The following is a 57,671-nucleotide window of genomic DNA, read 5'->3' as shown; positions in this document are numbered from 1 at the left end:
TTACCATCCGGATGTGCGGGTTTTCGAAATTCGTGACGACAAGGGTGCGCTGAAAGCCATGTTCCTTGGTGATTATTTCGCGCGTCCGTCCAAGCGTTCCGGTGCCTGGATGAGCTCGTTCCAGTCGCAGCACAAACTGACCCTGAAAAACGGTGTTCAGGGCGAACTGCCGATCATCTACAATGTTTGCAATTTCGCCAAGCCAGCGGAAGGCAAGCCGGCGCTGCTGTCGCTGGATGACGCCCGTACCCTGTTCCATGAATTTGGCCATGCGCTGCACGGCATGTTGTCCGACGTGACCTATCCGTCCGTTTCGGGAACCGGTGTGTCACGTGACTTCGTGGAACTGCCGTCGCAGCTTTACGAACACTGGCTGACAGTGCCGGAAATTCTCAGCGCCTATGCGCTGCATTTCGAAACCGGTGCGCCAATGCCGAAAGCGTTGCTCGACAAAGTTCTGGCAGCGCAAACCTTCAATGCTGGTTTCAACACGGTGGAATATACCTCGTCGGCGTTGGTCGACATGGCATTCCACAACCGCAGCAAGGTCAGTGATCCCATGGCGGTGCAGGCTGAAGTACTGTCTTCGCTTTCCATGCCCCAGTCTTTGGTCATGCGTCACGCCACCCCGCACTTCCAGCACGTCTTCTCCGGCGACGGATATTCTGCCGGTTATTACTCCTACATGTGGTCCGAGGTTCTGGATGCCGATGCGTTTGCGGCATTTGAGGAAAGCGGTAACCCGTTCAACGCCGAGCTTGCCCGTAAGCTGAAGGAGAATATCTACTCGTCTGGCGGTTCCGTTGACCCTGAGGCGGCCTACCTGGCATTTCGTGGAAAAATGCCAAGCCCGGATGCGATGCTGAAAAAGCGTGGCTTAATCTAACAATATGAGGCGGGGTCATTCCCCGCCTTTTTGTTGAAAACTATGCGGAAATCGAAAGCGTTTCAGAAAACGCCAACCGCTTTGGGTTGCGCGCTTTGGCTGTCATATTTTTATGTTATTGCGTATACGCAAGGGTCATATGACACGGCCCCCCCTTTCGCAAAACCAAAAAAAAGGTTATGAGCGCGCCAAATGAACTGGCGCACCCTCCCGAATTGAGCGCCCAACCTCAGAGATTTTGAACAATGGCAATTCGCAACATCGCGATCATCGCGCACGTTGACCATGGGAAAACAACCCTCGTTGACGAACTTCTGAAGCAGTCCGGCTCGTTCCGTGACAACCAGCGCGTTGCTGAGCGCGTTATGGACTCCAACGACCTCGAAAAAGAGCGCGGCATCACCATTCTCGCCAAGGCAACTTCGGTTGAGTGGAAGGGTGTTCGCATCAACATCGTAGACACCCCCGGCCACGCCGACTTCGGTGGCGAAGTTGAGCGTATCCTTTCGATGGTGGATGGCGCGATCGTTCTGGTCGACTCGTCTGAAGGCCCAATGCCGCAGACCAAGTTCGTTGTGTCCAAGGCGCTCAAGGTTGGTCTTCGCCCAATCGTCGCGATCAACAAGATCGACCGTCCAGACGGCCGCCATGAAGAAGTTATCAACGAAGTTTTCGACCTGTTTGCGAACCTCGATGCGACTGATGAACAGCTCGACTTCCCGATCCTGTACGGTTCCGGTCGCGATGGCTGGATGAACGTCAACCCGGAAGGTCCTAAGGATGAGGGTCTTGCACCACTTCTGGATCTGGTTCTGAAGCACGTTCCTGAGCCAACAATTGAAGAAGGTCCTTTCCGCCTGATCGGTACCATTCTGGAAGCCAACCCCTTCCTCGGCCGCATCATCACTGGTCGTATCGCATCTGGTTCGATCAAGCCTAACCAGGCCGTCAAGGTCTTGGGCCAGGATGGAAAGACCATTGAAACCGGTCGTATTTCCAAGATTCTCGCTTTCCGCGGTATTGAGCGCACAGCTATTGATGAAGCGCACGCTGGCGACATCGTTGCTATTGCCGGTCTCTCCAAGGGTACCGTTGCTGATACATTCTGTGATCCCTCTGTCACGGAAGCGATGAAGGCTCAGCCGATCGATCCACCAACCGTTACGATGTCCTTCATCGTTAACGACAGCCCGCTTGCCGGCACAGAAGGCGACAAGGTAACGTCTCGCGTTATCCGCGACCGTCTGTTCAAGGAAGCTGAAGGCAACGTCGCTCTCAAGATCGAAGAAGCTGAAGGCAAGGATTCGTTCTTCGTTTCCGGTCGTGGCGAATTGCAGCTTGCAGTTCTGATCGAAACCATGCGTCGCGAAGGTTTCGAACTTGCAGTTTCGCGTCCTCGCGTTGTAATGCAGAAGGACGAGAACGGCCAGACCATCGAGCCGATCGAAGAAGTCGTTATCGACGTTGATGAAGAACATTCCGGTGTCGTCGTTCAGAAAATGTCTGAACGTAAGGCTGAAATGACTGAACTGCGTCCTTCCGGTGGTAACCGCGTTCGTTTGAAGTTCCTTGCTCCGACCCGTGGTCTGATCGGCTACCAGTCCGAACTGCTGACGGATACGCGCGGTACGGCCATCATGAACCGTCTGTTCCATGACTACCAGCCATTCAAGGGTGCTATTGCCGGTCGCGTCAACGGCGTTCTGCTGTCCAACGGTTCGGGTGAAGCGGTTGCTTACGCGATGTTTAACCTTGAAGATCGCGGCCCGATGATCATCGAGCCAGGTGAAAAGGTTTACGCCGGTATGATCATTGGTATTCATACCCGTGACAATGATCTCGAAGTGAACGTTCTGAAGGGCAAGCAGCTCACCAACATCCGCGCTGCTGGCAAGGATGAAGCCGTGAAGCTGACGCCGCCAATCCGCATGACCCTTGACCGCGCATTGTCGTGGATTCAGGACGATGAGTTGATGGAAGTCACACCAAAGTCGATCCGCCTGCGCAAGATGTTCCTTGATGCGAACGACCGCAAGCGTTTCGAAAAGTCCAAGCTTGCTGTTTGATTGACTTGAAGATTTTGATTTCAGAAAACCCGGCCATTGTGCCGGGTTTTTTATTTGTGGCTTTCCATGAAAGGCGCTTGCTGCTTCGGTTAAAAAAGCGTTAACGTTGGTGCGTCGTCCACATGATAAGGTTGTGGGTAAGCTTCAGGTCGTTAACCTTTACGGCTGGCAAGTTTGCCTCGCCGGGGCCAGAAGCGCGTTATGAAAACGTTATCGATAGAGATTCGCCGAGCAGAACCGCAGGATGCGGGTGCCATTTCCCAGGCACACCGTATGTCGTGGGAACAGACCTATTCGGGTCTCATTCCACACAAGCCCCTGACGCAGATGCTGGAACGCCGTGGCGAAAGCTGGTGGCGCAAGGCGACACGCGGCTCCGCGACCATGCTGGTGGTCGAAGTAGCTGGTGTTATTGCCGGTTATGCGACGCTTGGCCTTAGCCGCGCCCGTGGCCTGCCACATGATGGCGAAGTCTATGAGTTGTATCTGCGTCCCGAATATCAAGGTATTGGCCTTGGCTCGGTACTGTTTACCGAAGCACGCCGGTTGCTGAAATCGCTTGGCTGTGATGGCATCGTGGTCTGGTGCCTTGAAGACAGCGAACTTGCAAACCGGTTCTTCCGTTCGCATGGCGGCCGCGATGTTGCAGAAGGCATGGAAGACTTTGCTGGCAAGCAACTTAAAAAAGTTGGTTACGCCTGGAAGTAAAAGGCAATACGGCAGGACACGCATTGCTTGAAACCCTCGGTCGCTATTACCGTTTTTCTTGAAATTCGGCTTCGTACCAAAGCCTGTGTTGCATTGCAGGTTGTTTCCCAGTATCGAACGATCCACCATTACACTTGGCCACCACACCTGGATTGAGGGATCACGAATGCGTATTGATGCAATTTCTATTGGTAAGAACCCGCCTGATGACGTGAACGTCATCGTGGAAGTGCCGGTTGGCGGCCACCCAATCAAATACGAGATGGACAAAGAAGCTGGCGCTCTGATCGTGGACCGCTTCCTTTATACCCCGATGACCTATCCGGGTAACTACGGTTTCGTACCGCATACCCTGTCTGATGATGGCGATCCTATCGACGTTCTGATCTGCAACACCCGTCCGCTGGTACCGGGTTGCGTTATCAACGTACGTCCTATTGGCGTCATGGTCATGGAAGATGATGGCGGTCAGGACGAGAAGATCATTGCGGTTCCGGCTCCAAAGCTGACGCGCCGCTACGACAAGATCGAAAACTACACAGACCTGCCGGAAATCACGCTCAAGCAGATCGAACACTTCTTTGAGCACTACAAGGATCTTGAGCCGGGTAAGTGGGTTAAGATTGGCGGCTGGCAGAACGTAGACGTTGCCAAGAAGCTGATCGTTGAAGCCATCGAGCGCTACAAGGCTCAGGGCTGATCCAGCAGCTTTTCAAGCTTGATTATCAAGTCCTCCGGGTCGGCATTGATCCGGAGGATTTTTTTACGGGCTGTTTCGCCCGATACAAATGAAATTGTGCTCTTGGGTATGCGCAGAGATTTTGCGAGCAAAGCAATCAGGGCTTTGTTGGCCTTGCCATTCTCCGGTACGGCGCTGACACGTGCTTTCAGCACCACATCATCATCAGCACTTGTTTCCAGCCTCTCCAGTATGTCGCGCCCGCCATTTGGTGTCAGGCGCACAGACAGACGCAGATGGTCGTTGAACGCGGTCCACGGTCTGTCGGTCATAACAGCGCATCCTGTCGGTGAAGACATCTGCCGGCCCATAAGTTTACACCGGCAATCTTATGGGCAGTCTGTGATGACTTATTGGAACAGCGACAACAGGAAAGGTCGGATCGGATTTTGGATGATCATCTGCAGGAAAACGATGCCAAGCAGAACGATGATCGGCGAAATGTCGATACCGCCGAGATTTGGCAGAACACGCCGGATGGGACGCAGGACTGGCTCGGTAACATTGTATAAAAAGGCGCCGATCGAGCTGACGAACTGGTTTCTTGAATTGATGACGTTGAACGCATAGAGCCAGGAAAAAATGGCGCTTGCGATCAATATCCACCAATACAGATTCAGTGCTAAAATGATAACACTAAGCAGCGCGTCTATAATGCCTGGCATCAATATCTCCATGAGTTGCAGACAGACATTTAGACATTGCAGCTTGAACCGGCAAGACCCGCCGCAACAGGGCTGGTGATTCATGCTTAATAGCTTTATGGAAGCGCGACATAATCACGCGCCTCATCTATCTTTTGCCGTGGTCCTGCCTCATATCGATTGGCCACCAGCCGAAAGTCAAACAAATGTCTCTGCCTTCCGCTGAAAATCGCTTCGGCGCTTTCCGGCATCCCTCTTACCGCCGTTTCTTCACGGCGCGTTTCTTTTCGGCTTTTGCCGTACAGATCGTCAGCGTATCGGTCGGCTGGCAGATGTATGAGGTAACAGGTAACAGTTTCTACCTTGGCTTGATCGGCCTGTTTCAGTTTCTGCCATCGCTTCTGCTCATTCTGGTTACGGGCACCGTGGCCGACAGGCATAATCGCCGCATGATCATGGCAAGCTGCCTGCTGGTTGCCTGTCTATGCGCTGCAATGCTGCTGGGATTGACGCTGACGCATAATTTCGTGCCGTGGCTGGTGTTTCTCATCCTCGTGATCTTCGGCATTGAGCGGGCGTTTATGGGTCCTGCCGTGCAATCGCTTGCTCCCAACCTTGTCCCGGCAGAAGACCTGCCAAATGCAATCGCTTGGAACTCATCGTCTTGGCAGATGGCGTCGATCATGGGCCCGGTTGCCGGCGGCCTGCTATATGGCGCCGGCGCGTGGATTGCCTATTCAGTTGCGCTTGCGCTGTTTGCCCTTTCCGCTGTATTGGCCTTCTCCATCAAGAAGCCGGAACAACGCAGCCCGGCTCGTGCCGTATCTCTGGAAAGTATGCTGGCAGGCTTTCGCTTCATCTCGCAGGAAAAAATCGTTCTCGGTGCAATCTCGCTTGATCTGTTTGCCGTGCTGCTCGGCGGCGCTGTGGCGCTGATGCCGATTTTTGCCAAGGAAGTGCTGACACTTGGTCCTTGGGGCCTTGGTCTTCTGCGTGCAGCACCCGGCATTGGTGCGATCGTGGTTGCGGCTTTTCTGGCCTTCAACCCCATTCGTCATCATGCCGGCATACTGATGTTTGTCGGCGTAGCGCTGTTTGGTGTGGCGACTATTGTATTTGGCCTGTCCCAGACCGCATGGCTTTCCATTGGTGCGCTGATGGCGATGGGTGCTGCTGATATGGTGTCGGTTTATGTGCGTGAAACGCTGATTGCGCTCTGGACGCCAGATGAGGTGCGTGGTCGCGTCAATGCCGTCAACATGGTGTTTGTCGGCGCATCCAATGAACTGGGCGAGTTTCGCGCTGGTACCATGGCCCACGTGATCGGCGCTGTACCGGCCGTGGTGATTGGCGGTTTTGGAACATTGGCTGTGGCCGTCGTTTGGGCGTTGAGCTTCCCGAAGCTGCGCAGAGTCGACAGTCTGGATATGCCGAAACATCTCTAGACGTTCTTCAAGCGTCAAATTCGGGGGAGGTGTTCGGCAAGACTTACAGCGCTTTCTGGCGCTGTGGTTTTCCTTCAAAAACCATCTCAAGAAAATTCGACAACCACGCCCGAAGCGGCGTGTCGAACATCATCCGTCCCTCAAGGTGCTGGCTGCCGACCTGTGCGTTCGGCATCGTGAAACGTTCAGCACCATGCACGACCCAGCGCTGCATCATGGCGCGGGTCAATTCCGCGTGAAATTGCAGTCCCCAGGCGTTCTGCCCGTAACGAAAAGCTTGGTTTGGATAGGCATCCCCGGTTGCCAGAAGATCAGCACTCCGTGGCAGTTCGAACCCTTCACGATGGAAATGGTAGACCATCTTTGGCCAGTGCGGCATCAGCAACCGGCCCTTCTCGGTGCTGTGCAATGGGTACCAGCCGATTTCGACCTGACCATCATGGGCGGCATGAACCTTGCCGCCAAGATGTTTCGACAACATTTGCGCACCAAGACAGATGCCGAGAAACGGCTTGTCCTCCTTGAGTGGCACTTTCAGCCAATCGATTTCCGTCTTGACGTAATCATGCGGATCGTTGGCGCTCATCGGGCCACCGAAAATAACCGCACCGCCGTGGTTCGCGAGAGTGTCGGGCAGGGGATCGCCAAGCGCCGGACGGCGGATATCCAGAGAATATCCCTTGTCCTCCAGCATCTGGCCAACTCTGCCGGGCGTCGACCGCTCTTGATGCAGAACGACCAGTATTGCGGGTTTCCGGCTCTGTTGACGGGAGGGGTCAAACAGCATTTTCGTCGTTTTCATTTTCCCTGACATTTGTGGTGCGCGTTGCAGCCTGTTGCCGTTGCAACACCCGATCGCGGACCGAAACACCGAGCAGATCGGCAATACGCCAGATCACGTGGTCTTCCATTTCGCTGCGATCGCCATCTGCGTAAACGATATCCCACAGGATACCGATCAACGCGACGCGCTGGGTTTCATCAAGGTGACGGCGAATATCGGTGGTAAAACGGTAATAATCCACTGCCTCGGTGCCTGCCTCGCGTCCGGCCTCGAGAAGAGCTTCCAGCGTGCTGCCGCTCAACGAATAATATTGCGAAAGGATTTCCCGCAATTTCTGGCGCTCGCTTTTGGAGATGGTGCCATCGGCCTCCATCACCTGGAAACATAGCGCAGCAACAGCGACACGCAGATCATCCGGTGCAAAGTCTTTTCCGGAATGACCACCCGTAAGTTCCTGAAAAAAGGACTGAATACGATTAAGCATGCCTATCCTTTGCAAATTGGCGCTTCATGAGACTTGCCGATCAAAACAGCTTGAGCCGAGTTTTGGGTTCCTGTTCAGAGCCGGCCTTTTTAACGCCCGGGTCATCCGGCAAACCGCCAAAGAACGGTACTGGTTCCTCTTCCTTTGCCGTTTCTGCCAATGGAGGTACAGCAATGGTTTCTTTGGATTTGGGGGCAGGCGTCGATGTTTGAGCTGGTGCTGGTGTTGAGATCGGCTTTACCGGCTTTTCTGCTTTCTCGACAACTGTCACGACAGGCGGAATGTCGATCGGCTTTACCGCTGCAGGCGTAGGTTCAGGTGCTTTTGGCGTAGCTGGCTTGGCAACCGGTGGCAGTGACGCGAATGCCTCTTTGACATCGGCATTTTCCAACGGGCCTTCGATTTGTCCAAACGGTGCTTTCCATTCAAAGGCATCCAGTCGACCGGTGACCGGTGAGATGGGCAACCATTTTTCAGAGGCAATGCCATCAGCCACCCAGGAAGGATCACGAGGTGCGCGCAGCGCCTGCGCCATCCAGTGACGCACTCGGCCCTGATCACCGTTTTCAGAATCTTCAATATCCGCCATCAGCAGGAAAATGCTTTCACGCGGTTCAATTCTGGCTGCTGCTTCTGCCTTGCTGCGGGCCTTGGCAAATTCCTTGGCATCCAGTGCAGCATGCGCAACGGTAAACAGCGATTCAACGTTGTTGGGTCGCAGGGCTTCCAGCTTCTCCGCCCGCTTTAGACGATCGATTGCCGTATCGCCGCTACGTGCACGCACGTAAACCGCCGCGACTTCAGGGTGCGGTGCGATTTTCCAGACGCTTTCCAGCACCGAGGCTGCCTTGCGCAGATTGTCTTCGCGAATATAGGCCTTGGCGGCAATGATAGCGGCCGGGACAAGGCTCTTGGCAAGCTTGAGTGCCTGCAGCGCATCATCACGCGCGCCCTTCGGGTCGCCTTCCAGCTTATCATTGGCTTTGGCGGTCAATAGTACGGCTTTCAGGCGCTCCGCCTCGCCGCGATCCATGACATGGGCGGCCTTTTGCTGATCAAGCAGGCGAATGGCATCATCCCACTGGCCGGTACGGCTGCGGAATTCCAATGCAGCCTGAGCTGCCCATGGCAGATGGGGTGCTTTTTCAGCGGCATCTTCGGCATATTGCATGGCGGCTTCATGCGCGCCCTGACGTCGCGCTTCGATATAGAGGCCTCGCAGACCCAGTTCCCGTGTTTCGGGATCCTGTGCCATCGCCTCGAATTTGCGGCGGGCCTCGTCATATTTGCCTTCAATGAGAGCAGCCTGGGCTTCGAGCAGATGGATCAACGGTTCCTGATCGGCGCTGATCAGTCCTTGGGCACGGGCCGTCATCTTGCGTGCCATCAGCGCATTACCGGCACCAGCGGCAATCAAGCCGGTTGAAAGCGCCTGATAACCACGGTCACGCTTGCGGGCGCGGAAATAACGGCGGGCTGCATAAGGTGAGGTCCAGATGGCGGCAAACAGCCACCACAACAGCATGACAGCGGCAACTAGCACCGCGATTATGGAGGCCGCGACCATCAGGCTCATTTCAATGAGCTGTCCTTGCCAGACGACCGAAAGCACGCCCGGCCTGTCAGCAAGCCATGAAAAACCAAAACCGATGGCCAGAACAAGGACGATAAAGGTCAGAATTTTTGCCATGCCGCTTATCCCTTCTGCCCGGAGCTGTTGATGGCGCGCGACAGGCTGTCGCCGACCAGTTTTTCAACCTCAATCCGTGCATCAAGCGATTGTTTGTAGGCGGTTGATACGGTTTTGGCCGCGTCGGGAAGAGCACTCCATTCCAGGGCAGCACCTTGCAGGTCACCATTGCGCATCTTGTCTTCCATGCGTGCGATGATAGCTTCAGGCGTCTCACCTTCAATGTTGCCGACCGGCCGTACCTTGACCAGCGAATAGGCGCTTTCGGTCAAACGCTCGACGATCGACTGGTTGGGGTCGGGCTGGTTCAACGTGGCCAGCATAGAGTTTGCAACGTCAGGGAATGTCCGGAGCAATTCGGCACGCGATGGGACGCCGGTGGTGGCAAAAGGTTTCAAGGCTGCCACGGACGGATCGTCGGTTGCAACACCGGCAAGGGTGTCCAGTTCTGTCAGGAATGGCCCGCCACGATCGACGGCTGCCTTCAGGCCAGCGGATGCAATGGCACGGGCGACTTCGATGTCGTCCCGCGGTTCGTTGAGTTTGGCCTCAGCATCGTTCAACCGGCGCGTCAGATCAGCGGTGGCCGTTTCCTGCGCAGAGCGTTCGGATTGAAGGCTGGAGACCGTTTCTTCAAGGCCTGCGATTTTATCGGCAAGGCCAGAGACATCGGCACTTTCGCCACCCGCTGCAGGTGCAGCATTTTCAAGTGCGGCCAAGCGGGTCTCAAGGGCCGAGGTGTCTGCGGCTGGCGCTGATTGTGCTTGCTGCTGGAGAGCGGAAAGTTGCGTTTTGAGGCTGGCTATTTCTGCCGACAGTGCATTTTCCGCATCCTCATTGGCTGCTGACGAGAAGGGTGGAAGGTAGCCCGCATATTGCATGCTGCCAGCCGCAAGCAGTGCGATCAGGCCACCAAAAATGCCAGCGGCGATGAAGCTTGATGATCCCTGCCGGGCCTCTGTCGAGGCAGGCTGTTGTGGCGGTGGTGGCGAGAAGACTGGCTCTTCTTGCTGCGCCGCTTCCTTCATATCATTTTCCAGAGTTTCACGTTCCAGAGTTTGAGGGGCATCCGGTTTGTCAGAGACCTCTGAAAGTTGCTCCTCAAATGAGGGCTTTTCATTTTTCTGTTCGTCGCCAATATCCACATTCGGCTGCGGTTCAATTGGCGATGAGGCAGGAATGTCCTGTGAAGGTTGATCAGCCGCGACGACCGGCTCTTGTTTGTCCGGCTCTGTTACGCCGGGCGCAAGCGTTTTCACGTCCTTTGCATCAAGGTCGATCGTGACCGGTTCGGCTTTTGTCCTGGAGTGGCGTGGCGGTTTTCCCGAGACCATGTCTACCTCTTTGTGCCTTCAACAATTCAAAACTAGTCAGTGATGACCGCAAAGGAAAGAGCAAAGGCACGAATTAGGTTCCTAATGCGACTTTAGAAGGTCAAGCAGGCCCGCCTGCGACGGCAGAGAACTGACATGAACATTGCTGGAAAAAGGCTTGGGAACTGCGGCTGCCACGTTGTCACTTAGACAGAAAAAATGGCTGTGCCGAAGCTGGTCCTCGTAGCGGTCAGAAATAATACTCTTAAAAAAAAGCCGTGCGGTTTCAGTCGAGAACAATAGCACGGCATCAACCGGTTTTGCCACCAGCATAGCGTCGAGATCGTCTTTCGACCAATCAATCGGCAACATGCGATAACATTCCGTCGTCGTATAGGTAATTCCCAAGCCATCCAGCGCGGTTTCAAGCGCTGATGATCGGGGGGATCCGGCTAGGTACAGCAGGGGCGCGATGGTGCCGTCGGACCCATTGATTTGCTCGCCAATCAGTCGGGCAAGGCTTTCACCATAACCATCCGCGGTCTGGATATTCTCAAAACCTGCATGTCTGGCGGCACTCGCCGTTGCCTGACCTACCGCAAAAACCGGCTTTCTCGCAAAAGGCCGTAAATCAATTTTGGCATCTGCCAACACGGCAAGCGCCTGAGCACTGGTAAAGGTCAGTGAAGCCCATGGGCTTGCCACCGCAAGTCTGGCGGCTTCGATATTGTGGCGGGCTTCCACCAATGGCAGAAGCACCGCGTCATGTCCCATGTCATGCAAAAGTGCTGCCGTCTTTTTTCCGGTGTTTTCCGGGCGTGTGACGACAATGCGCATGCTTAATCCCAGCTCTCGAAGAAACCTGCGCCAGCTGCGGCACGAACCTGTTCACCAGCCTTTCGGCCGAGATCAGCAGCATCAGCACGTTTGCCGCTTACTTCTATGCCGTGTTCGGTCTGTCCGTCTGGCGTCAGAATGAGACCACGGAAATGCAGGTCTTCGCCGTCACAAATCGCATAACCGGCAATTGGGGTGCGACAGGAACCGTCGAGCGCGCCCAGAAATGCCCGTTCGCACGTCACGGCATCATAGGTCGGCTGATCGTTGATTGCGGCCAACATGTCATTGGCGCGGGCATCATTGATGCGGCTTTCGACGCAGATTGCGCCCTGCGCTGGAGCAGGCGGAAATTCTTTCGGGTCAAGCAGTGCGGTTGGCACATCCTGCTTTCCAAGACGTTTCAGGCCGGCATAGGCGAGAAGGGTGGCATCGGCCTGGCCTTCTTCCAGCTTGCGCAGGCGGGTATCGACGAGACCACGGAAAATGATGGTGCTGATATCGGGACGCAGACGACGAATCAGCGCCTGACGGCGCAGAGACGACGAGCCAACAACCGCTGCATGCGGCAATTCCATCAGCGTTTTTGCCGTACGGCCCATAAAGGCATCTCTGAAATCTTCACGCGGAAGGAAGGCGGAAAGGAACAGGCCTTCGGGCAATACGGTCGGCATGTCCTTTGAAGAATGTACCGCGAAGTCGAGATCGCCAGAAGAAAGCTGCGCTTCCAGTTCTTCCGTGAACAGGCCTTTGCCACCGATTTCCGATAGCGCACGGTCGGTAATGCGATCGCCCATGGTGGACAGCACAACAACCTCAAACATTTCCTGCGGCAGGTTGTGCGCTTTCATCAACCGGTCACGTGTTTCATAAGCCTGCGCAAGTGCCAGAGGGCTGCCGCGTGTGCCGATTCGGAAAGGTTTTGTTTGCATCCGCTTCTATCCATTGTTACCGGAGGTGTTCGTACCTAAGTTTCCCAAGCATCGCAATGAACGAACAGGTTAATGGCCTCCTTTCTACGTATCCTCGGTATCGAGACAAGTTGTGACGAAACCGCTGCTGCCGTTGTAATCCGGCATCCTGACGGTCGTGGCGAGATCGTGTCCGACGTCGTTTTGTCGCAGCTCGATGAGCACAGCGCTTATGGCGGTGTTGTCCCCGAAATCGCAGCCCGCGCCCATGTCGAGGCTCTCGATACGCTGGTTGAGGAAGCATTGACCAGTGCTGGCGTCACACTTGCTGATATCGATGCGGTGGCCGCGACCTCCGGCCCCGGCCTGATTGGCGGTCTGATCGTCGGTTTGATGACTGGCAAGGCCATTGCACGTGCTGCCGATAAGCCGCTTTATGCAGTCAACCATCTGGAAGGTCATGCGCTGACGGCGCGGCTGACGGACGGGCTGTCATTCCCATATCTGATGCTTCTGGTATCCGGCGGCCACACGCAGCTCATTCTTGTGCGCGGCGTTGGCCAATATGAGCGTTGGGGAACGACGATCGACGATGCGCTGGGTGAGGCGTTCGACAAAACCGCCAAGCTGCTTGGACTTCCCTATCCCGGTGGACCAGCCGTCGAACGGGCGGCTGCGAGCGGTAATCCTGATCGCTTTGCCCTGCCGCGGCCGATGGTCGGGGAAACACGGCTTGATTTTTCTTTTTCAGGTTTAAAAACTGCAGTTCGTCAGGCGGCAACGGCCATCGTGCCGCTGTCAGACCAGGATATTTCCGATGTCTGCGCATCATTCCAGAAGGCGGTTTCGCGCACGTTGAAGGACCGCATCGGCCGTGGCTTGCAGCGGTTCCGCGAAGAATTCCCTGATTTCGATGGAGTGCCTGCGCTGGTGGTTGCCGGTGGCGTGGCGGCCAATCAGGAGATCCGGCGGACGTTGCAGGAGCTGTGTGACAAGCACAAATTCCGCTTTGTCGCTCCGCCGCTTAATCTTTGCACCGATAATGCCGTGATGATTGCATGGGCAGGACTTGAGCGTATGGCGCAAGACATGCCACCGGATGGTCCGGATACGCAACCACGTTCGCGCTGGCCACTGGATGCTTCGGCGCAAACATTGATTGGTTTTGGCAAGCGCGGAGCAAAGGCATGAACGAGCGCGAAAAGGTCGTCGTTATTGGTGCCGGTGCTTTCGGCACAGCGCTTGCTGTGGTCATGGCGCTGGAAAACCGCCACGACGTCACCCTGCTAGGGCGCGATCCGTCCTTGATGGCAGATTTGAAAACCGATGGCGTGCACGAAGCGGCGCTGCCTGGCATTAGCCTGCCAGATGCATTGCAGTTTTCAGCTGACGCCAATGTGCTTACCGATGCCGGTATCGTGCTGTTTGCCATGCCATCGCAGGCGCAAGCCGATGCAGCGCGCCACTATGGTCCTTACCTGGCTAATGATGCAATCATCGTAACCTGCGCCAAGGGCATCGATCGCTCGTCGGGACGGTTGCTGACCGATGTTCTGGAACATGAACTGCCGCATCACCCGATTGCTGTGCTGTCTGGGCCTGGTTTTGCCGCAGATATCGCCAAGGGATTGCCGACAGCCATGGCGATCGCGGCAGCTGAGGCCGGCGATGCCGAGAGACTGGCGCAAACCATTTCTGGCCGCACATTCCGGCTTTATGCCTCGAGCGATCGCACTGGTGTACAGCTGGGTGGCGCGTTGAAAAACGTGCTGGCGATTGCCTGCGGTATTGTCGAAGGCGCTGGGCTTGGCGATTCGGCGCGGGCGGCGCTGATTTCACGCGGGCTTGCGGAAATGTCGCGGCTTGTGGTGGCCATGGGTGGCAAGGCGGATACGGTTCGTGGGCTTTCGGGGCTTGGCGATCTGGTATTGACGGCCACGAGCCACCAGTCGCGCAATCTTCGTTTTGGTATTGCACTTGGCCAAGGGCTGGATGCTGGCGCATTCGGCGGTGGTCTGGTCGAGGGCGCATTCGCTGCCTCGGTTGCTGCCCGGCTTGCTGAGGGACTTGCGATAGATATGCCTGTGACGGATGCCGTGGCTGCCATTATCGAAGGCAGCCTTGATGTGCGCACTGCCATTCAACAATTGATGACACGGCCTATCACCACTGAATGAGTGATGGCCCTTAAGGAGATGAAAATGCTGTTTGCCTTTATCTGCAAAGACAAGCCCGGTCACTTGAACCTGCGCATGGAAACCCGTCCTGTGCATCTTGAGCACCTCAACAAACTGAATGCCGAAGGCACCTTGAAGATAGCCGGACCGTTTCTCGATGCGGAAGGCAAGCCAAATGGCAGCCTGGTGATCGTTGAAGCTGCTGACATCGATGCTGCCAAGGCACTTGCCGATGCTGATCCTTATGCAAAGGCCGGCCTGTTCGAAAGCGTCGAAGTGAAGCCCTACAATTGGGTCTTCAACAATCCGGGAGCGTAATTGGCCATGGCAAATTACTGGCTTTTCAAGTCCGAACCGGACACATGGTCCTGGACACAGCAAAAGGCCAAGGGCGACGTTGGTGAAGAATGGGGCGGTGTCCGCAATTATCAGGCACGCAACAACATGCGCGCCATGAAGATTGGCGACAAGGGCTTCTTCTACCATTCCAACGAGGGCCTGGAAGTGGTCGGTATTGCCGAGGTTTGCGCGCTGTCTCATCCGGATTCGACGGCGGAAGGTGATCCCAAATGGGATTGCGTGGATATTCGCGCCGTTTGCGACATGCCAAAGTCCGTTACCCTGAAGGATGTCAAGGCCAATCCGAAGCTGGAGAAAATGTCGCTGGTCACCTCCATGCGGCTTTCGGTGCAGCCGGTGACCGAAGAGGAGTATCTCGAGGTTTGCCGGATGGGTAACCTCGATAAGCCACCGCGCTCGCCGGACTGATAACCGACGTGAAGACCGATCCCAGCCAGTTCATCCGTGCCAACACGGATGTCATGACGCCGCCGCATGTGCCGGAGGTGCGTTTACATCTGGCCAGTGAGGCGCATGATCTATGGCTGAAAACCGAAGAAGAACTGGATGAGATCGGCTTGCCACCACCGTTCTGGGCATTTGCCTGGGCCGGTGGGCAGGGTCTTGCACGTTATGTGCTTGATCATCCGACGACGGTTGCAGGCAAGAAGGTACTCGATTTTGCCAGTGGCTCCGGGTTGGTTGCCATCGCCGCCTCAAAGGCCGGGGCTGCCAGTGTCATGGCTGCCGATATCGATCCCTGGGCAGAGACTGCTATCGCACTCAACGCTGCGGAGAACGTTGCTGAAATCGGCTTTACCGGCGACAACCTCGTCGGTACCGATGTCCGTACCGATGTTCTTCTGGCAGGTGATGTGTTCTACGACCGCGCCTTTGCCGAGATGCTGGTGCCATGGTTTGTGGCGCTCTCTGAAAAGGGTGTCACTGTTCTGGTCGGTGATCCCGGTCGTGCCTACCTGCCCAAGGAAAGGCTTGAACTGCTGGCAAGCTATCAGGTGCCGGTGACGCGGGCCTTAGAAGACAGTGACGTGAAAAAAACCACTGTCTGGCGGTTTATATGAATTTTTGTTGTGTCCGTTATGGACGGATCACGCAAACGCCGGCCTCGTAGGAGCATTCAGCGCCTGCAGTTCTGGCGTTGACGTGAATGATCTTCGCCTTGGGTGCGATTGATTGCGAGGTGCTGTTTGCCTGAGAAAAGACGGGGCGGCCCTGCTTGTAGAAATAGATGCCATTTCCCTTGAAACGCACGCCGGAAATCGAGCCTGCATAGGTGCCAACTCGCGGGATATAAGATGGCAATCCGTTGCCACCAACGACCTCTTGGCGTGTGTCGCGGTCGGGATTATGATGGCGGTAACTATTGTAATTTTCTGCCGCCATAACAGGCAGAGCCAAGGCAATCATGCTTGACAGGGTGGTCAGTCGCAATGCGATTCGTTTGTCGAACATGAGCTTTTTTCTCCGGTTTTTCACCTTAACAAACTATTAAATATCGCATTTTTGACTTACGTAAAAGTCAAAATTTTTAGCGTTGTTATCTTGGAAATGCTGTACTTTTTATTTTGCAGGGCAAAAATTTCGCAGGAATCTCAAAACACAATCGATTAAATTCGAATCAGCCATGAATTGTGCTTGTCGTGATGCCATCGTGCGATTAAAGGTCGCGGTTGGTGCAATGCACATTCTTTCGTCATGTGCGTTGTTGTAGGACGCCCGAAAATTCGGAGCGCAAAGGAAAACGCCGCGAGGTTCTGATGGCGAACGGTACTAATAATCGGCCTCTGTCGCCGCATCTTCAAATTTACTCCATGATTCCGACGATGTTTGCATCGATCGTGCATCGCATCACGGGCGGAGCGCTGTATTTCGGCACGTTGCTGGTTGCCTGGTGGCTTATCGCAACGGCGTCCGGTGTTGATGCCTATGCCTGGGTTCAGTGGGCCATGGGCACGATCATCGGCAAGATCATTCTGATCGGCTACACATGGGCACTGGTTCACCACATGCTGGGCGGTCTGCGTCACTTCATGTGGGATCTTGGAAACGGTTTTGAAAAACACTTCAACACCAAGCTGGCCAAGGCAATGTTCGCGGCTTCGATCTGTCTGACCGCGCTGATCTGGGTCATCGCCCTCATCGTGCGCTAAGGAGATACATATATGGATATGCGTACACCTCTCGGCAAAGTTCGTGGCCTCGGCTCCGCAAAGGAAGGCACCGAGCACTTCTGGCGCCAGCGCCTGACGGCCGTTGCCAACGTGCCGCTTCTCATTTTTTTCGTCGTTTTCCTCGTTATGTATGGCGGCGCGCCCTACGAGGAAGTGAAGGCTGCGCTTTCTCACCCGCTCGTTGCGGTGGTGATGGGCCTCGTGATCATCTCCGGCCTCATTCACATGAAGCTTGGCATGCAGGTTATCATCGAGGACTACGTGCACGGCGAAGTATCCAAGCTGGTGCTTGTGATGCTCAACACCTTCTTTGCAGTCGCTGTTGGCGGTCTCTGTCTGTTCGCCATTCTGAAAATCGCATTCGCAGGATAAACCGGTCATGGCATCTCCAAGCTCACCTTCACAGAATGGCAAGGCCTATACCTATGTCGACCACTCCTATGACGTGATCGTCGTGGGTGCAGGCGGCGCCGGTCTTCGCGCGACGCTCGGCATGGCCGAACAGGGTTTCCGCACGGCTTGCATCACCAAGGTTTTCCCGACCCGCTCGCACACGGTTGCGGCGCAGGGCGGTATTGCCGCTTCGCTGACCAACATGACACCCGACTGTTGGCAATGGCACCTTTACGATACCGTGAAGGGCTCCGACTGGCTGGGCGACGTTGACGCCATGCAGTATCTCGCCATGGAAGCGCCAAAGGCTGTTTATGAGCTTGAGCATTACGGCGTGCCGTTCTCACGTAACGCTGAAGGCAAAATCTATCAGCGCCCGTTCGGCGGTCACATGCAGAACTACGGTGAAGGCCCGCCGGTACAGCGTACCTGCGCCGCTGCCGACCGTACCGGCCACGCCATTCTGCACACGCTTTACGGCCAGTCGCTGCGCAACAACGCAGAGTTCTTCATCGAATACTTTGCGCTCGATCTGATCATGTCTGACGACGGCAGCCGTTGCACCGGCGTTGTCGCCTGGAACCTTGATGACGGCACGATCCATCGCTTCTCCGCCAAGATGGTGGTGTTGGCGACTGGCGGTTACGGCCGCGCCTACTTCTCTGCCACGTCCGCACACACCTGCACGGGTGATGGCGGCGGCATGATCGCACGCGCTGGCCTGCCGCTGCAGGACATGGAATTTGTTCAGTTCCACCCGACCGGCATTTACGGCGCAGGCTGCCTGATTACCGAAGGCGCACGCGGTGAGGGCGGTTATCTCGTCAACTCCGAAGGCGAACGCTTCATGGAGCGTTACGCACCTTCCGCCAAGGACCTTGCCTCGCGTGACGTTGTCTCGCGCTGCATGACCATGGAAATCCGTGAAGGCCGTGGCGTTGGCAAGAACAAGGACCACATCTTCCTGCATCTGGATCACCTTGATCCTGACATTTTGCATGAGCGTCTGCCGGGTATTTCCGAAAGCGCCAAGATTTTCGCAGGTGTTGACGTGACGCGCGAACCGATCCCGGTTCTGCCGACCGTTCACTACAACATGGGCGGTATTCCGACCAACTATTGGGGCGAAGTGCTGAACGCTGACAGCAACAATCCGGAGCGGGTTATCCCGGGCCTGATGGCGGTTGGTGAAGCCGGTTGTGCATCCGTTCACGGTGCCAACCGTCTGGGCTCCAACTCGCTGATCGACCTTGTGGTGTTTGGTCGCGCTGCGGCTATTCGCGCTGCCGAGGTTATCAACCGCGAAGAGCCAATCCCAGCTCTCAATGTTGCTGCCTGCGATAAGATCATGGATCGTTTCGACAGTCTGCGTTACGCCAATGGTGGCACACCGACCGCAGTACTGCGTGACAAGATGCAGCGCGCCATGCAGGACGATGCTGCCGTGTTCCGTACGCAGGAATCGCTGGAGAGCGGTTGCAAGCGTCTTTCCGCCATCTGGAAGGAGCTGCCTGACGTCAAGGTTACCGATCGCTCGATGGTCTGGAACTCTGATCTGGTCGAAACGCTTGAGCTGCACAATCTCATGGCTAACGCCATCACCACGGTTTACGGCGCGGAAGCCCGCAAGGAGAGCCGCGGCAGCCATGCACGCGAAGACTTCGTTGATGGTCCGTTTGCCGGTCGCGATGACGTTAACTGGCGCAAGCACACGCTGGCGTGGGTCAACGAGCAGGGTGACGTGAAACTCGACTATCGTCCGGTCCATACCGACCTGATCGCCGACGGCATTGATCCCAAGAAGATCGCGCCGAAGGCCCGCGTCTACTGATTTGAGGAACTGGACATGGTTGAACTTTCTCTCCCCAAGAATTCCCAGATCAACGAAGGCAAGGTCTGGCCGAAGCCTCAAGGCGCCCAGAACGTTCGCGAATATCGCGTTTATCGCTGGAACCCTGATGACGGCCAGAACCCGCGTATCGATACCTATTACATCGATATCGATGACTGCGGCCCAATGGTTCTCGATGCACTTCTGTACATCAAGAACAATATCGACCCGACGCTGACGCTGCGCCGTTCCTGTCGTGAAGGCATCTGCGGCTCGTGCGCCATGAACATTGACGGCACGAATACGCTGGCCTGCACCAAGGGCATGGACGAGATCAAGGGTACCGTTAAGGTTTACCCGCTGCCGCATATGCCTGTGGTGAAGGATCTGATTCCTGACCTCAGCAACTTCTACGCCCAGCACCGTTCGATTGAGCCATGGTTGAAGACTGTGTCTCCTGCGCCGGCCAAGGAATGGAAGCAGAGCCATGAAGACCGCCAGAAGCTGGATGGTCTTTACGAGTGCATTCTGTGCGCATGCTGCTCGACGTCCTGTCCCAGCTACTGGTGGAATGGCGACCGTTACCTCGGTCCAGCGGTTCTGCTGCAGGCTTACCGCTGGCTCATCGACAGCCGTGATGAGGCAACCGGCGAACGTCTCGATAACCTCGAAGATCCGTTCCGTCTTTACCGTTGCCATACCATCATGAACTGTGCGCAGGCGTGCCCGAAGGGTCTGAACCCTGCCAAGGCTATTGCCGAAATCAAGAAGATGATGGTCGAGCGCCGCGTCTGATTTGTAAAACCCGTCTGCGAAACCAAGGGCGTTTCTATGTCAGGCGGGAGATTTTGGAAGCCGTGGCCGCATTCCGGTCACGGCTTTTGTTTATGCCGTGACGGGATTTGCTCGTCTCGGACAAGGCTTGAAACCCTGGTAACGGTTATTTAAGCCTGTGCTGACTTGATTAACCAAACTGAAATACGCTAATTCCGATATGCAACGGCAGTTCATGTGTTACGGCGAGCAGCGAACGGGAGCTTGATATGCAATTGAGATATGTGGCAACGGGCATTGCAGTCGTAATGACTCTGGCGGGTTGCCAACGTACGTCTTACGACTACAACAATAATAGCGGCAATTCTGGCTATACGCCTCCGCTACAGGCCCAACCGGTGCCTTCGGTGCAGTCCGGAGCATTGCCTCCACCCGGTGGCAGTTCACAGTTTCCAACCGCACCAGCCACAGCACCCGCCCAGGGCGGTGTTGACATGGCCGCTGCGGCGCCTGCGACGGCTATGGATATCCGCAAGGAAACCATGGTTGGTAACTGGCGTGTGGCCAATGGCGGCGCAAATTGCGACATGTTCCTGACCTTAACCAATCTCGGTAGCGGTTCGCGCGGCGGCACACGTGGTTGCGCAGGCGAGTTGACCGCCATGGGTTCATGGGAAGTGTCCGGCAAGATGGTTCTGTTCAAGGATCGTGCCGGCAACACGCTTGGTCGCGTCTACAAGAGCGGCGATACCCGTTATGACGGCACCACCAACAGTGGTCAGCCGATCAGCCTCAGCCGCTAAGTCGGCTTTTCACATTACATCACCCCATTTCGGGTGCGCGGCGCCCATATTTCAGGGCGCCGTTCGATGCAGCCACTTCCCGATTATAATCTAAGCGTTGTCGAACGGTTGAAAAGCCTGACCTCATCAGGCGAGTTGAAAGCCGATGCGGCGCAGATCGAGGTGGCTACGCAGCTTGACCGTATCCTGCACGATCTGAAGACCCTGAAACCTGCCAAAAAATCCAGCGCCCTAGGCTGGATGTTTGCCCGCAAGGCCAAGCAGAACAGTGCGGTTAAAGGGCTTTATGTCTATGGCAGTGTCGGTCGTGGCAAGACCATGCTGATGGACATGTTCTATGAGATGGCGCCGGTGGAGGCCAAGCGCCGTTGCCATTTTCACGAGTTTATGGCCGACGTTCATAACCGGGTCCATGCACATAGGCAAAAGCTGAAGAATGGCGAAACCAAACAGGCGGATCCTATTCCTCCGGTCGCTGCCGCATTGCTGGCAGAAGCAAAGTTGCTGTGCTTCGACGAGTTTACAGTCACCGATATTGCCGACGCGATGATCCTAGCGCGATTGTTTACCGAGCTGTTTGCCAATGGTTGTACACTGGTCACCACCTCCAACGTCGTGCCAGATAATCTCTACAGAGACGGTCTTAACCGCGGACTGTTCCTGCCATTCGTCGACCTTCTCAAAAAGTATGTCGACGTGGTGACGTTGGATAGCCCCACCGATTACCGTATGGAAAAACTGAACAGCTTGCCGGTTTATATTTCGCCGCTCGATGGTGCTGCGGATCAGGCAATGGACATGGCTTGGCATCATGTTACCGCTGGCCACATTATAGCGCCGACGGAAATTCCAATGAAGGGCCGCTCCATCCACGTCCCTCACGCACAGGGACGTGTCGCGCGATTTACTTTCTCGGACCTCTGCGAAAAGCCTTTGGGCGCCAGCGATTTTCTGGCAATTGCTGGTCGTTTCGACACGGTTTTCGTTGATCATATCCCGTTTCTCGACGCGGATAAGCGCAACGAAACGAAACGTTTTATTATCCTTATTGACGCATTGTACGACCACAAAGTGCGGCTGTTTGCATCGGCTGCAGCGATGCCTGAAGACCTCTTGGGCAAGCGCAAGGGTACCGAAGGCTTCGAGTTTGATCGAACCGCATCCCGACTTTTCGAGATGAGAAGTGCGGAATATCTCGCAGAACACAACGAGAAACGCGCCGTAATTTGACAATTCTGTGACTTATTTCCTTACGTTTACGTAAGTTATTTAATATCTAAACGATTGAAAAACCTAACGTTGAAAGAATCTATTGCCAATTTGAGCTAATGACGCTAAGTCGAGTGCGACAATTTAGCTGCCCCTATGGCAGCGATTGAGTTGAAGCTCGAGAGGAAGCATTCGATGGCTCGCAAGAAGATTGCACTTATTGGTTCTGGCATGATCGGTGGTACGCTGGCGCATCTCGCCAGTCTGAAAGAACTGGGCGACATCGTCCTGTTCGATATTGCTGATGGCATTCCGCAGGGCAAAGGTCTTGATATTGCACAGTCCGGCCCGGTTGAAGGTTTTAATGCCAAGCTTACCGGTGCAAGCGACTATGCAGCTATCGAAGGCGCAGATGTCTGCATCGTCACTGCTGGTGTTGCTCGCAAGCCGGGCATGAGCCGCGATGACCTTCTTGGCATCAACCTCAAGGTCATGGAGCAGGTCGGTGCCGGCATTAAGAAATATGCGCCAAACGCTTTCGTAATCTGCATCACCAACCCACTCGACGCTATGGTCTGGGCGCTGCAGAAGTTCTCCGGCCTGCCGAAGAACAAGGTTGTTGGCATGGCTGGCGTTCTCGACAGCGCACGTTTCCGTCTGTTCCTCTCGGAAGAGTTCAACGTTTCCGTTCAGGACGTCACTGCATTCGTATTGGGTGGTCACGGCGACACCATGGTGCCGCTTGCTCGCTACTCGACAGTTGGTGGCATTCCGCTGACCGACCTCGTGAAGATGGGCTGGCTGACTGCCGAACGTCTCGAGCAGATCATTCAGCGTACCCGTGATGGCGGTGCTGAAATCGTTGGCCTGCTGAAGACCGGTTCTGCCTATTACGCACCTGCTGCTTCGGCAATCGAAATGGCTGAGTCCTACCTCAAGGACAAGAAGCGAGTTCTGCCTGCTGCTGCTCACCTCTCCGGTCAGTACGGCGTCAACGACATGTATGTTGGCGTTCCGACCATCATCGGTGCTGGCGGTATCGAGCGCATCATCGAAATCGAACTCAACAAGGACGAGGAAGCTGCCTTCCAGAAGTCCGTCGGCGCGGTTGCTGGTCTTTGCGAAGCCTGCATCAACATTGCTCCGTCGCTGAAGTAATTGCCCGACGCATCGGTGCAAGGGCAGTTCAGGCCTTTGTGCGCCGCGATGCGGAGACTCAACAGTTGAGAGCGTCCCTGAGTTCATCAGGATCTGGGACGCTCCAGACGGCTACAAACAGGGATTAATCCATGAATATTCATGAGTATCAGGCCAAGGCTCTTTTGAAGGGCTATGGTGCACCGGTCGCCGAAGGGGTTGCAATCCTCAAGGTTGAAGAAGCTGAAGCCGCTGCAAAGCAGCTTCCTGGCCCGCTTTACGTGGTCAAGAGCCAGATTCATGCTGGTGGCCGTGGTAAGGGCAAGTTCAAGGAACTTGGTCCAGATGCAAAGGGTGGCGTTCGTCTTGCGAAGTCCATCGAAGAAGCTGTTTCCCATGCCAAGGATATGCTCGGCAACACGCTGGTAACAGCGCAGACGGGCGATGCTGGCAAGCAGGTTAACCGCCTCTACATCGAAGACGGTGCAGACATCGCTCGCGAACTGTATTGCTCGCTGCTGGTTGACCGCTCGGTCGGTCAGGTTGCTTTCGTGGTTTCCACCGAAGGCGGCATGGACATCGAAGCTGTTGCTCACGACACGCCTGAGAAGATTCACACGATTGCCATCAACCCGGAAGTCGGCGTTACCGACGCCGACGTTGCTGCGATCTCTAAGGCTCTGGAACTGACAGACGCTGCTGCTGAAGATGCCAAGGCTCTGTTCCCTGCGCTCTACAAAGCATTCAACGAGAAGGACATGGCTCTTCTCGAAGTGAACCCGCTGATCGTCATGCAAGATGGCCACCTGCGCGTTCTCGACGCCAAGATGTCTTTCGATGGCAATGCGCTCTTCCGTCACGACGACGTCAAGCTGTTGCGCGACGAAACCGAAGAAGACGCCAAGGAAATCGAAGCCTCCAAGTGGGACCTCGCTTATGTTGCTCTCGATGGTAACATCGGCTGCATGGTCAACGGCGCTGGTCTTGCCATGGCAACGATGGACATCATCAAGCTTTACGGCAAAGAGCCTGCAAACTTCTGCGACGTCGGCGGTGGCGCTGGCAAGGAAAAGGTTGCGGCTGCGTTCAAGATCATCACGGCTGACCCGAAGGTTGAAGGCATTCTGGTCAACATTTTCGGTGGTATCATGAAGTGCGACGTCATCGCTGAGGGCGTTATCGCCGCAGTGAAGGAAGTCGGTCTGCAGGTTCCGCTCGTTGTGCGTCTCGAAGGCACCAACGTTGAGCTGGGCAAAAAGCTCCTGAACGAATCGGGTCTTGCAATTACGGCTGCTGACGACCTCGACGATGCAGCCAAGAAGATCGTTGCGGCGATCAACGGCTAATTTGAAGGACCGGAAATAATGTCTATTCTCGTAAATAAAGACACAAAGATCCTCGTTCAGGGTCTGACCGGCAAGACCGGTACCTTCCACACCGAGCAGGCTCTTGCCTACTACGGCACGCAGATGGTTGGCGGTATCCACCCTAAGAAGGGCGGCGAAACCTGGACTGGTTCGAAGGGCGAAAGCCTGCCGATCTTTGCTTCTGTTGCTGAAGCCAAGGACAAGACCGGTGCTGATGCATCCGTTATCTACGTTCCGCCAGCTGGCGCTGCAGATGCGATCATCGAAGCTATTGATGCTGAAATTCCTTTCATTACCTGCATCACCGAAGGTATCCCGGTCATGGACATGGTTCGCGTCAAGGCTCGCCTCGACCGCTCCACTTCGCGTCTGCTTGGCCCTAACTGCCCAGGCATCATGACACCGGAAGAGTGCAAGATCGGCATCATGCCGGGCTCGATCTTCCGCAAGGGTTCGGTTGGTATCGTTTCGCGCTCCGGCACACTGACCTATGAAGCCGTGTTCCAGACATCCAACGAAGGCCTCGGCCAGACGACGGCTGTTGGTATTGGCGGCGACCCGGTCAAGGGTACCGAGTTCATCGACGTGCTGGAAATGTTCCTCGCTGACGAAGCCACCACCTCGATCATCATGATCGGTGAAATCGGCGGTTCGGCTGAAGAAGATGCAGCACAGTTCCTGATCGACGAAGCCAAGAAGGGCCGCAAAAAGCCAATGGCTGGCTTCATCGCTGGCCGTACTGCTCCGAAAGGCCGCACCATGGGCCACGCCGGTGCTGTGGTTTCCGGCGGCAAGGGTGACGCAGAATCCAAGATCGCTGCCATGGAAGCAGCTGGTATCAAGGTTTCGCCTTCCCCGGCACGCCTCGGCAAGACGCTGGTTGAAGTCCTCAAGGGCTAAGACCACATACTGAGACAAAAACCGGGCAGGCGGATCGTGAAGAGCCGGCTGTCCGGATGCGCTTAGAGGGCGCGGGATGAAGGCCGCTGCGGCGGCATATATGACCAAAGCGGCAGGCCATCAGCGGCCATCAACAAATCGAGGAGGCGGGGTACTTCCCCCGCAGGACAAATGGCAAGGCAAGAAGCCAACGAGCAGTTTCAGATCACGTCGTTTCTCGACGGTGCGAACGCAGCTTACATCGAGCAGCTCTATGCACGGTATGAAGAAGATCCTTCTTCCGTATCGCCGGAATGGCAGAGCTTCTTCAAGGGCCTGTCCGACAATCCCGAAGATGTAAAAAAAGCCGCTAAGGGCGCTTCCTGGAAGCGTTCCAACTGGCCGATCGCGGCTGGTGGCGATCTCGTCTCCGCGCTGGACGGCAATTGGGCGACGGTCGAAAAGGCCATCGAAAAGAAGGTGCAGGCCAAGGCAGAAGCCAAGGTCGTAGAGACCGGCAAGCCGGTCAGCGAAGCAGAGGTTCTTCAGGCGACTCGCGACAGCGTACGCGCCATTATGATGATCCGTGCTTACCGCATGCGCGGCCACCTGCACGCCAAGCTCGATCCGCTCGGCATTGCCAGCGCGGTTGAGGACTACAACGAGTTGTCGCCGAAGTCCTATGGCTTCGAAGAAAGCGACTACGATCGCAAGATTTTCATCGATAACGTGCTGGGTCTCGAATACGCGACCGTGCGCGAAATGCTTGAAATCCTCGAGCGCACCTATTGCTCGACGCTCGGCGTCGAATTCATGCACATGTCCAGCCCGGAAGAAAAGGCCTGGATCCAGGAACGTATCGAAGGTCCGGATAAGGGCGTCGATTTCACACCTGAAGGCAAGAAAGCCATCCTTTCAAAGCTGGTTGAAGCGGAAGGTTACGAGCAGTTCCTCGACGTTCGTTTCAAGGGCACCAAGCGTTTCGGTCTTGATGGCGGTGAATCGCTGATCCCTGCTCTTGAGCAGATCATCAAGCGTGGCGGCCAGGAAGGTCTGGAAGAAGTCATCGTCGGCATGGCTCACCGTGGTCGTCTGAACGTTTTGACCAACGTCATGGGCAAACCACACCGCGCCGTGTTCCACGAGTTCAAGGGCGGTTCGTTCAAACCTGACGAAGTCGAAGGCTCCGGCGACGTGAAGTACCACCTGGGTGCGTCTTCCGACCGCGAATTCGATGGCAACAAGGTTCACCTGTCGCTGACAGCCAACCCTTCGCACCTTGAAATCGTCAACCCTGTTGTCATGGGTAAGGCCCGCGCCAAGCAGGACCAGTTGGCGAAGGTTTGGGATGGCGACACCATTCCATTGTCAGAACGTGCAAAGGTTCTTCCCTTGCTGCTTCATGGTGATGCTGCTTTTGCAGGTCAGGGTGTGGTTGCTGAGATTCTCGGTCTTTCCGGTCTTCGCGGCCACCGCGTCGCCGGCACCATGCACGTCATCATCAACAACCAGATCGGCTTTACGACGAACCCGGGTTTCTCGCGTTCTTCGCCTTACCCGTCTGACGTTGCCAAGATGATCGAAGCGCCGATCTTCCACGTGAATGGCGATGATCCGGAAGCTGTTGTGTATGCAGCCAAGGTTGCAACCGAATACCGCATGAAGTTCCACAAGCCTGTTGTTGTGGACATGTTCTGCTACCGTCGCTTTGGTCATAACGAAGGCGATGAGCCAGCGTTCACACAGCCAAAGATGTACAAGGTCATTCGTGGGCACAAGACTGTCGCACGTATCTATGCCGACCGTCTGATCGCCGAAGGCCTGATCAACGAAGGCGAATTCGAGAAGCTGAAGGCCGACTGGCGTGCGCATCTCGAACAGGAATTCGAAGCAGGTCAGTCCTACAAGCCTAACAAGGCTGACTGGCTCGATGGTCAGTGGTCGGGTCTGCGTGTTGCAGACAATGCCGATGAGCAGCGTCGTGGCAAGACCGGCGTACCGATGAAAATTCTCAAGGAAATCGGCAAGAAACTGTCGACCATTCCTGAAGGCTTCAATGCGCACCGCACGATTCAGCGTTTCATGGACAACCGCGCACAGATGGTTGAAACCGGTGAAGGTATCGACTGGGCAATGGCTGAAGCCTTTGCATTCGGTACACTTGCTGTCGAAGGTCACAAGATCCGTCTGTCCGGTCAGGATTGCGAGCGCGGCACCTTCTCGCAGCGCCACTCTGTTCTCTACGATCAGGACACGGAAGAGCGTTACATTCCGCTTGCCAACCTGGCTCCGACACAGGCTCGTTACGAAGTCATCAACTCGATGCTGTCAGAAGAAGCCGTACTTGGTTTCGAATATGGCTACTCGCTGGCCCGTCCGAATGCACTGACACTGTGGGAAGCACAGTTCGGCGACTTCGCAAACGGTGCGCAGGTGGTGTTCGATCAGTTCATCTCGTCGGGTGAACGCAAGTGGCTTCGCATGTCCGGTCTCGTCTGCCTTCTGCCGCATGGTTATGAAGGTCAGGGTCCGGAGCACTCTTCCGCTCGTCTGGAACGTTTCCTCCAGCTTTGCGCCGAAGACAACATGCAGGTTGCCAACGTCACCACACCGGCAAACTACTATCACATCCTGCGCCGTCAGGTTCGTCGCGACTTCCGCAAGCCGCTCGTTCTGATGACGCCAAAGTCCCTGCTGCGCCACAAGCGTGCAACGTCTTCGCTTGCTGAACTAGCTGGCGAATCCTCGTTCCACCGTCTGCTGTGGGACGATGCAGAAGTGATCAAGGATGGTCCGATCAAGCTGCAGAAGGATTCCAAGATTCGTCGCGTCGTGCTTTGCACGGGTAAGGTCTATTACGATCTGCTCGAAGAGCGCGAAAAGCGTGGCATCGACGATATCTACCTGCTGCGTGTCGAACAGCTTTATCCGTTCCCGGCCAAGGCGCTCATCAACGAGCTGTCGCGCTTCCGTAACGCGGAGATGGTCTGGTGCCAGGAAGAGCCTAAGAACATGGGTGCATGGTCGTTCATCGACCCGTACCTGGAATGGGTGCTGGCACATATCGACGCCAAGTACCAGAAGGTACGCTACACGGGCCGTCCGGCTGCAGCTTCGCCTGCAACGGGTTTGATGTCCAAGCATCTCGCACAGCTTGCTGCATTCCTAGAAGACGCGCTGGGAGAGTGAAAACTCTCCCTCCATCATCCATCCAAAACAGACACCTATAAACGGAACAAGATTATGGCCACTGAAATCCGCGTACCAACTCTGGGAGAGTCCGTCAGCGAAGCGACTGTCGGAACCTGGTTCAAGAAAGTTGGCGACTTCGTCAAGGCTGACGAGCCTCTGGTTGAACTCGAAACCGACAAGGTAACTGTTGAAGTGCCTTCGCCGACCTCTGGCGTTCTGACGGAAATCGTTGCGCAGAACGGCGAAACGGTTGGCCTCGACGCATTGCTCGGCCAGATCGCTGAAGGTGCTGCTGGCGCTGCAACGACCGCACCTGCGGCTGCTGCTTCCGCACCAGCTGCTGCTGTTTCGGCGCCTGCACCTGCTGCCGCTGCTGCACCTGCAACCGGATCCATGCCTGCTGCTCCGGCTGCTGCAAAGGTTGCTGCCGACAACAATATCTCGACTGCGGATATCGACGGTTCTGGCAAGCGTGGCCAGGTTCTCAAGGGCGATGTTCTGGCTGCTGTTGCCAAGGGCGCTTCGGCTCCTGTTGCCGCTGCTCCCGTCTCTGCACCACGTCCAGTGTCTTCGGCTGAAGACGGTGTACGTGAAGAGCGCGTAAAGATGACCCGACTGCGTCAGACGATTGCAAAGCGTCTGAAGGATGCACAGAACACCGCAGCCATGCTTACCACCTACAACGAGGTGGACATGTCGGCCGTTATGGATCTGCGTAACCGCTACAAGGACGTGTTTGAAAAGAAGCACGGCGTGAAGCTTGGCTTCATGGGCTTCTTCACCAAGGCTGTTACTCACGCGTTGAAGGAACTGCCTGCAGTTAACGCCGAGATCGATGGCACCGACATCATCTACAAGAACTATTGTCACGTTGGCATGGCCGTCGGCACCGACAAGGGTCTGGTTGTTCCGGTTATCCGTGACGCTGACCAGCGTTCTATTGCTGGCGTTGAAAAGGAACTCGGTCGTCTTGCAAAGGCAGCCCGTGACGGTTCGCTCAGCATGGCTGACATGCAGGGCGGCACCTTCACCATCACCAATGGTGGTGTTTACGGTTCGCTGATGTCTTCGCCGATCCTCAACGCTCCGCAGTCCGGTATTCTCGGCATGCACAAGATCCAGGAGCGTCCGGTTGCTATCGGCGGTCAGGTTGTCATCCGCCCGATGATGTATCTCGCACTGTCTTACGATCACCGTATCGTTGACGGCAAGGAAGCCGTGACCTTCCTCGTTCGCGTCAAGGAAAGCCTGGAAGATCCAGAGCGTCTGGTTCTCGATCTCTAAGAAAAAAGGAGGAGCAGAATGGAAACGCTGGCAAGCGAAAACGGGCCATACATGGTGCTGTTGGCTCTCAGTGTCATTCTCCTCTTCTTGCATATCGGGTTGCAGGGCATTCTTGCGACCAAGGAACTCGGGTCTGCATGGAATGCAGGCCCGCGTGACGAAGGTAAAAAGCCGACAGGCGTGCTGGCTGGTAGGGCCGAACGCGCCTTGGAAAATTACAAAGAAACCTACCCAGCCTTTATGGGGCTGATCCTTGGTGTTGCTTTTGTGGGTGACGCTTCAGGTTGGGGCCTGGTAGGCGGGTGGATATGGTTTGCGGCGCGTATCGCCTATATTCCGCTCTATCTCCTCGGAGTTCCCTATATCCGTTCGTTGACATGGCTCGTTTCGGCTGGCGGATTGCTCATCATGCTGCTGTCCTTGATCTGAGGAATATTCGTCATGCACGCTTACCTCACTGAATTGCTCTCGCTGATGGCGATTTTTGCCTTTGCCATCGTATCACCGGGCGCCGATCTGGCGATGGTGATGCGCCAAGCCATCGTGCACGGCCGCGGTCAGGCAATCATTACCAGTTTTGGTATTGGCGCTGCGTTGATGGTCCATGTCAGCTACACGATCCTTGGTCTAGGCCTCGTCATTTCCCAGTCGATCTACCTGTTCAATCTCGTCAAATGGCTGGGTGTTGCCTACCTGCTCTATATCGGCATCAAGGCGTTGCGCGCCGGCAAGACCGATGTAACGGCAGCCACAGGCGATGTGACGACTGCACCCCGTCAGCAGCAATCGGCGCTCAAGGCTTTTACGTCGGGTTTTGCAGCCAATGCACTCAATCCCAAAGCGGTGTTTTTCTTCCTGTCGATTTTTTCAACGGTCGTCAGCGCGCATACACCGATTGCTATCAAATTTTCTTACGGGCTGGTCATGGCTAGCTTCCTGATCCTGTGGTTTATCGGGGTCAGCCTGTTCATGACAACGCCACGCATGCGTGCGGCATTCTCGCGTGCAAGCCAGTGGATCGATCGCACCAGCGGTGTGGTTTTCATTGCGCTTGGAATTAAACTTGCCACTGAAAAAGCGGCCTGAAGGCCAAAACCGAATGGTCACGGTTTAGCCGTTGCCATCATCAATCAGGAATTAGAACATGGCTTATGATGTAGTTGTTATCGGCACCGGACCTGGTGGTTATGTTTGCGCGGTCAAGGCGGCCCAGCTCGGCCTGAAGGTTGCCGTTATTGAAAAGCGCTCGACCTACGGCGGCACCTGCCTGAACGTCGGCTGCATTCCTTCCAAGGCGCTGCTGCATGCATCCGAAACCTTCGCGCATGTTGCACACGGTCTGGATTCGCTCGGCGTTGAAGTCGCCGCACCAAAGCTCAACATTGAAAAGATGATGGCGCACAAGGACGGTGTGGTGAAAGCCAACGTCGATGGCGTTTCCTTCCTGTTCAAGAAGAACAAGATCGATGCTTTCCAGGGCACCGGCAAGGTTGTGGCTGCGGGCAAGGTTTCCGTGACCAACGACAAGGGCGAAGTTCAGGAAATCGAAGCCAAGAACATCGTTATTGCGACCGGTTCTGACGTTGCCGGCATTCCTGGCGTCAATGTTGAAATCGATGAGCAGACCATCGTGTCCTCGACCGGTGCCATTGCGCTCACCAAGGTTCCTGAAAAGCTGATCGTGGTCGGCGGCGGTGTTATTGGTCTCGAGCTCGGTTCCGTTTGGTCGCGTCTCGGTGCCAAGGTGACCGTTGTTGAATATCTCGACAACATTCTCGGCGGCATGGACGGCGAAGTGTCCAAGCAGGCTCAGCGTCTGCTGGCCAAGCAGGGCCTGGACTTCAAGCTCGGCGCCAAGGTTACTGCCGTTGAAAAAACGGCTGATGGCGCAAAGGTTGTCTTCGAGCCTGTAAAGGGTGGCGAAGCCGAAACTCTCGATGCCAATGTTGTGCTGATCTCCACCGGCCGCAAGCCCTACACTGAAGGTCTCGGCCTTGCCGAAGCTGGCGTTGTTCTGGACAGCCGTGGCCGCGTTGAAATCGATGCTCACTACAAGACCAACGTTGCTGGCATTTATGCAATCGGCGACGTTGTGAAGGGCCCGATGCTGGCGCACAAGGCTGAAGATGAAGGCGTTGCTCTTGCCGAAATCCTGGCTGGCCAGCATGGCCACGTCAATTACGACGTCATTCCAGGCGTTGTTTACACGCAGCCGGAAATCGCATCGGTTGGCAAGACAGAAGAAGAACTCAAGGCCGCTGGCGTTGCTTACAAGGTTGGCAAGTTCCCGTTCACGGCCAATGGTCGCGCCCGCGCCATGCAGGTTACTGACGGCTTTGTGAAGATTCTGGCGGACAAGGAAACCGATCGCGTTCTCGGCGGTCACATCGTTGGCTTCGGGGCTGGTGAAATGATCCACGAGATTGCGGTTATCATGGAATTTGGCGGTTCTTCCGAAGACCTCGGCCGTACCTGCCACGCTCACCCGACCATGTCGGAAGCTGTGAAGGAAGCGGCACTCGCCACGTTCTTCAAGCCAATCCACATGTAATCATTGCTGATGTCACAGCTTATGAAAGGCGGCGACAATTCGCCGCCTTTTGTTTTTGTGCGTATCGGTAAATGTTTGGCCTCAGTCAACATCAGAGGTCAAGAATGAAGCTCTTGTCAGAACCGTTGCCATTTTCGTTTAATTGGGCGGATCGTTTCGAAGGTACCCTTCAGGAGAAGGGGCTGACATCGCTTACGGCAGCGCGCCTTATTTTGGAAAATCCACCGGCCTGGGTTTCGTTCCTCATGCGACTGCGCAATGGCGTTGTGCGCTGGTTCGGCCTGAAGACAGTACAGCTTTCAGCGGGCGAAAGCGCTGGGGGATTTCCGATTATCGCCTCTACGGCAGACAGGACGGTGATGGGGTTTGATGACCATCATCTCGATTTCCGCATTGTGATAGACGTTGAAGCACACGACAGTGATCCGACAATCAGTGTCACCACGCTTGTGAACCGTAAGAATTGGCTGGGCTGGGTCTATATGATGTTTGTTGCACCCGTTCACCGGCGCATTGTACCGGCCACCCTGAAAAAGGTCAGCCGCGGCATTCACAAGGTTGCCGTCAACGGCTGATGATCAGTTGACGCGGGTCAGTGTATAACCCTGTTTGCGCAGAAGTTCGACGACCCCTTCCTCGTCAGGCAGGTGGAGTGCGCCCACCGCCATGAAAACCGAGCCCTGAGCAAGCAACGGGGCTGCTCTTTCTGCCATCACATGGTTACGGTCGGTGATAATCCGCTTTTCGAAGCTCGCATAACCGTCCTCATCCACGCCAGAGTTTTGCGGTGTGGCGGCTGTGATCATCGGCATGATCGCGCCGATATCTTCCTGAAGATAAAGATCGGTCATTGTCCAGATGATGTCCTGCATGCGATCACCAAGGCCCAACGTTTCGACCAATGCCTTCATGTGGAAATCCATTGGCAGATCAGCCATGGCCTGTATCTGTTCGACAAGTGTCTCCAGTCCTTTGACGGACTTGCCAGCCGCGACGCCGTCTTCGGCAATCTTCTTGTCAAGGAACGATGCTCCTTGCGCCTTGCGTTTGAACTCACAGGCTGGCAGCCCCACAAAGCTTGCCAATATCCATGGCTTCATCTTCAGCACGGATGCCAGCGGAATGCCGCGCTGTTTCAGGCCGTCCTCCAGTCGCTGCTTGTCCTCGCTCGACAGCATATCGGTGATCGACTTGCCATCAATGAACATCGAAAGGTCCGGTCTGGCGAATATCGCTGCCGCTGCTTTTTTCTCGTCGAGAATTTCGTCTGACTCAACCACTACCGTCTTTGCACTGGTAAATGCTTCTTGCGCGCCATTTGGCATTTTGAGAACACGTGGGTCGGTAATGTGCATGGTGCCAAGCAAATAGGACGGTGCAAGACCGTCCTTTTCGACGCGCCAGAATGTACCTTTTCCATTCAGGACTTTATCCGCCTCTTCCTGCAAGTTCTGGTATTTCTGCGGTTCATCGCGCTGCATGATCTCGACGAGATCCTGGCCGACACAGCTCAGATCCTCCTGTGCATGTGCCGGTTTGATACCGAGCAAAGTCAGGAGCAATATGGTCACGAGCGTGATGTGGAACAGGGCGCACAGGGCCAGCATGGTGGTGCCCGGACGTGGCAATCTCCAACCAAGAAGACGTTCAGTGTTCAATCCGCCAGCCATGGTCATGCAATCCCGTAATTTCGCTAAAGGTTTTTTATGACGGCGACGTCGCAATTGTATTAAAGAAATTGGTTAATGCGTGGACAGCACAACCGTTCCGTTCACGCCCGCGGGTGGGCGTTATCGTAGATTTCCAACAGGCGTGCCGTATCGACCCCGGTATAGATTTGCGTGGTTGATAGGCTGGCATGGCCAAGCAATTCCTGGATGGTGCGCAGATCACCACCGCCAGCCAGCAGGTGGGTGGCGAAGGAATGTCGCAATGCATGCGGTGTTGCCGTATCCGGCAAACCAAACGCGCTGCGCAATTTCTGCATGCCGCGCTGGATGATGGCTGCGTGCAGTTTGCCGCCGCGTGCGCCGACAAACATCGGTTCGTCATTCGTCAGATGGTACGGGCAAAGCTTGCGATATGTTGCGATTGCTTCGGCGACGATCGGCAACAATGGCACCAGACGCGTTTTTCCGCCTTTACCAGTGATGCGAAGTGCGCTTGTGGCGCTTGGAATATCCACTGCGCGCAGGCTTAGTGCCTCGGAGATACGCAGACCACAGCCATAAAGAAGAGACAGTACCGCTGCATCGCGGGCGGCGATCCACGGTTCTTCCTGCATCTGGGTATCGGTCTGTGTCAGGTTCAGTGCTTGCCTGTCGGTAAGCGGCTTTGGCAGAGACTTTGGCTGTTTAGGCGTGCGAATGGCATTCGCGCCTGCTGTCTTCACCAGACCCTTGCGTTCCAGATAGCGCAGAAAGGATCGTAAGCCCGCCAGATGGCGGCCAAGCGAACGGGCGCCTGCGCCATCACGACGGCGGGATGCCAGAAAACTACGCAAGTCGGCGGGGCGTAGGTCGGCAATATCCTTGATGCCCGCCGGTGCGGCGAGATGACCGGTGAGGAACATCAGGAACTGTCTTGTGTCCCGCTCATAGGCCTCAACGGTGTTTCCGGAAAGACGGCGCTCACCCTGCAATGTGGCAAGCCATGTCTGCCGCTCATCAAGAACAGCCTGATCGGCAAAGGTCAGAATCTCGGACAACTCATTACGCTCCGGTGGTTCAATTGATGACAAGGATAGAGGCTGCGGATCAGCATTTGGTTAAAATTGACGATATTGAAGGCATTGCGCATCGCTGTTTGCGGTTTCCTTTTTGTTCATGAAAAGGCATGGTCGCCGCACAATGGCAAAAGATTCGACTGACCTGTTTGGCGTATTATTCGATCCTGCACCTGTGGCGCGCAATAGCGTGCCGGTTCTTGTGCCGCTGCCTGCGCCCGGTCCTTACAGTTATGCAGTCCCAGACGATATGGTGGTGGAACCGGGCACTGTGGTGCAGGTTCCGCTTGGGCCGCGGCAGGTGATTGGAGTGGTCTGGGACAGGGAGCAGGATGACGGCAAGACCGTTGATCCGAAGAAACTGCGGCCGATCACCAAGGCTTTTGACTGCCCGCCACTTAAAGCTGAAATGCGGCGCTTCATCGATTGGGTTGCCTCCTACACGCTGTCTCCGCCGGGACTGGTGGCCCGTATGGCGCTGCGCGCTCCCACCGCATTTGACCCCGAGCCGATGATTGAAGGCCTGCGTCTGGGTGAAGGCCGGCCCGAACGCATGACACCGGCACGCCAGCGGGTGATCGAGCTGGCGGGTGAGGGCCATACCTGGACAAAGAGCGGACTTGCGCATGCTGCCGGTGTTTCCACCAGCGTTATTGATGGTTTGGCAAAACAGGGCGTGTTCGAAACCGTGTTTCTACCTGCCCCGCCCGTGGTTGCCGAACCTGACCCTGATTATGTCGAGGCGCGTATTGAAGGTCCGCAAAAGCAGGCAGCGTCTGAAATTCTTGAGGATCAGCGCAAGGGCGGATTTTCTGTCTCGCTGATCGATGGCGTAACCGGCTCCGGCAAGACAGAAGTCTATTTCGAGGCGGTTGCCGAAACGCTGCGGCAGGGCAAGCAGGTGTTGATCCTGCTGCCTGAAATTGCACTGACCGCTGCATTTCTGGAGCGATTTCAGAACCGGTTTGGCGCAAAACCGGCCGAATGGCACTCCGAGCTTGCCCCGAAAACCCGCGAAAAGGTATGGCGGCAGACCTCGACCGGCGAGGTGCGGGTGGTGGCAGGTGCGCGTTCCGCTCTGTTTCTACCCTTCGACAATCTTGGTCTGATCATTGTCGATGAAGAACATGACCCAGCTTACAAACAGGAAGATCGCGTGTTTTATAATGCACGCGACATGGCGGTGGTGCGGGCGCGAATAGCTGATTTTCCCGTCGTACTGGTCTCTGCGACGCCATCGGTGGAAAGCCAGGTCAACGGCAATTCCGGGCGTTATAATCTCATTCATCTGCATACGCGTTTTGGCGATGCGGCGATGCCCGATCTGCACCTTGTCGATATGCGACGCCACCCGCCAGAACGGGGCGGCTTTCTGTCGTCGGTGTTGCTGCGCGGCATTGGCAAGACCATTGAACGCGGTGAGCAGGCGCTGCTGTTCCTCAACCGACGTGGTTATGCCCCGTTGACGCTTTGCCGCGTATGCGGCCATCGCTTTCAGTGCCCGCAATGTGCCAGTTGGTTGGTGGAGCACCGTTTCCGTGAGCAGATACAGTGCCACCAGTGTGGTTACGCCGAAAAGACACCGGACCATTGCCCGGAATGCGGCACATTCGACCATTTGGCTGCCTGTGGTCCTGGTGTGGAACGTATTGCCGAAGAGGTCGAGAAACACTTCCCTGATGCGCGAACCATCCTTCTGTCATCGGATATGCCTGGTGGCGTAAAACGTTTGCGGTTGGAACTGGAAGCGATTGCTAATGGCGAGGTCGATATCGTCATTGGCACGCAGCTGGTGGCGAAGGGCCATAACTTCCCGCTGATGACGCTGGTTGGCATTGTTGACGCCGATCTGGGATTGGCAAATGGCGATCCGCGTGCGGCGGAGCGCACCTTCCAACTTCTGTCACAGGTGACGGGTCGCGCCGGTCGTACCGGTCTGAAAAGTCATGGTCTTCTGCAAACCTATCAACCGCAGCACCCTGTGATGCAGGCCATTGTCTCCGGTGATGCCGGGGCGTTTTATGATCGTGAAATCATTGAACGTGAAAAAGCGATGTTGCCGCCGTTTGGGCGTTTAGCCTCGATTATCGTGTCGGCGGAAACCCGCGCTGATGCAGAAACCCATGCCCGTGCTCTGAGAGTTGCAGCGCCGCAGGCTGCTGGCATCGCCTTGCTAGGGCCGGCGGAGGCACCGCTCGCACTTATTCGCGGACGGTATCGTTTCCGGCTGCTGGTTCACGGAAAACGCAATTCGGACATGCAGGGGTTTATGCGCGCTATGCTGGCCAATGGTCCAAAGGAACGTGGCTCTATCCATGTCCAAGTGGACATCGACCCCCAGAGTTTTCTGTGAAGCTGAAGTAGCGCTGAAATAACGATTCCGATTTTCAGGTCAATATTGTAAGTCGGCAAGTGAAACTGATTTGAGGCGAGGGGCTGGCAATCATGGAATTTTACTTTCCAACCGAGTTTGGAGAACAACTGGCGTTTTTGGCCGCATCGGTTTCAGCCCTGATCGGGTTATTGATGTTGTTTGCGCCTGGTGTGACCTTGCGCCTCTTTGCATTGCAATCCAGCCGTGAGCGCAATGACGGGTTTGTGCTGATCCGCTCGTCGCTGGCTGGCTTTTATCTCGGCCTTGGCGCAACGGCACTGCTTCTTCAGCAGATATTTATATATACAACTTTTGGCTTTTCGTTTGCAGTCGCCGTCTTCGGCGCCCTTCTCTCCATCCTTTCGGATGGTGGCATAACATGGCGAAATTGCCTACTTCTGGTTGTGAATTTTCTGCTTGCTGCCTTGCCGTTACTCTATGTTTTTGGAATAGTGTGAGGCTGGCTGAAACGCCCAAGGTGTGGCGCTTTTGGCAAAGGAATGGGGATTTCGTATTTTTTTCTGCTTTCCTGTTGCCCTAAAGCCTTATTCCGTTATTACCCGTGTTGCGAGTCCCGGCATCCTATGCTAGACGGACCGCGAAATTCGAAAAGGTGAGGGGGATCACTTTAGCCTTTTTCGGGGAAATTGAAACGATTTCAAGAATTTGGCAAAGTTGCTGACGCGACTTGTCTTTCTTGGATGATAAGCAGGGAAAAAGTGCCAGTGGCAGACACCTCCCATGGAACATCCGGTGTAGCGGAAAGGTATGCGTCGTCGCTTTTCGAGCTTGCTCTTGAGGCGGGTGTTGTAGAGGCGGTTGGGGCCGATCTCGATGCATTCCAGTCGCTTCTCGACGAGAGTGACGATTTGAAGCGTCTGGTGGAAAGCCCGGTATTTTCGTCTGAAGATCAGGGCAAGGCCATCGCGGCTATCTGCGAAAGGGCCGGCCTGAAGACGCTTGCTGCGAACTTCCTCAAAGTTGTCGCCAAGAATCGCCGTCTGTTTGCCGTTCCTGGCATGGTACGCGCTTATCGCGAAATCGCTGCCGCACACCGTGGCGAAATTACTGCCGAAGTTACTTCGGCACATGCGCTCGATGCAGCGCAGGAAACTGAACTGAAGGCGGCGCTGAAGAGCGTTACTGGTAAGGATGTAACGGTTTCCGTAACCGTTGATCCGTCGATCCTCGGTGGCCTTATCGTCAAGGTTGGCTCCCGTCAGATCGACACGTCTCTTCGCACCAAACTTTCCACCCTTAAGCTTGCACTGAAAGAGGTTGGCTGATGGATATCCGCGCCGCGGAAATTTCCGCAATTCTGAAAGATCAAATCAAAAATTTCGGCAACGAGGCTGAAGTCTCGGAAGTCGGCCAGGTTCTGTCCGTTGGTGACGGTATCGCTCGCGTTTACGGCCTTGACAATGTTCAGGCTGGTGAAATGGTCGAGTTCCCAGGCGGCATCCGTGGTATGGCGCTGAACCTCGAATCCGACAATGTCGGTGTGGTTATTTTCGGTTCTGACCGTGACATCAAGGAAGGCGACACCGTTAAGCGGACCGGCGCCATCGTTGACGTTCCTGTCGGTCCTGAGCTGCTTGGCCGCGTGGTCGATGCTCTCGGTAACCCGATTGACGGCAAAGGCCCGATTAATGCCACGAAGCGCGCTCGCGTTGACGTAAAGGCTCCTGGCATTATTCCACGCAAGTCGGTTCATGAGCCGATGTCCACAGGTCTCAAGGCTATCGACGCCCTGATCCCAGTTGGTCGTGGCCAGCGCGAACTCGTGATCGGCGACCGCCAGACCGGCAAGACCGCGATCATTCTCGACACGATCCTCAACCAGAAGGCCATTCACGACAATGGTCCTGACGGTGACAAGCTTTACTGCGTCTACGTTGCTATCGGTCAGAAGCGTTCGACCGTTGCCCAGTTCGTTAAGGTTCTGGAAGAGCGTGGCGCACTGCAGTACTCGATCATCGTTGCCGCTACGGCTTCCGATCCTGCTCCTATGCAGTATCTGGCTCCGTTCGCTGGTTGCGCAATGGGCGAATACTTCCGTGACAACGGTCAGCATGCGCTGATCGGTTACGACGACCTTTCCAAGCAGGCTGTTGCCTACCGTCAGATGTCGCTTCTTCTGCGTCGTCCTCCAGGCCGCGAAGCTTATCCTGGTGACGTTTTCTACCTTCACTCCCGTCTTCTCGAGCGCGCTGCAAAGCTCTCCGACGAAATGGGCGCTGGTTCGCTGACTGCTCTGCCGGTCATCGAAACACAGGGTAACGACGTTTCCGCGTTTATTCCGACCAACGTGATCTCGATCACCGACGGCCAGATCTTCCTGGAAACCGACCTGTTCTATCAGGGTATCCGCCCGGCTGTTAACGTCGGTCTGTCGGTTTCGCGCGTTGGTTCTGCTGCTCAGATCAAGGCCATGAAGCAGGTTGCTGGTTCCATCAAGGGTGAGCTCGCTCAGTACCGCGAAATGGCCGCATTTGCTCAGTTCGGTTCGGACCTCGATGCCTCCACACAGCGTTTGCTGAACCGTGGTGCACGTCTGACGGAACTCCTGAAGCAGCCACAGTTCTCGCCGCTCAAGACGGAAGAACAGGTTGCCGTGATCTTTGCTGGCGTGAACGGTTACCTCGATAAGGTTGCTGTAAACCAGGTTGGCAAGTTCGAGCAGGGTCTGCTGTCCTACCTCCGTTCGGAAGGCAAGGGCATTCTCGACACCATTCGCACGGAAAAGGCTGTTAGCGATGACACCAAGAGCAAGCTCAAGGCTGCTCTGGATAGCTTCGCAAAGTCTTTCGCCTGATTAGGGTTCACACTGGGACGGATAACGGATGCCTTCACTAAAGGATCTGAAAAACCGCATTGCCTCGGTCAAGGCGACACAGAAGATTACCAAGGCGATGAAAATGGTCGCCGCGGCGAAGCTTCGTCGTGCGCAAGAGGCTGCTGAGGCTGCCCGGCCATATTCACAGCGCATGAGCGCCGTTCTGTCCAATATCGCTCAGGCGGTTGAGGCAGACGTAGCTCCTGCACTGATGACCGGTACCGGCAAGGACGACGTGCATCTGCTCGTCGTCTGCACAGCCGAGCGTGGTCTTTGCGGTGGTTTCAACTCACAGATTTCCCGTTTTGCTCGTGATCGTGCGCGTAAGCTGATCGCCGAAGGCAAGACGGTCAAAATCATGACCGTTGGTAAAAAGGGCTACGACAGCCTGCGTCGCGAATTCGCATCGAACATTATTGAGCGCGTTGAACTGCGCGAAGTGAAGAAGATCGCTTTCGAAAATGCCGACCAGATTGCCAAGAAGATCATTGCGCGTTTCAACGCCGGTGAATTCGATGTCTGCACGCTGATCTACTCCGAGTTCAAATCGGTTATCAGCCAGGTGCCGACAGGCTTGCAGCTTATTCCTGCTGCTGCGCCGGCCGCTGAAGTCGAGCAGACGGCAACGACTGCAATTTATGAATACGAGCCGGATGCGGCTTCCATTTTGGAAGACCTTATTCCGCGCAACATTTCGGTTCAGGTTTTCCGGGCATTGCTCGAGAACGTCGCTGGCGAAATGGGTGCCAAAATGAGCGCGATGGATAACGCAACGCGCAACGCCGGTGAAATGATCCACAAGCTGACATTGTCTTACAACCGTCAGCGTCAGGCTCAGATCACCAAGGAACTGATTGAAATCATTTCGGGCGCTGAAGCGCTCTGAGGTTAAGGAAAGAGGGTAAGGATAATGGCTAAGGCAGCTACCCCCAAGAAAACCGCAGCGAGCACAACCGCGACTGGCAAAGTTACGCAGGTTATCGGCGCTGTTGTCGACGTGGCGTTCGAAGGCGACCTGCCTGCGATCCTCAACGCGCTTGAAGCTGACAACATGGGCAACCGTCTGGTTCTCGAAGTTGCACAGCACCTCGGCGAAAACGTCGTTCGCACGATCGCCATGGACTCGACCGAAGGTCTGGTTCGCGGTCAGGCCGTTCGTGACACCGGTTCTCCGATCACTGTTCCGGTTGGTCCTGAGACGCTTGGTCGTATCATGAACGTTATCGGCGAGCCTGTTGACGAAGCTGGCCCGCTGGTCACTTCCGGCAAGCGCGCTATCCACCAGGAAGCTCCGTCCTACGTTGACCAGTCGACTGAAGGCCAGATCCTGGTTACCGGCATCAAGGTTGTTGACCTTCTCGCTCCTTACGCAAAGGGCGGTAAGATCGGCCTGTTCGGCGGCGCTGGCGTTGGCAAGACCGTTCTCATCATGGAACTGATCAACAACGTGGCCAAGGCGCACGGTGGTTACTCGGTATTTGCCGGTGTGGGTGAACGTACTCGCGAAGGTAACGACCTTTACCACGAAATGATCGAGTCGGGCGTTAACAAGCACGGCGGTGGCGAAGGCTCCAAGGCTGCTCTCGTTTACGGTCAGATGAACGAACCACCAGGCGCACGTGCACGTGTTGCTCTGACCGGTCTGACGATCGCTGAAGACTTCCGTGACAAGGGCCAGGATGTTCTGTTCTTCGTGGACAACATCTTCCGCTTTACGCAGGCTGGTTCCGAAGTGTCCGCTCTGCTCGGCCGTATCCCTTCTGCTGTGGGTTACCAGCCGACGCTTGCTACCGACATGGGCCAGATGCAGGAACGCATCACCACAACGACGAAGGGCTCGATCACTTCGGTTCAGGCTATTTACGTACCTGCCGACGATTTGACCGACCCGGCGCCAGCAACATCGTTCGCCCACTTGGACGCAACGACCGTTCTGTCGCGTTCGATCGCTGAAAAGGGTATTTACCCGGCTGTTGACCCACTCGACTCCACATCGCGTATGCTTGACCCAATGATCGTTGGCGAAGAGCACTACGAAGTGGCTCGTAAGGTTCAGTCGACACTGCAGCGCTACAAGGCTCTTCAGGACATCATCGCCATCCTTGGCATGGATGAACTGTCTGAAGAAGACCGTCTGGCTGTTGCCCGCGCTCGTAAGATCGAACGCTTCCTGTCGCAGCCGTTCTTCGTGGCCGAAGTCTTCACCGGTTCGCCGGGCAAGCTGGTTGCTCTCGAAGACACCATCAAGGGCTTCAAGGGCCTGGTAAATGGTGACTACGATCACCTGCCAGAAGCAGCATTCTACATGGTCGGTTCGATGGAAGAAGCTATCGAAAAGGCAAAGAAGCTGGCTGCTGAAGCTGCCTGATAATGCTTTAAGAAGGGCGCGTGGCTTTTCCACGCGCCTTTGTCTGTCGCGCAACAAAACAAGAAGTGAATAGCCATGGCCGACACTTTCAAATTCGAACTTGTTTCTCCGGAGCGCCTGCTCGTTTCCGAAACGGTTACTGAAGTCGTCATTCCAGCCACTCTGGGCGAAATGACGGTGTTGGCAAACCATGCGCCGGTAATGACGACGATCAAGCCTGGTCTCGTTTCGGTGAAATTTGCCTCTGGTGAGACACACAAGTACGTGGTGTTCGGCGGTTTTGCCGACATTCTGCCAACAGGTTGCACATTGCTTGCTGAATCTGCTGTTTCGGCCGATGAAATCAGCCCTGACACATTGCAGAAGCGTATTGATGCAGCGAAGGCAGAAATCGAAGGTGGTAGCCACCACCACGACCACCTGACCAAGCTTGAAAAGCACCTTTACGAACTGACGAACCTGCATGAGGTTCTCGTCGCTGCTTGAAAGCACCGGGCGGGTTCGAAAGAATGACTGCCCACAAAAAATGAGAAAAAAGCGGCCGTTCCGGTCGCTTTTTTTGTTTTTGGACTACCGCTGCTCAGACGACTACTTTCATCGGCGTTGCGAATTTGCGCTTTGATGCGCCATTGCTCTTGGGTAGAACTAGGCTCCAATAGTGATAAAAGCCAATGGCAGGTGCGCATGATGCTGCCAATTGTTCCGGCTTTTGTCACGTGCAGGCGAATAGGGCTGTTATCTGATGGAAACCTCGCGGAAAGTCATACGCATATCACGGCACGCAGGTGTTTTGGCGCAAGCCACACGTGCTGTTCCTGAGGAGGTGCCAATCGCCTTTTCCTACGGCGGTTCTACCTATGCAGTCATGATGGGCACACCGGCCGACTTGGAAGACTTTGCCATTGGTTTCAGCCTGACTGAGGGTATCATCCGTGAAGTCTCTGAGATCGTCGACGTCGAAATCCTTGCTGCCGATCAGGGTTACGATGTGCAGGTGATGCTTGGGGACAATCAGGCTGATGCACTGCGTGCGCGACGTCGTCATATGGCAGGGCCAGTCGGCTGCGGCCTCTGTGGAATTGAATCGATCGAGCAGGCACTTCGTCCGGTTCCCGACGTTTCAACTGCCACGCTTAAAGCGACGTTTGATGACATTGTTTCTGCGATCACACTGTTATCGGACGGGCAGTCACTTAATCGGGAAACGCGCGCCGTGCACGGCGCCGGCTTCTACCTGCCAGGTGAGGGATTGTTGGCTGTCCGCGAAGATGTCGGGCGGCATAATGGTCTCGACAAGCTGGTTGGCGCTGTCCTTCGTGCTGGCCGTCGGGGCAGCGACGGTATGATTGCGGTTACAAGCCGTATTTCCGTCGAGATGGTGCAGAAGACTGCTATTCTTGGCAGTCCCATCCTGCTGGCGATTTCGGCACCCACTGCGCTTGCCATCGAGACGGCGGAAAAGGCCGGTGTGACACTGGTGGCATTGGTGAGGGGTGAGGACTTCGAAATTTTCACCCATGCTCACAGAATTGTTGAGATCGCAGCGGGTGCGGATATCGCCTCCTGATTTCGCTTTTAGGCGCGGCTCTGCTATTCGTCATTTTTAAGCTGATAGCGGATGTCGCAGGAGAGTGATGTGCAACACGAAGTGATTGCAAAGCCGCCCGCTGCGGCTCAAGAATCCGATTTCGGACCGTGGCTCGCCAAGGCATCTATTCTTGTTGTGGACGATGAGCCGGGCATGCGCAATTTCCTTGTGCGCACGCTGGAAAGTCGCTGCAAATTTATCGACGAAGCAGCAGATACGGTTGAGGCCAGCCGTAAGTTGGATGAGCGTCATTTCGACATTGTCATTCTTGACAATATCATGCCGAAGAAAACCGGTCTTGAATGGCTAGCAGAGCAGCGCTCCATCGGCCTTTATGCCGAGACAATCCTAATGACGGCCTATGCCGATCTTGATACGGCGATACAGGCCATTCGGGCAGGTGCGGCGGATTTTGTGCTGAAACCGTTTCGGTCAAACCAGATCCTCAATGCCATCTCTCGCGCGCTGGACCGCATCCAGTTGCAGCGGGAGAACTTTGCGCTCAAATATGAGCTGAGGGCCGCGTCCGATCACATCTATTTGCGTGACCGGATATTTGGCAGCTCTGCGACCATTCAGCAGACACGTGAAATGATCAGTCGCGTTGCACCTTTGCCAACGTCGGTGTTGCTGACAGGTGAGTCCGGTACCGGTAAGGAAGTGCTGGCGCGTTCCCTTCACGAACTATCCGACCGTGCTGGCAAACCCTTTGTGCCGCTCAATTGTGCGGCTATTCCCGCTGACATGCTGGAAACAGAATTGTTTGGCCATTTGAAGGGTGCGTTTACCGGCGCGGATTCCCGGCGCGAGGGTCTTTTCCTACACGCGCAGGGTGGCACCCTGTTCCTTGATGAAATCGGTGAAATGCCGGTGGCGCTACAAAGCAAGTTGCTGCGCGTCATTGAAGATCGCAAAGTTCGGCCGGTTGGTTCCGAGCGGGAAGTGCCGATCGATATTCGCTTTGTGTTCGCCACCAATGCCGATCTTGCCAAGGATGTCGAAAAAGGCCGTTTCCGCGCTGACCTCTATTACCGCATCAACGTCATGCAGGTGCATCTCGCGCCACTGCGGGAACGTGAAAAGGATGTTCTTGAACTGACCGATCTGTTCATGAACAAGCTGTCGCGGCAGCTCGGCATGCCGCCCGTACAGGTGGATGATGCGATAAAGGCGGCGCTGCTCGCCTATAACTGGCCCGGTAATGTCCGTGAGCTGCGTAACCTTATCGAGCGTACCCTTATTCTGGGCCGCTTTCCTGCTGATCTACGAGGTGGCATTTCTGCACCTGCCAGCAATGCCACACTGGAAGAGGTTGAGCGCCGTCACATATTGAGCGTCCTCGACGAGGTCGCTGGCAACCGCGATGAAGCGGCAAAACGGCTTGGCATTTCCCGGAAGACCATTGATCGCAAGCTGACCTCCTGGCATGGCTGATCTGCAACATCAGCCAAAAGTGGTCAGCCCGGTTCGGTCCGTCCGCGTTAAACTGCTGGCGATTGCCCTTTTACCAACCCTGGTGATTTTGCCGCTGCTGCTGGGCGTGACGATGGTGCGTTGGGGCGCCAAGTTCGACTCACTGCTGATCTCCAAAGTGCATGGCGATCTGACCATTGCGCATCAATATCTGTCGACCATTCTCGAAAACACCGGCGAACGTATTGAATCCATTGCGACCTCCGCACGGCTTCAGGATGTCTTGCAGGATGATACAGCGACACAATTGGGTGGTTATCTGGAAGAAAGCCGTGAGAAGCTGGGGCTCGACTTCCTGTTTATAATTGACCCTGAGGGGCGGGTTACCGCCAGCGCGGGGACAGAAGTGTCACGTGTGAGGGTCAATTGGCCCGTGCGGGCCAAGGCGCTGCAGGGAAAAGCCGCTTACGCGTTCGACATTTTTTCCAATGACGAGCTGGGAGAGATTTCCGCAGCACTGGCGCAACGTGCCCGCCTGGAGCTTGTAAAGACCCCCAATTCCGGGCAATCGGAGCAGCTTTGGGAAACACGCGGTCTTGCCATTCACGCCGCCAGCCCAATTGATGTTTCGCCTGGTCGGCGTTTGGCTCTTGTCGGTGGCAAACTTCTCAACCAGAATCTCGATTTCATCGATACGATCAACGATCTAGTCTACAAGGAAGCCAGTCTGCCGGAGGGCAGTCAGGGTACGGCAACGCTGTTTCTGGATGATGTCCGCATCAGCACCAATGTCCGTCTTTTTGAAGGGAAGCGGGCATTAGGAACGCAGGTATCCAACGCCGTGCGGACGGCGGTGCTGGGTGAAGGGCGCGTATGGCTCGACAGCGCCTTCGTCGTAAACGACTGGTATGTCTCCGCCTATGAACCGCTGGTCGACAGTTACGGCAGTCGTGCGGGCATGCTCTACGTCGGATTTCTGGAAGCGCCATTCGCCCGCGCCAAATATGAAACGGTCGCCGCGGTCATTATTGCATTTCTTGCGATAACCTTGATGAGCATTCCGGTATTCTTGCGGTGGGCGCGCAGCATCTTCAAGCCACTGGAGCGAATGACCGAAACCATCGCGCGTGTGGATGAGGGCGACCTTGGTGCGCGAACCGGGCTGCCTGCCACGCATGATGAAATCGGGCAGGTGGCCGTGCATCTGGACGATTTGCTGCAGCGCCTGCAGGAGCGTGAAGGGGAACTGCGCGCCTGGAATGAAGAGCTGAATGTGCGTGTTGACGAACGGACGCGGGAATTGCAGCTTGCAAATCATCAGCTGGAAGCCACCACGAAACAGCTGGTGATTTCTGAAAAGCTGGCCACGGTAGGAGAGATCACTGCCGGCGTTGCCCATGAGATCAACAATCCGATTGCCGTCATTCAGGGCAATCTCGAGGTGGCGCGTTATCTGATCGGTGAAAAGGCCGATCTGGCCAAAATCGAGTTTCGACTGATTGATGAGCAGGTCGAGCGCATAAGCCGTATTGTCACCAAGTTGCTGCAATTTGCGCGACCAGAAGAATTCGCCGGTTATGTTGAACGGCATGACCCGGCCCATATCATGACCGATACCATGCCACTGGTTCAGCACGTGCTGAACCGCAGCGGTATCAATGTCGTGCGTGATGACAATGTCAGCCGGTTGGTGTTGATGAATCGCACCGAGTTGCAGCAGGTGCTGGTCAATCTGATCGTCAATGCCGCTCACGCCATGCCCCATGGCGGCACATTAGGTCTTGGCTGCCATGATGCAGAGCGTGACGAGCGAGCTGGTGTTGTGCTGACAGTGTCCGACACCGGTATCGGCATGGATCAGGAAGTTCTCGCCCGAATTTTTGAACCGTTTTTCACCACCAAACGGCAGGAAGGTACAGGGCTTGGTCTATCGGTCAGCCAGATGCTGGTGATCCGTCAAGGCGGTATCATTTCCGCTGACAGCACACCTGGAACAGGAACGATCTTCACGGTCTGGCTACCTGAAGCGCAGTAAATCTCCAAAATCAGACCTGCTATCCTGGCGCGATTTTGTCGCACCGCTTGGACATTTTGTCGCATTGCCATGGACATTTTGTCCGAAAAGTGGCGTGAATTTTATTCTAATGCCTTGTAATTATTTATTTTTATTTTTGGCACGATCTTTGCACTTGTCAAAACGCAATTCGGATCAAGCGAAATGGGCGGGTTTTAGGAGAGGCCGCTCAAGCCGCGTCAGGGTCGGTGTTCATGACACGTAGACCTGATCAAATGTCCCATGCCGGTGTGTGCTCACCGCCGGTCGGGACAGCCGAGTAAATGACAACAACCGTATTCGCGAGGCATTCAGCCGGGTCGAATGGAGGAAACACATGACTGCTACGAACGAGACGTTCACTGGCAACGCAGCCGGTATCGGCTTCCTTGACCGTGAGCGCATTATTGCCAAGCCTGGCTTTAACCGCTGGATGGTACCGCCTGCTGCGCTGGCCATTCATCTCTGCATCGGTATGGCCTACGGCTTTTCCGTGTTCTGGCTGCCTTTGACCAAGGCAATCGGCATCAACCAGTCCGTCGTCTGCTCGGACATGGGTCTCGCGACTGCCCTGTTTACCACCAGTTGCGACTGGCGCGTCAGTGACCTTGGGTGGATCTACACGCTGTTCTTCGTTTTGCTGGGCTGCTCGGCTGCGATCTGGGGCGGTTGGCTTGAGCGCGCTGGCCCACGCAAGGCCGGTTTCGTATCGGCTGTCTGCTGGTGTGGTGGCATGACCATTGCTGCCATTGGGATCATGACCCACCAGCTGTGGCTGATGTGGTTCGGCGCTGGTGTTATCGGTGGTATTGGCCTTGGTCTCGGCTACATCTCTCCGGTTTCGACCTTGATCAAGTGGTTCCCTGACCGTCGCGGTATGGCGACCGGCATGGCGATCATGGGCTTCGGCGGCGGTGCTATGATCGGTGCGCCGCTTGCGGATGCGCTGATGCGCCATTTCCGTACCGATGTATCGATCGGTGTTTGGGAAACCTTCCTGGTCATGGCTGCGATCTACTTCGTTTTCATGATGGCTGGTGCATTTGGCTACCGCATTCCACCTGCCGGCTGGAAGCCTGAAGGCTGGACAGCGCCTGCTGCCAAGAGCTCAATGATCACGACCCGCCACGTTCACCTGAAGAACGCGCACAAGACAAAGCAGTTCTGGATGATCTGGCTGGTACTGTGCCTTAACGTTTCGGCTGGTATCGGCGTACTCGGCATGGCTTCGCCAATGCTGCAGGAAATTTTCGCCGGTTCGCTGATTGGTCTGCCTGATGTCAAGTTTGCTGATCTGAACACTGAGCAACTAGCGTCGATTGCAGCGATTGCTGCCGGGTTCACCGGTTTGCTTTCGGTGTTTAACATTGGTGGCCGTTTCGTTTGGGCCTCCATGTCTGACCGTATCGGCCGCAAGGCAACCTACTTCACCTTCTTCGCACTCGGTATCGTACTCTACGCATCTGCCCCTTGGGCTGCCGGTCTCGGCAACAAGGCGCTGTTCGTTGGCATGTTCTGCATCATCGTGTCGATGTATGGCGGTGGCTTTGCAACTGTTCCGGCTTACCTTGCCGATATCTTCGGTACGCAGTTTGTTGGTGCTATCCATGGTCGTCTGCTGACGGCATGGGCAACAGCCGGTATCATCGGTCCTGTTGTCGTGAACTACATCCGTGAAGCACAGATCGCGGCGGGCATTCCACGCGCGCAGGTCTACGACTTTACCATGTACATTCTGGCGGGCATGCTGGCTGTTGGCCTTATCGCCAACCTGCTGGTTAAGCCGCTGGATGCCAAGTGGTACATGTCTGACGAAGAAGTTGCAGCCCTTCAGGCTAAGACCAAGGCCGTGGACACCGGTCCTTCCGGTTCGTTCGGTATTGGCAAGGGTGGTCTCGACGCCAAGGCACTGATTGCCTGGGCCGTTGTCGGTATCCCGATTGTCTGGGGTATCTGGATTACCCTGCAGAAGACTTTCGTGCTCTTCGTATAATAAGAAAAGGCGGCTTTCGGGCCGCCTTTTTTTGTCTGGAGTGCATCTCGATGTCAGAACTCTGTCCATTGATCGGCGCGCTCCGCAGGCATTGCCGATGTGGCGTGCCGCAGGTTGGCAACCATTTTATGAACCGGTGAGGCGACCTGCTGGTGTTTGCTGACAACGGCATGTGGAGTCGGCGCTTGATAGGCCTGAGCCTGAGCCTGAGCATTGCCGATACGGAACTGGGTCAACAGCTCCCTCAATATTTCCGATTCGCGCGCCAAACCGTGGCTGGCGGCGGTTGTTTCCTCAACCATGGCCGCATTCTTCTGCGTTGCCTGGTCCATCATGTTGACCGCCTGGTTGATTTCCGCAAGGCCATTTGCTTGCTCACGGGCCGCCTCGACAATCGCCGAGACATTGACGTGGATCTGGTCGACCTGGCTGGCGATTTCTCGCAGCACGCCGCCTGTCTGACCAACAAGTTCGACACCATTGGCGACATGGTCGCCCGAAGTATTGATCAAGTTCTTGATTTCCTTGGCGGCACTGGCAGACCGTTGTGCCAGTTCGCGTACTTCCTGCGCAACGACGGCAAAGCCTTTTCCGGCCTCACCAGCACGTGCCGCCTCAACGCCGGCATTCAACGCCAGCAGGTTGGTCTGAAACGCAATGTCGTCAATTACGCCGATGATGTTGGTGATCTCCTTGGAGGAGCGAGATATCTCATCCATGGCGCCAATTGCCTTGTCGACAATGGCACCGGAGCGTTCGGCATTGTTTTTGGTGGAAGTTACCAGCCTTCCGGCATCGTCGGCGCGCAGACTGGAATCCTTGACTGTTGTGGTGATTTCTTCGAGTGCTGCGGCGGTCTGTTCGAGTGAGGCAGCTTGCTGCTCGGTTCTTTGCGCCAGCTGGTCTGCAGCTGTGCGGATTTCGGCAGAACCTGCGGCAATGGTTGTCGCGTTATGGGCAACCGTCTGCATGGTGGTACGCAGTTTGGCGATGACTTCGTTGAAGTCGTGCCGAACTCTTTCCATGCTGGGCACAAAGGCAGTATCGAGATTTTGCGAGAGTTCTCCATCGGCCAAGGCTCTGAGGCCGTCGCCGAGTGCCGTAATTGCGCTCATGCGTGGGGTGACGTCTGTCGCAAACTTGACGACTTTTACGACAGTGCCCTTGTCGTTGAAAACTGGGTTGTAGGCTGCCTGTATCCAGACTTCCTTGCCACCCTTGCCAAAGCGTACAAATTCATCGGCAATAAATTCGCCCTGCGAAAGACGCTGCCAGAATTGGGCATAATCGGATGTTGCAGCATAGTTCGGCTCGCAAAACAGACGATGGTGTTTTCCCACGATCTCTGAGAGGTCGTAACCCAGTGTTTTGCAGAAGTTTTCATTGGCGGTGAGAATTTCACCAGTAGAGGTGAACTCGATCACAGCCTGTGATTTGGAGAGCGCATTCAGCTTGCTGGCATCCTCCACCGCTTTTTGTTTGACGGCGGTGATGTCGGTCGCCAGTTTGATGACCTTGTAAACTTTGCCGGAGCGGAAAACCGGATTGTAAGAAGCCTGTATCCAGATCTCGCGGCCATCCTTGCGGATGCGCTTGTATTCTTTGGTGTCGTGTTTTCCCGCCGCCAGGTTTTGCCAGAACTGGGTGTATTCTGCAGATCCGCTGTAATCTGGCTCACAGAACATGCGGTGATGTTTGCCAATAATCTCGTTCAGGTCGTAACCGAGGGCTTTGCAGAAGTTTTCATTGGCATTGAGGATTACGCCGTTTGTGGTGAATTCAATCACGGCCTGCGATTTGGATATGGCATCAACGATATTTCTGGCATCACTGACTTTATGCAGGCCGAACATTGTACCCTCCCGGAAACAGCGAAAGTGAGAGCGTCTACTTTCGCTTGGCAGCGTTATCGCGATTCATTCGCTGACGGGGAGAAAAATCATCAATCTCCAATATAGTGATTAGAACATTAGAATATTAAAATGTAATTGATGCATTGTTGCTTGAAGCTCTTTTTAATACGGAAAGAAACGGGGGGAATTAGCTGTTGGATACAAACAAAAACCGCCACGAACGGATCGCAGCGGTTTAAAATTATAGAACGCTTGGAAAGATGATCTCGCTCGCAATGTGTGGCGTAGCGTGATGCATGTTTCTTATGCTGCCAGATCTTCGATCTCGTTGCCCTTGAACATCTTTGCGAGGTTCAGGAAGCAGATCATGCCATGTTCGTTGGCGATGATGCCTTCGGAGAAGGACTTGTCGAAAGAAGCGGATACTTCCGGCACAGGCTGAACCTGATTGGCAGGAATTGTCAGAATGTCGGATACGCGGTCAACCAGCATGCCGATGACCATGTTGTGAACTTCGGCAACCACGATGGCGCTACGCTCATTGGCAACGGTGCTTTTCATGCCGAGTTTGTAGGCTAGATCGATGATCGGAATAACAGAACCGCGCAGGTTCATCACGCCAATCACATCAGCTGGGGCGTGCGGGATCGGGGTGCATGGCGCCCAGCCGCGAATTTCGCGGATTGTGGTCGTCTTCACGCAGAATTCCTGATCGTGCAGGCGAAATGCAATGATTTCCAAAGTGTCGCTGCCGAAATTTGTAGAATTAATCGTCGCCATCAGAATTCTTCCCAATCTTGCTGTACTTGCGCCAAAGCAAGAGAACCATGTGTTCTGGCTGCCGGTGTGGCAACCGTACCGCGTGCTCTTGATGCCAAGGGCTGCACATCCCCTTTCACATCATTCCTTTTAGCGTGAGAGTCTTGCGTAAATCTAAATTGTCTTAGCAAATTACGTAAAGATTCTGCTTCTTTTGCCAAACCGTGGCTGGCGGCGCTGGTTTCTTCCACCACGGCAGCGTTCTGCTGCGTATTGGCATCGATGGAATTGACCGCAGAATTGATCTCTTTCAATCCAGTCGCCTGCTCGCGGGTCGTTTCAATCATGGCTGCGACATTCTGATTGATCTCGGCCACCTGACGAACGATTAACTCCAGTGATTTGCCTGTCTCATCAACAAGCGAAACACCATTGGCAACCTGCTCGGTTGATTTGGTAATCAGCGCCTTGATTTCCTTGGCGGCATTGGCGGAACGTTGCGCCAATTCACGCACTTCTTGTGCGACCACGGCAAAGCCCTTGCCAGCCTCGCCGGCGCGAGCTGCTTCCACGCCAGCGTTCAGAGCAAGCAAATTGGTTTGGAAGGCGATCTCATCGATAACGCCGATAATGTTGCTTATGCCCTTTGACGATTGCTCAATCTCGTCCATGGCCGCAATGGCGTTGTTGACGACAGTCCCGGAAAGCTCGGCGCCGCTCTTGGCCTTCGCTACCAGTTGCCCTGCCTCTTCCGCTCTGCGGCTGTTGTCAGTAACCGTTTGGGTCATTTCTTCCAGTGCGGCTGCGGTTTGCTCGATAGCGGCGGCCTGTTTCTCCGTCCGTTCGGCTAGAGAGCTTGAGGCAATGCTGACTTCATGTGAAGCGCCAGCAATGCCCGTTGCATTGTCTGAGACAACTTTCATGGCGTCGCGCAGTCTGGCGATCGATCCGTTAAAGTCTGTGCGCAGTTTGTCGAGGGCAGGGATGAAAGGTGTGTTGAGCTGCGTCGTCAAATCGCCATTGGCGAGGCCGGTCAAACCATCAGCGATTTCATTGACGGCGCGAACGCGTTCCGTCACGTCGGTGGCAAACTTCACGATCTTGAAGACATTGCCTTCCTCATCAAGAATCGGATTGTAGGATGCCTGAATCCAGACGGGCTTTCCGCCTTTACCTATGCGCTTGAATTCCTGGGCAATAAATTCTCCAGCAGCCAATTTTTTCCAGAAGGTCGCATAGTCGGCACTGTCGCGGAACGCTGCTTCGCAGAACATGCTATGATGTTTGCCCTTTATCTCTTCAAGCGTATAACCGAGACAGTTCAGAAAGTTGCTGTTGGCCGTAATGATCTGGCCAGTGGTGGAAAATTCGATAATAGCCTGAGCGCGTGAGATGGCATTTATCTTGCCCGCATCCTCGGCTGATTTGAGCTTTGCTTCGGTAATTACAGTGGCAATCTTGATAACGCTCTGGACCTTGCCGCCAATGATCACAGGGTTGTAGGAGGCCTGTATCCAGACTTCGGCGCCACCCTTGCCGATGCGCTTGTATTGTCTTGCATCCGCCTTGCCGTTCGCCAGGTCCTGCCAGAACTTTCTGTAATCCTGACTGCCGCTATATTTGGGGTCACAGAATATACTGTGATGTTTGCCAATGATTTCGGCGGCTGAATAGCCAAGTGCGCGGCAGAAATTGTCATTTGCAGACAGTATCTTCCCGGATGGATCAAACTCAATCATCGCTTGAGTGCCGCCAAGGGCAGTCAAAACAGCTTTTGCATGTGATCCCGGAAAAAATGACAAGCTCATGGGTGGCTCCCGTCTCCGCGAGGCGTTGCACAATTGAAAATCCGGAGTCGTTTCCATTGGTTGAAACGTCAGGACTCAATGTTTTGTTTGGGGTGTTTCCTGAATATACGACATCAACTGACGATTTGTTATACAAAATCATCATTAAAAAATTATAAATAATAATAATAGGGTATTTTTGCTATATTTATATTTGTAATATTATAAAATTATAAACATATACATAAGCAGTACATAAGAGATCAATATTCTTTTTCGTAGAATATACCCGCTGCGCCACCGCCATCTGCGCCTGCTTCACCCCGCAGTTTGACGCCTCTACCAACATCCAGATTGATCACAGCCTTTGCGCCGGAACTGCCGCTCTGTTCCAGTTCAAGATAGGTGCGATCGTTGATGTATTTCCCGGCAGATACTTTGGCATCACCCTTTTCATCCGTCGAGATATCAAGGTCATCGACACCGAGATTGCTGCGCAGACTGTTGAACAGCGACGTGGAACGTCCACCAGCAAGCTGGCTTGCAGCATCTGCCAGACGGGCGATCTGAAGGGCAGACAGTTTCGACATGGACTGTCCGAAAATAAGCTGCGCCAGCACTTCATCTTGCGGCAGTGCCGGAGACGAGGAGAAAGTAATCGCCGGATCATTGGCAAGACCGGAAACAGAGACGGTTATCGTTGTTGAACCGGAGGCGGAATCGGCCGCCATATCCAAAACTGGCACCAAGCCGCCACCGAATGTGATATTGCCGGTGGTGAAGTCCAGTCGTTTGGTCAGTACCTCGAGCCTGCCGCGTTTCATGGTGAAACCACCGGATACTACGGGATCGGCAGCGGTGCCGCGCACCACCAGATTGCCTGTCAGTTCGGCGTCGACGCCGCGACCACGGACAAAAATGCCATTGGGCGCATTGATGTTGAGATCAAGTCCAATGGTGGAGCTGCTGCCGTTTGACTCATCCGCCTGCATGCTGTTCACCTGCGCTCTTACAGCGGGTGACGCGTTGCGGTGTTTGATGTCGATGGCGGTGAGCGAGGCGGGCAGGCGCTCGGGAATGGTAATGGCGCTCTTGTCCAACGTAAGTGTTCCCGCAAGCACGGGATTGGCGAGCAATGGGCCTTTCAGGGTCAATGTGCCGCTTACAATAGTGGTAACCAGTGTTCCGTCATTATAGGCGGCGCGGTCTAGCACGATCGACAGATCGGCCGGGAAATTGGACGCTGGCGTGATACCGACCGAGCCGGATGCCGAAAGCGTGCCACCACCCGCAAGCCTGCCGGACAAGCGTGAGATGACGGCGCGGTCCCGATCAAAGGTGATCGTGGCACCAAGATTGTTGATCGTCAGGTTTCTCCGCACATCGGTCAGCTGGGTGCCATCGGTTGAAACCGTGCCCGTGATCGATGGGGCTGCAGCGGTGCCGGATATATTAAGATCAATATTGGCACTGCCGGTAACCGACAAACCCTGTTCGGCTGTTTGTGCCGCAACGGCTGCAAAGGGCAGATTACCCTTGAAGGACAATGACAATGGCTGGTTGCCGGAGATGCCAACCGAGCCGCCGCCGGACAATGACAATCCGCCCTGACCGGTTAGTCCGGTTGTAATGTTCAGCAGGTTATCGGCAAATGTACCATTGGCCTTGATGCTGAGTGGTGCAAGGCCCGCCGCACGTGTCTGGCTTACAACGGCGTTGTTCCAGCTAAGGTCATAACCAACAGACGGATTTGTCGCCGCTCCCTTGGCGGTGACCGTGCCGGATATGTCGCCGGATGCGTCAAGACCACTGGCGAAGGCATTGGCAAGGCTGGCCGGCAAAGAACGGATAACAGCGTTGATGTCAAGATTTGAGCCTGCCGAGCCGTTTACTTCAATGCGGCCATTGCCGGTCTGAATGGTGAGGCCGTTGATGCGCGCCGTTCCATTGTCGACAGTGATATTGGTCGGTTGTGCCAGCTTGACCGGGATACCACGCGGAGCGGCGGAAAAGTCCCTGATAGCGACAGTCAGTGGTTGTTTGCCGGTATCGACGCTGCCGGATGCCAGAAGTGGCGCATTGTCGTATCGGGCATTGAGGTTGAAGCCTGTTGCGGACCCGGCATGGGTAATATCAAGCTTCAGTCCGCTGATGGTGTTCGCGCCGGCATTTATCGCCTGTGCAGTCAATGTTCCCTGTGCCGCCAAGGCCTTCAGGTCGCTGACGGCAATATCGGCTGCGAGGTTTGAAATTCCATTCGTGCCTTGGCTCAACGACTTGCTGTTGGCCTTCAGAGTGATTGCCGTCGTCGTCGCATTGCTGTTGAAGACGGCAGTACCCTTCAGATCACCTGCGGCCTGCTGGGCTGCGAGTGCGGCGAGCAACGAGACGTCAGGAAAGTCGAACGCTAGAGTACCGTTGGGCTGGAAGGTCGGCGTAAAACGCAGATCACCTGTCAGGCTGTTGGGTCCGATGTCGACGCGCAATGACGGCAGAGCCGTTCCATTCTGGTCCTGAACCAGAGCGGCCTTAGCTTCGATTGGCTGGCCATCCAGCGTGCCGCTGGCCGCAATGTCTGCTTGCGGTGCTGCGGGGTCGGCCTTACCGCTGGCGGTCAGTGCAAATGCTTCCAGCGAACGGCCAGCCATTGTGGCGCGGGCTGAATTCAGGCTGGCCTTGAAATCCGGTGTAGCAAGCGGGCCTGTCGCTTCCACGGCAAAACCGGCTGCCCCCTGTGCGTTGGCCAGCAGTTTTTCGAGCGCCAGGAAACGTCCGCCGATCTTGGCCTGCACTATGCCGTTGTCGAGCAGCAGATTACCATTCGCTTCGACCAGATCGGAGCGCACGACAAGGTTTTCGAGGCTTGTCTTGCCGCCGATGACGGCGTTGACATAACCTTCCACCGCAATGGTTTTTTCGATCTTTTGTGCCAGTGCCTCAGGAAGGATCTGCGGCACGGCAAACAGGCGCAGATTAGCGGAAACGGTTTTGCTGTCCAGCGTATAGGTGCCGCTGGTGGTGCCACCGATGCTGGCGCTTTCCAGTGTCGCTGCTTCAAAACCGATAGCGGTTGGAGACAGGCGCAACGGTGCCTTCAACGTGGCGGGCGCTTTAACCAAACGGTCGAGGTCAGGGCTGACCAGCGCCGAACCATCAACGGAAACCGTGGTGTCGACCGTTCCGGTAAAGGCTGCGAGATTTAGGTCCTGACTTGCCGCAGACAGCTTTATGCCATCCAGACGTCCCTGCGGAATTTCGACCGAGCGCAGTGCGGCTGCGACATTCAA

Annotated in this window: 51 protein-coding genes (2 of these 51 cut by a window edge); 36 read left to right on the top strand and 15 right to left on the bottom strand. The window is 55.3% G+C overall.

The genetic code is table 11. The features are described from left to right. From IB237_RS19735 to ppa, 4 genes are all read left to right on the top strand, one after another. Positions 1-886 carry the 3' end of a M3 family metallopeptidase gene (locus IB237_RS19735; RefSeq protein WP_192490428.1) on the top strand. 1,175 nt of this gene lie to the left of the window's left edge, so the window shows 886 of its 2,061 coding nt (coding positions 1,176-2,061); its start codon lies beyond the left edge, outside the window; it ends in the stop codon at positions 884-886. Between the two features lie 245 nt (positions 887-1,131). Continuing rightward, positions 1,132-2,952 (top strand): translational GTPase TypA, encoded by a 1,821-nt coding sequence (typA, locus tag IB237_RS19730; RefSeq protein WP_192490427.1) that lies wholly within the window; start codon positions 1,132-1,134, stop codon positions 2,950-2,952. Positions 2,953-3,153: 201 nt separating this feature from the next. Further along, the gene (locus IB237_RS19725) at positions 3,154-3,660 is read left to right on the top strand and encodes a GNAT family N-acetyltransferase (RefSeq protein ID WP_192490426.1); all 507 of its coding nucleotides are present in this window, start codon (positions 3,154-3,156) and stop codon (positions 3,658-3,660) included. A 166-nt stretch (positions 3,661-3,826) separates the two neighbouring features. Continuing rightward, the gene (gene ppa, locus IB237_RS19720) at positions 3,827-4,360 is read left to right on the top strand and encodes an inorganic diphosphatase (RefSeq protein ID WP_192490425.1); all 534 of its coding nucleotides are present in this window, start codon (positions 3,827-3,829) and stop codon (positions 4,358-4,360) included. Here ppa and IB237_RS19715 read toward each other — a convergent pair. Both IB237_RS19715 and IB237_RS19710 read right to left on the bottom strand, forming a co-directional pair. Next, the gene (locus tag IB237_RS19715; RefSeq protein WP_192490424.1) at positions 4,351-4,671 is read right to left on the bottom strand and encodes a DUF167 domain-containing protein; all 321 of its coding nucleotides are present in this window, start codon (positions 4,669-4,671) and stop codon (positions 4,351-4,353) included. The genes ppa and IB237_RS19715 overlap by 10 nt on opposite strands. A gap of 78 nt (positions 4,672-4,749) precedes the next feature. Further along, positions 4,750-5,064, bottom strand: a complete 315-nt coding sequence (locus IB237_RS19710; RefSeq protein ID WP_192490423.1) for a YggT family protein — start codon at positions 5,062-5,064, stop codon at positions 4,750-4,752. A gap of 185 nt (positions 5,065-5,249) precedes the next feature. Between IB237_RS19710 and IB237_RS19705 the strand changes: the two genes are divergently transcribed. Beyond that, the gene (locus IB237_RS19705) at positions 5,250-6,488 is read left to right on the top strand and encodes an MFS transporter (RefSeq protein WP_192490422.1); all 1,239 of its coding nucleotides are present in this window, start codon (positions 5,250-5,252) and stop codon (positions 6,486-6,488) included. 43 nt (positions 6,489-6,531) lie between these two features. On the opposite strand, the gene IB237_RS19700 is transcribed toward IB237_RS19705, so the two are convergent. From IB237_RS19700 to hemC, 6 genes are all read right to left on the bottom strand, one after another. Then, positions 6,532-7,275, bottom strand: coding sequence for a glutamine amidotransferase (locus IB237_RS19700; protein WP_192490646.1), 744 nt, complete (start codon positions 7,273-7,275; stop codon positions 6,532-6,534). Further along, positions 7,265-7,756, bottom strand: coding sequence for a TerB family tellurite resistance protein (locus tag IB237_RS19695; protein WP_192490421.1), 492 nt, complete (start codon positions 7,754-7,756; stop codon positions 7,265-7,267). Before IB237_RS19695 ends, IB237_RS19700 begins: the two co-directional genes overlap by 11 nt. Positions 7,757-7,796: 40 nt before the next feature. Beyond that, the gene (locus IB237_RS19690) at positions 7,797-9,446 is read right to left on the bottom strand and encodes a heme biosynthesis protein HemY (protein WP_192490420.1); all 1,650 of its coding nucleotides are present in this window, start codon (positions 9,444-9,446) and stop codon (positions 7,797-7,799) included. Between the two features lie 5 nt (positions 9,447-9,451). Further along, the gene (locus IB237_RS19685) at positions 9,452-10,780 is read right to left on the bottom strand and encodes a COG4223 family protein (RefSeq protein ID WP_192490419.1); all 1,329 of its coding nucleotides are present in this window, start codon (positions 10,778-10,780) and stop codon (positions 9,452-9,454) included. Positions 10,781-10,861: 81 nt separating this feature from the next. After that, the gene (locus tag IB237_RS19680; protein ID WP_192490418.1) at positions 10,862-11,596 is read right to left on the bottom strand and encodes a uroporphyrinogen-III synthase; all 735 of its coding nucleotides are present in this window, start codon (positions 11,594-11,596) and stop codon (positions 10,862-10,864) included. Positions 11,597-11,598: 2 nt separating this feature from the next. Then, positions 11,599-12,528, bottom strand: coding sequence for a hydroxymethylbilane synthase (gene hemC, locus IB237_RS19675; protein WP_192490417.1), 930 nt, complete (start codon positions 12,526-12,528; stop codon positions 11,599-11,601). A 72-nt stretch (positions 12,529-12,600) separates the two neighbouring features. Here hemC and tsaD point away from each other — a divergent pair, with 72 nt between their 5' ends. The 5 genes from tsaD to IB237_RS19650 are packed head-to-tail and all read left to right on the top strand — an operon-like array spanning position 12,601 to position 16,105. After that, positions 12,601-13,698 (top strand): tRNA (adenosine(37)-N6)-threonylcarbamoyltransferase complex transferase subunit TsaD, encoded by a 1,098-nt coding sequence (tsaD, locus tag IB237_RS19670; RefSeq protein ID WP_192490416.1) that lies wholly within the window; start codon positions 12,601-12,603, stop codon positions 13,696-13,698. Beyond that, the gene (locus tag IB237_RS19665) at positions 13,695-14,684 is read left to right on the top strand and encodes an NAD(P)H-dependent glycerol-3-phosphate dehydrogenase (protein ID WP_192490415.1); all 990 of its coding nucleotides are present in this window, start codon (positions 13,695-13,697) and stop codon (positions 14,682-14,684) included. The genes tsaD and IB237_RS19665 overlap by 4 nt, the downstream gene beginning before the upstream one ends. Positions 14,685-14,708: 24 nt before the next feature. Beyond that, on the top strand, positions 14,709-15,002 hold the full coding sequence (locus IB237_RS19660; protein ID WP_192490414.1) for a YciI-like protein: 294 nt from the start codon (positions 14,709-14,711) through the stop codon (positions 15,000-15,002). A 6-nt stretch (positions 15,003-15,008) separates the two neighbouring features. Continuing rightward, positions 15,009-15,452, top strand: a complete 444-nt coding sequence (locus IB237_RS19655) for an EVE domain-containing protein (RefSeq protein WP_192490413.1) — start codon at positions 15,009-15,011, stop codon at positions 15,450-15,452. Between the two features lie 8 nt (positions 15,453-15,460). After that, entirely contained in the window at positions 15,461-16,105 is a 645-nt protein-coding gene (locus IB237_RS19650; protein ID WP_192490412.1) for a methyltransferase, read from the top strand. A 16-nt stretch (positions 16,106-16,121) separates the two neighbouring features. Here IB237_RS19650 and IB237_RS19645 read toward each other — a convergent pair whose 3' ends face one another. Continuing rightward, positions 16,122-16,496, bottom strand: a complete 375-nt coding sequence (locus IB237_RS19645) for a hypothetical protein (protein ID WP_192490411.1) — start codon at positions 16,494-16,496, stop codon at positions 16,122-16,124. Positions 16,497-16,801: 305 nt separating this feature from the next. On the opposite strand from IB237_RS19645, the gene sdhC reads away from it, so the two are divergent. The 15 genes from sdhC to IB237_RS19570 all read left to right on the top strand — a co-directional run bounded on the left by sdhC (position 16,802) and on the right by IB237_RS19570 (position 33,210). After that, entirely contained in the window at positions 16,802-17,194 is a 393-nt protein-coding gene (gene sdhC / locus IB237_RS19640) for a succinate dehydrogenase, cytochrome b556 subunit (protein ID WP_192490410.1), read from the top strand. A gap of 12 nt (positions 17,195-17,206) precedes the next feature. After that, on the top strand, positions 17,207-17,587 hold the full coding sequence (gene sdhD, locus IB237_RS19635) for a succinate dehydrogenase, hydrophobic membrane anchor protein (protein WP_192490409.1): 381 nt from the start codon (positions 17,207-17,209) through the stop codon (positions 17,585-17,587). Between the two features lie 7 nt (positions 17,588-17,594). Then, positions 17,595-19,439 carry a succinate dehydrogenase flavoprotein subunit gene (gene sdhA / locus IB237_RS19630; RefSeq protein WP_192490408.1) on the top strand — a complete coding sequence of 615 codons (1,845 nt, stop codon included), beginning with the start codon at positions 17,595-17,597 and terminating at the stop codon, positions 19,437-19,439. A gap of 15 nt (positions 19,440-19,454) precedes the next feature. Then, entirely contained in the window at positions 19,455-20,234 is a 780-nt protein-coding gene (locus IB237_RS19625; protein WP_192490407.1) for a succinate dehydrogenase iron-sulfur subunit, read from the top strand. 248 nt (positions 20,235-20,482) lie between these two features. Continuing rightward, on the top strand, positions 20,483-21,016 hold the full coding sequence (locus tag IB237_RS19620; protein ID WP_192490406.1) for a protease inhibitor Inh/omp19 family protein: 534 nt from the start codon (positions 20,483-20,485) through the stop codon (positions 21,014-21,016). A 66-nt stretch (positions 21,017-21,082) separates the two neighbouring features. Beyond that, positions 21,083-22,246, top strand: coding sequence for a cell division protein ZapE (zapE, locus tag IB237_RS19615; protein WP_192490405.1), 1,164 nt, complete (start codon positions 21,083-21,085; stop codon positions 22,244-22,246). 174 nt (positions 22,247-22,420) lie between these two features. After that, positions 22,421-23,383, top strand: a complete 963-nt coding sequence (gene mdh / locus IB237_RS19610; protein WP_192490404.1) for a malate dehydrogenase — start codon at positions 22,421-22,423, stop codon at positions 23,381-23,383. A gap of 131 nt (positions 23,384-23,514) precedes the next feature. Then, positions 23,515-24,708: an ADP-forming succinate--CoA ligase subunit beta gene (sucC, locus tag IB237_RS19605; protein WP_192490403.1), complete on the top strand. Its 1,194-nt coding sequence runs from the start codon at positions 23,515-23,517 to the stop codon at positions 24,706-24,708. Between the two features lie 18 nt (positions 24,709-24,726). Then, complete coding sequence (gene sucD / locus IB237_RS19600; protein WP_192490402.1) at positions 24,727-25,629, top strand: succinate--CoA ligase subunit alpha; 903 nt, start codon at positions 24,727-24,729, stop codon at positions 25,627-25,629. Between the two features lie 171 nt (positions 25,630-25,800). Further along, a complete protein-coding gene (locus tag IB237_RS19595) occupies positions 25,801-28,797 on the top strand; it encodes a 2-oxoglutarate dehydrogenase E1 component (RefSeq protein WP_192490401.1) in 2,997 nt (998 codons plus the stop codon). 54 nt (positions 28,798-28,851) lie between these two features. Then, the gene (odhB, locus tag IB237_RS19590; RefSeq protein ID WP_192490400.1) at positions 28,852-30,084 is read left to right on the top strand and encodes a 2-oxoglutarate dehydrogenase complex dihydrolipoyllysine-residue succinyltransferase; all 1,233 of its coding nucleotides are present in this window, start codon (positions 28,852-28,854) and stop codon (positions 30,082-30,084) included. 18 nt (positions 30,085-30,102) lie between these two features. Continuing rightward, positions 30,103-30,513 carry an MAPEG family protein gene (locus IB237_RS19585; RefSeq protein WP_192490399.1) on the top strand — a complete coding sequence of 137 codons (411 nt, stop codon included), beginning with the start codon at positions 30,103-30,105 and terminating at the stop codon, positions 30,511-30,513. Positions 30,514-30,525: 12 nt separating this feature from the next. After that, the gene (locus IB237_RS19580; protein WP_192490398.1) at positions 30,526-31,170 is read left to right on the top strand and encodes a LysE family translocator; all 645 of its coding nucleotides are present in this window, start codon (positions 30,526-30,528) and stop codon (positions 31,168-31,170) included. 58 nt (positions 31,171-31,228) lie between these two features. Further along, positions 31,229-32,635 (top strand): dihydrolipoyl dehydrogenase, encoded by a 1,407-nt coding sequence (lpdA, locus tag IB237_RS19575; protein WP_192490397.1) that lies wholly within the window; start codon positions 31,229-31,231, stop codon positions 32,633-32,635. Between the two features lie 104 nt (positions 32,636-32,739). Next, the gene (locus IB237_RS19570) at positions 32,740-33,210 is read left to right on the top strand and encodes a DUF2867 domain-containing protein (RefSeq protein WP_192490396.1); all 471 of its coding nucleotides are present in this window, start codon (positions 32,740-32,742) and stop codon (positions 33,208-33,210) included. A 3-nt stretch (positions 33,211-33,213) separates the two neighbouring features. Here the strand turns inward: IB237_RS19570 and IB237_RS19565 are convergent, their stop codons facing one another. Both IB237_RS19565 and IB237_RS19560 read right to left on the bottom strand, forming a co-directional pair. Then, positions 33,214-34,305 carry a TraB/GumN family protein gene (locus IB237_RS19565; protein WP_371815373.1) on the bottom strand — a complete coding sequence of 364 codons (1,092 nt, stop codon included), beginning with the start codon at positions 34,303-34,305 and terminating at the stop codon, positions 33,214-33,216. 101 nt (positions 34,306-34,406) lie between these two features. Continuing rightward, the gene (locus IB237_RS19560; RefSeq protein ID WP_192490394.1) at positions 34,407-35,342 is read right to left on the bottom strand and encodes a tyrosine recombinase XerC; all 936 of its coding nucleotides are present in this window, start codon (positions 35,340-35,342) and stop codon (positions 34,407-34,409) included. Between the two features lie 142 nt (positions 35,343-35,484). Here IB237_RS19560 and IB237_RS19555 point away from each other — a divergent pair, with 142 nt between their 5' ends. From IB237_RS19555 to IB237_RS19505, 11 genes are all read left to right on the top strand, one after another. Further along, on the top strand, positions 35,485-37,713 hold the full coding sequence (locus IB237_RS19555) for a primosomal protein N' (protein WP_192490393.1): 2,229 nt from the start codon (positions 35,485-35,487) through the stop codon (positions 37,711-37,713). Between the two features lie 92 nt (positions 37,714-37,805). Beyond that, positions 37,806-38,192, top strand: a complete 387-nt coding sequence (locus IB237_RS19550) for a DUF4345 domain-containing protein (protein WP_192490392.1) — start codon at positions 37,806-37,808, stop codon at positions 38,190-38,192. 261 nt (positions 38,193-38,453) lie between these two features. Then, on the top strand, positions 38,454-39,020 hold the full coding sequence (locus IB237_RS19545; protein WP_192490391.1) for a F0F1 ATP synthase subunit delta: 567 nt from the start codon (positions 38,454-38,456) through the stop codon (positions 39,018-39,020). Continuing rightward, the gene (gene atpA / locus IB237_RS19540) at positions 39,020-40,549 is read left to right on the top strand and encodes a F0F1 ATP synthase subunit alpha (RefSeq protein ID WP_192490390.1); all 1,530 of its coding nucleotides are present in this window, start codon (positions 39,020-39,022) and stop codon (positions 40,547-40,549) included. Before IB237_RS19545 ends, atpA begins: the two co-directional genes overlap by 1 nt. 28 nt (positions 40,550-40,577) lie before the next feature. Continuing rightward, entirely contained in the window at positions 40,578-41,456 is an 879-nt protein-coding gene (locus IB237_RS19535) for a F0F1 ATP synthase subunit gamma (RefSeq protein WP_192490389.1), read from the top strand. 24 nt (positions 41,457-41,480) lie between these two features. Next, positions 41,481-42,938 (top strand): F0F1 ATP synthase subunit beta, encoded by a 1,458-nt coding sequence (atpD, locus tag IB237_RS19530; protein WP_192490388.1) that lies wholly within the window; start codon positions 41,481-41,483, stop codon positions 42,936-42,938. A gap of 75 nt (positions 42,939-43,013) precedes the next feature. After that, positions 43,014-43,424 carry a F0F1 ATP synthase subunit epsilon gene (locus IB237_RS19525; RefSeq protein ID WP_192490387.1) on the top strand — a complete coding sequence of 137 codons (411 nt, stop codon included), beginning with the start codon at positions 43,014-43,016 and terminating at the stop codon, positions 43,422-43,424. Positions 43,425-43,680: 256 nt separating this feature from the next. Further along, the gene (gene fdhD / locus IB237_RS19520; RefSeq protein ID WP_192490386.1) at positions 43,681-44,505 is read left to right on the top strand and encodes a formate dehydrogenase accessory sulfurtransferase FdhD; all 825 of its coding nucleotides are present in this window, start codon (positions 43,681-43,683) and stop codon (positions 44,503-44,505) included. Positions 44,506-44,556: 51 nt separating this feature from the next. Further along, positions 44,557-45,960, top strand: a complete 1,404-nt coding sequence (locus IB237_RS19515; protein ID WP_192490385.1) for a sigma-54 dependent transcriptional regulator — start codon at positions 44,557-44,559, stop codon at positions 45,958-45,960. Beyond that, the gene (locus tag IB237_RS19510) at positions 45,953-47,974 is read left to right on the top strand and encodes a cache domain-containing protein (protein ID WP_192490384.1); all 2,022 of its coding nucleotides are present in this window, start codon (positions 45,953-45,955) and stop codon (positions 47,972-47,974) included. The genes IB237_RS19515 and IB237_RS19510 overlap by 8 nt, the downstream gene beginning before the upstream one ends. Before the next feature lie 355 nt (positions 47,975-48,329). Next, entirely contained in the window at positions 48,330-49,985 is a 1,656-nt protein-coding gene (locus IB237_RS19505) for an OFA family MFS transporter (protein WP_192490383.1), read from the top strand. Positions 49,986-50,038: 53 nt separating this feature from the next. Here the strand turns inward: IB237_RS19505 and IB237_RS19500 are convergent, their stop codons facing one another. The 4 genes from IB237_RS19500 to IB237_RS19485 all read right to left on the bottom strand — a co-directional run. Further along, a complete protein-coding gene (locus IB237_RS19500) occupies positions 50,039-51,838 on the bottom strand; it encodes a PAS domain-containing methyl-accepting chemotaxis protein (RefSeq protein WP_192490382.1) in 1,800 nt (599 codons plus the stop codon). Positions 51,839-52,141: 303 nt separating this feature from the next. Beyond that, complete coding sequence (locus IB237_RS19495) at positions 52,142-52,618, bottom strand: chemotaxis protein CheW (RefSeq protein WP_192490381.1); 477 nt, start codon at positions 52,616-52,618, stop codon at positions 52,142-52,144. Continuing rightward, the gene (locus IB237_RS19490; protein WP_192490380.1) at positions 52,618-54,405 is read right to left on the bottom strand and encodes a PAS domain-containing methyl-accepting chemotaxis protein; all 1,788 of its coding nucleotides are present in this window, start codon (positions 54,403-54,405) and stop codon (positions 52,618-52,620) included. Before IB237_RS19490 ends, IB237_RS19495 begins: the two co-directional genes overlap by 1 nt. 242 nt (positions 54,406-54,647) lie before the next feature. Continuing rightward, positions 54,648-57,671 carry the 3' portion of a translocation/assembly module TamB domain-containing protein gene (locus IB237_RS19485; RefSeq protein ID WP_192490379.1) on the bottom strand. 1,134 nt of this gene lie beyond the right edge of the window, so only the last 3,024 of its 4,158 coding nucleotides appear in the window; its start codon lies off the right edge, out of view — the gene reads right to left on this strand; it ends in the stop codon at positions 54,648-54,650.

The organism is Agrobacterium sp. AGB01 (assembly GCF_014851585.1).
Classification (GTDB): domain Bacteria; phylum Pseudomonadota; class Alphaproteobacteria; order Rhizobiales; family Rhizobiaceae; genus Agrobacterium.
This window is presented reverse-complemented; position numbering and strand designations above follow the sequence as displayed.

What these genes read in the sequence shown, in the direction of transcription:
- typA (WP_192490427.1), top strand. Translation starts at nt 1,132, where the DNA reads ATGGCAATTCGCAACATCGCGATCATCGCGCACGTTGACCATGGGAAA.
- IB237_RS19725 (WP_192490426.1), top strand. Translation starts at nt 3,154, where the DNA reads ATGAAAACGTTATCGATAGAGATTCGCCGAGCAGAACCGCAGGATGCG.
- ppa (WP_192490425.1), top strand. Translation starts at nt 3,827, where the DNA reads ATGCGTATTGATGCAATTTCTATTGGTAAGAACCCGCCTGATGACGTG.
- IB237_RS19715 (WP_192490424.1), bottom strand. Translation starts at nt 4,671, where the DNA reads ATGACCGACAGACCGTGGACCGCGTTCAACGACCATCTGCGTCTGTCT.
- IB237_RS19710 (WP_192490423.1), bottom strand. Translation starts at nt 5,064, where the DNA reads ATGCCAGGCATTATAGACGCGCTGCTTAGTGTTATCATTTTAGCACTG.
- IB237_RS19705 (WP_192490422.1), top strand. Translation starts at nt 5,250, where the DNA reads ATGTCTCTGCCTTCCGCTGAAAATCGCTTCGGCGCTTTCCGGCATCCC.
- IB237_RS19700 (WP_192490646.1), bottom strand. Translation starts at nt 7,275, where the DNA reads ATGCTGTTTGACCCCTCCCGTCAACAGAGCCGGAAACCCGCAATACTG.
- IB237_RS19695 (WP_192490421.1), bottom strand. Translation starts at nt 7,756, where the DNA reads ATGCTTAATCGTATTCAGTCCTTTTTTCAGGAACTTACGGGTGGTCAT.
- IB237_RS19690 (WP_192490420.1), bottom strand. Translation starts at nt 9,446, where the DNA reads ATGGCAAAAATTCTGACCTTTATCGTCCTTGTTCTGGCCATCGGTTTT.
- IB237_RS19685 (WP_192490419.1), bottom strand. Translation starts at nt 10,780, where the DNA reads ATGGTCTCGGGAAAACCGCCACGCCACTCCAGGACAAAAGCCGAACCG.
- IB237_RS19680 (WP_192490418.1), bottom strand. Translation starts at nt 11,596, where the DNA reads ATGCGCATTGTCGTCACACGCCCGGAAAACACCGGAAAAAAGACGGCA.
- hemC (WP_192490417.1), bottom strand. Translation starts at nt 12,528, where the DNA reads ATGCAAACAAAACCTTTCCGAATCGGCACACGCGGCAGCCCTCTGGCA.
- tsaD (WP_192490416.1), top strand. Translation starts at nt 12,601, where the DNA reads ATGGCCTCCTTTCTACGTATCCTCGGTATCGAGACAAGTTGTGACGAA.
- IB237_RS19665 (WP_192490415.1), top strand. Translation starts at nt 13,695, where the DNA reads ATGAACGAGCGCGAAAAGGTCGTCGTTATTGGTGCCGGTGCTTTCGGC.
- IB237_RS19660 (WP_192490414.1), top strand. Translation starts at nt 14,709, where the DNA reads ATGCTGTTTGCCTTTATCTGCAAAGACAAGCCCGGTCACTTGAACCTG.
- IB237_RS19655 (WP_192490413.1), top strand. Translation starts at nt 15,009, where the DNA reads ATGGCAAATTACTGGCTTTTCAAGTCCGAACCGGACACATGGTCCTGG.
- IB237_RS19645 (WP_192490411.1), bottom strand. Translation starts at nt 16,496, where the DNA reads ATGTTCGACAAACGAATCGCATTGCGACTGACCACCCTGTCAAGCATG.
- sdhC (WP_192490410.1), top strand. Translation starts at nt 16,802, where the DNA reads ATGGCGAACGGTACTAATAATCGGCCTCTGTCGCCGCATCTTCAAATT.
- sdhD (WP_192490409.1), top strand. Translation starts at nt 17,207, where the DNA reads ATGGATATGCGTACACCTCTCGGCAAAGTTCGTGGCCTCGGCTCCGCA.
- sdhA (WP_192490408.1), top strand. Translation starts at nt 17,595, where the DNA reads ATGGCATCTCCAAGCTCACCTTCACAGAATGGCAAGGCCTATACCTAT.
- IB237_RS19625 (WP_192490407.1), top strand. Translation starts at nt 19,455, where the DNA reads ATGGTTGAACTTTCTCTCCCCAAGAATTCCCAGATCAACGAAGGCAAG.
- IB237_RS19620 (WP_192490406.1), top strand. Translation starts at nt 20,483, where the DNA reads ATGCAATTGAGATATGTGGCAACGGGCATTGCAGTCGTAATGACTCTG.
- zapE (WP_192490405.1), top strand. Translation starts at nt 21,083, where the DNA reads ATGCAGCCACTTCCCGATTATAATCTAAGCGTTGTCGAACGGTTGAAA.
- mdh (WP_192490404.1), top strand. Translation starts at nt 22,421, where the DNA reads ATGGCTCGCAAGAAGATTGCACTTATTGGTTCTGGCATGATCGGTGGT.
- sucC (WP_192490403.1), top strand. Translation starts at nt 23,515, where the DNA reads ATGAATATTCATGAGTATCAGGCCAAGGCTCTTTTGAAGGGCTATGGT.
- sucD (WP_192490402.1), top strand. Translation starts at nt 24,727, where the DNA reads ATGTCTATTCTCGTAAATAAAGACACAAAGATCCTCGTTCAGGGTCTG.
- IB237_RS19595 (WP_192490401.1), top strand. Translation starts at nt 25,801, where the DNA reads ATGGCAAGGCAAGAAGCCAACGAGCAGTTTCAGATCACGTCGTTTCTC.
- odhB (WP_192490400.1), top strand. Translation starts at nt 28,852, where the DNA reads ATGGCCACTGAAATCCGCGTACCAACTCTGGGAGAGTCCGTCAGCGAA.
- IB237_RS19585 (WP_192490399.1), top strand. Translation starts at nt 30,103, where the DNA reads ATGGAAACGCTGGCAAGCGAAAACGGGCCATACATGGTGCTGTTGGCT.
- IB237_RS19580 (WP_192490398.1), top strand. Translation starts at nt 30,526, where the DNA reads ATGCACGCTTACCTCACTGAATTGCTCTCGCTGATGGCGATTTTTGCC.
- lpdA (WP_192490397.1), top strand. Translation starts at nt 31,229, where the DNA reads ATGGCTTATGATGTAGTTGTTATCGGCACCGGACCTGGTGGTTATGTT.
- IB237_RS19570 (WP_192490396.1), top strand. Translation starts at nt 32,740, where the DNA reads ATGAAGCTCTTGTCAGAACCGTTGCCATTTTCGTTTAATTGGGCGGAT.
- IB237_RS19565 (WP_371815373.1), bottom strand. Translation starts at nt 34,305, where the DNA reads ATGGCTGGCGGATTGAACACTGAACGTCTTCTTGGTTGGAGATTGCCA.
- IB237_RS19555 (WP_192490393.1), top strand. Translation starts at nt 35,485, where the DNA reads ATGGCAAAAGATTCGACTGACCTGTTTGGCGTATTATTCGATCCTGCA.
- IB237_RS19550 (WP_192490392.1), top strand. Translation starts at nt 37,806, where the DNA reads ATGGAATTTTACTTTCCAACCGAGTTTGGAGAACAACTGGCGTTTTTG.
- atpA (WP_192490390.1), top strand. Translation starts at nt 39,020, where the DNA reads ATGGATATCCGCGCCGCGGAAATTTCCGCAATTCTGAAAGATCAAATC.
- IB237_RS19535 (WP_192490389.1), top strand. Translation starts at nt 40,578, where the DNA reads ATGCCTTCACTAAAGGATCTGAAAAACCGCATTGCCTCGGTCAAGGCG.
- atpD (WP_192490388.1), top strand. Translation starts at nt 41,481, where the DNA reads ATGGCTAAGGCAGCTACCCCCAAGAAAACCGCAGCGAGCACAACCGCG.
- IB237_RS19525 (WP_192490387.1), top strand. Translation starts at nt 43,014, where the DNA reads ATGGCCGACACTTTCAAATTCGAACTTGTTTCTCCGGAGCGCCTGCTC.
- fdhD (WP_192490386.1), top strand. Translation starts at nt 43,681, where the DNA reads ATGGAAACCTCGCGGAAAGTCATACGCATATCACGGCACGCAGGTGTT.
- IB237_RS19515 (WP_192490385.1), top strand. Translation starts at nt 44,557, where the DNA reads ATGTCGCAGGAGAGTGATGTGCAACACGAAGTGATTGCAAAGCCGCCC.
- IB237_RS19510 (WP_192490384.1), top strand. Translation starts at nt 45,953, where the DNA reads ATGGCTGATCTGCAACATCAGCCAAAAGTGGTCAGCCCGGTTCGGTCC.
- IB237_RS19505 (WP_192490383.1), top strand. Translation starts at nt 48,330, where the DNA reads ATGACTGCTACGAACGAGACGTTCACTGGCAACGCAGCCGGTATCGGC.
- IB237_RS19500 (WP_192490382.1), bottom strand. Translation starts at nt 51,838, where the DNA reads ATGTTCGGCCTGCATAAAGTCAGTGATGCCAGAAATATCGTTGATGCC.
- IB237_RS19495 (WP_192490381.1), bottom strand. Translation starts at nt 52,618, where the DNA reads ATGGCGACGATTAATTCTACAAATTTCGGCAGCGACACTTTGGAAATC.
- IB237_RS19490 (WP_192490380.1), bottom strand. Translation starts at nt 54,405, where the DNA reads ATGAGCTTGTCATTTTTTCCGGGATCACATGCAAAAGCTGTTTTGACT.